Annotated in this window: 49 protein-coding genes and 3 pseudogenes (2 of these 52 only partly in view); 34 read left to right on the plus strand and 18 right to left on the minus strand. The window is 71.5% G+C overall.

Going from position 1 to position 57671, the window contains the following annotated elements; all coding sequences use genetic code 11:
* Nucleotides 1-2206 carry the 5' portion of a glycoside hydrolase family 32 protein gene (locus QOL88_RS34865; RefSeq protein WP_097222212.1) on the minus strand. The gene continues 353 nt to the left of window position 1, outside the view, so 2206 of the gene's 2559 nt are visible here — the first part of the coding sequence; the start codon lies at nt 2204-2206; the stop codon falls past the left edge of the window.
* 1198 nt (nt 2207-3404) lie between these two features.
* Between QOL88_RS34865 and QOL88_RS34870 the strand changes: the two are divergent.
* The 5 genes and pseudogenes from QOL88_RS34870 to QOL88_RS34890 all read left to right on the plus strand — a co-directional run.
* Nucleotides 3405-4640: pseudogene (locus QOL88_RS34870) on the plus strand (RHS repeat domain-containing protein); the annotation flags it as partial.
* The gene (locus tag QOL88_RS34875) at nt 4633-4935 is read left to right on the plus strand and encodes a hypothetical protein (RefSeq protein WP_097222214.1); all 303 of its coding nucleotides are present in this window, start codon (nt 4633-4635) and stop codon (nt 4933-4935) included. The pseudogene QOL88_RS34870 and the gene QOL88_RS34875, both read left to right, overlap by 8 nt.
* 298 nt (nt 4936-5233) lie before the next feature.
* Nucleotides 5234-5638 carry a hypothetical protein gene (locus QOL88_RS34880; protein ID WP_097222215.1) on the plus strand — a complete coding sequence of 135 codons (405 nt, stop codon included), beginning with the start codon at nt 5234-5236 and terminating at the stop codon, nt 5636-5638.
* Between the two features lie 768 nt (nt 5639-6406).
* On the plus strand, nt 6407-6826 hold the full coding sequence (panD, locus tag QOL88_RS34885) for an aspartate 1-decarboxylase (protein ID WP_097222217.1): 420 nt from the start codon (nt 6407-6409) through the stop codon (nt 6824-6826).
* Between the two features lie 51 nt (nt 6827-6877).
* Nucleotides 6878-7222 (plus strand): GNAT family N-acetyltransferase, encoded by a 345-nt coding sequence (locus tag QOL88_RS34890; RefSeq protein ID WP_097222218.1) that lies wholly within the window; start codon nt 6878-6880, stop codon nt 7220-7222.
* Nucleotides 7223-7760: 538 nt separating this feature from the next.
* Here QOL88_RS34890 and gnd read toward each other — a convergent pair.
* Nucleotides 7761-9200, minus strand: coding sequence for an NADP-dependent phosphogluconate dehydrogenase (gene gnd / locus QOL88_RS34895; protein ID WP_097222219.1), 1440 nt, complete (start codon nt 9198-9200; stop codon nt 7761-7763).
* A 350-nt stretch (nt 9201-9550) separates the two neighbouring features.
* Between gnd and QOL88_RS34900 the strand changes: the two genes are divergently transcribed.
* The gene (locus tag QOL88_RS34900; RefSeq protein WP_097222220.1) at nt 9551-10786 is read left to right on the plus strand and encodes a transglycosylase family protein; all 1236 of its coding nucleotides are present in this window, start codon (nt 9551-9553) and stop codon (nt 10784-10786) included.
* Nucleotides 10787-11560: 774 nt separating this feature from the next.
* Here the strand turns inward: QOL88_RS34900 and QOL88_RS39035 are convergent.
* Nucleotides 11561-12380 (minus strand): annotated as a pseudogene (locus tag QOL88_RS39035) (DMT family transporter); the annotation flags it as partial.
* A 228-nt stretch (nt 12381-12608) separates the two neighbouring features.
* On the opposite strand from QOL88_RS39035, the gene QOL88_RS34910 reads away from it, so the two are divergent.
* The 6 genes from QOL88_RS34910 to QOL88_RS34935 all read left to right on the plus strand — a co-directional run bounded on the left by QOL88_RS34910 (nt 12609) and on the right by QOL88_RS34935 (nt 21623).
* Entirely contained in the window at nt 12609-13346 is a 738-nt protein-coding gene (locus tag QOL88_RS34910) for a (2Fe-2S)-binding protein (RefSeq protein WP_097223321.1), read from the plus strand.
* Between the two features lie 39 nt (nt 13347-13385).
* Nucleotides 13386-14537 carry a glycogen synthase gene (gene glgA / locus QOL88_RS34915; RefSeq protein WP_097222222.1) on the plus strand — a complete coding sequence of 384 codons (1152 nt, stop codon included), beginning with the start codon at nt 13386-13388 and terminating at the stop codon, nt 14535-14537.
* A gap of 51 nt (nt 14538-14588) precedes the next feature.
* Nucleotides 14589-15809, plus strand: coding sequence for a glucose-1-phosphate adenylyltransferase (glgC, locus tag QOL88_RS34920; RefSeq protein WP_097222223.1), 1221 nt, complete (start codon nt 14589-14591; stop codon nt 15807-15809).
* A 100-nt stretch (nt 15810-15909) separates the two neighbouring features.
* Nucleotides 15910-18528 carry a PA14 domain-containing protein gene (locus QOL88_RS34925; RefSeq protein WP_097222224.1) on the plus strand — a complete coding sequence of 873 codons (2619 nt, stop codon included), beginning with the start codon at nt 15910-15912 and terminating at the stop codon, nt 18526-18528.
* Between the two features lie 144 nt (nt 18529-18672).
* Nucleotides 18673-20016, plus strand: a complete 1344-nt coding sequence (locus QOL88_RS34930; protein WP_097222225.1) for a wax ester/triacylglycerol synthase family O-acyltransferase — start codon at nt 18673-18675, stop codon at nt 20014-20016.
* 104 nt (nt 20017-20120) lie between these two features.
* A complete protein-coding gene (locus QOL88_RS34935; RefSeq protein WP_097222226.1) occupies nt 20121-21623 on the plus strand; it encodes an SDR family NAD(P)-dependent oxidoreductase in 1503 nt (500 codons plus the stop codon).
* Nucleotides 21624-21706: 83 nt separating this feature from the next.
* Here the strand turns inward: QOL88_RS34935 and QOL88_RS34940 are convergent, their stop codons facing one another.
* The gene (locus tag QOL88_RS34940) at nt 21707-22156 is read right to left on the minus strand and encodes a hypothetical protein (protein WP_097222227.1); all 450 of its coding nucleotides are present in this window, start codon (nt 22154-22156) and stop codon (nt 21707-21709) included.
* Between the two features lie 456 nt (nt 22157-22612).
* Between QOL88_RS34940 and QOL88_RS34945 the strand changes: the two genes are divergently transcribed.
* Together QOL88_RS34945 and QOL88_RS34950 are read left to right on the plus strand one after the other, a co-directional pair.
* Complete coding sequence (locus tag QOL88_RS34945) at nt 22613-22786, plus strand: hypothetical protein (protein WP_167526749.1); 174 nt, start codon at nt 22613-22615, stop codon at nt 22784-22786.
* A gap of 56 nt (nt 22787-22842) precedes the next feature.
* Complete coding sequence (locus QOL88_RS34950; protein ID WP_097222228.1) at nt 22843-23325, plus strand: GNAT family N-acetyltransferase; 483 nt, start codon at nt 22843-22845, stop codon at nt 23323-23325.
* A 15-nt stretch (nt 23326-23340) separates the two neighbouring features.
* Here QOL88_RS34950 and QOL88_RS34955 read toward each other — a convergent pair whose 3' ends face one another.
* Together QOL88_RS34955 and QOL88_RS34960 are read right to left on the minus strand one after the other, a co-directional pair.
* Nucleotides 23341-23760 carry a VOC family protein gene (locus tag QOL88_RS34955; protein ID WP_097222229.1) on the minus strand — a complete coding sequence of 140 codons (420 nt, stop codon included), beginning with the start codon at nt 23758-23760 and terminating at the stop codon, nt 23341-23343.
* 204 nt (nt 23761-23964) lie between these two features.
* Complete coding sequence (locus QOL88_RS34960; RefSeq protein ID WP_097222230.1) at nt 23965-25308, minus strand: amidase; 1344 nt, start codon at nt 25306-25308, stop codon at nt 23965-23967.
* A gap of 481 nt (nt 25309-25789) precedes the next feature.
* On the opposite strand from QOL88_RS34960, the gene QOL88_RS34965 reads away from it, so the two are divergent.
* A complete protein-coding gene (locus QOL88_RS34965; RefSeq protein WP_097222231.1) occupies nt 25790-26263 on the plus strand; it encodes a carboxymuconolactone decarboxylase family protein in 474 nt (157 codons plus the stop codon).
* A gap of 28 nt (nt 26264-26291) precedes the next feature.
* On the opposite strand, the gene QOL88_RS34970 is transcribed toward QOL88_RS34965, so the two are convergent.
* Nucleotides 26292-26996 (minus strand): FadR/GntR family transcriptional regulator, encoded by a 705-nt coding sequence (locus tag QOL88_RS34970; protein WP_031107763.1) that lies wholly within the window; start codon nt 26994-26996, stop codon nt 26292-26294.
* Between the two features lie 167 nt (nt 26997-27163).
* Here QOL88_RS34970 and QOL88_RS34975 point away from each other — a divergent pair, with 167 nt between their 5' ends.
* From QOL88_RS34975 to QOL88_RS35010, 8 genes are read left to right on the plus strand one after another with little or no spacing between them, the layout of a single operon-like run.
* Nucleotides 27164-28237, plus strand: a complete 1074-nt coding sequence (locus QOL88_RS34975; protein ID WP_097222232.1) for a sugar ABC transporter substrate-binding protein — start codon at nt 27164-27166, stop codon at nt 28235-28237.
* Nucleotides 28234-29724, plus strand: coding sequence for a sugar ABC transporter ATP-binding protein (locus tag QOL88_RS34980; protein ID WP_097222233.1), 1491 nt, complete (start codon nt 28234-28236; stop codon nt 29722-29724). Before QOL88_RS34975 ends, QOL88_RS34980 begins: the two co-directional genes overlap by 4 nt.
* Nucleotides 29717-30742 carry an ABC transporter permease gene (locus QOL88_RS34985; protein ID WP_097222234.1) on the plus strand — a complete coding sequence of 342 codons (1026 nt, stop codon included), beginning with the start codon at nt 29717-29719 and terminating at the stop codon, nt 30740-30742. The genes QOL88_RS34980 and QOL88_RS34985 overlap by 8 nt, the downstream gene beginning before the upstream one ends.
* Before the next feature lie 36 nt (nt 30743-30778).
* Nucleotides 30779-32113 carry an L-fuconate dehydratase gene (locus tag QOL88_RS34990; RefSeq protein WP_097222235.1) on the plus strand — a complete coding sequence of 445 codons (1335 nt, stop codon included), beginning with the start codon at nt 30779-30781 and terminating at the stop codon, nt 32111-32113.
* Nucleotides 32110-32865 (plus strand): SDR family NAD(P)-dependent oxidoreductase, encoded by a 756-nt coding sequence (locus QOL88_RS34995; RefSeq protein ID WP_097222236.1) that lies wholly within the window; start codon nt 32110-32112, stop codon nt 32863-32865. The genes QOL88_RS34990 and QOL88_RS34995 overlap by 4 nt, the downstream gene beginning before the upstream one ends.
* Nucleotides 32862-33860 carry an aldo/keto reductase gene (locus tag QOL88_RS35000; protein ID WP_097222237.1) on the plus strand — a complete coding sequence of 333 codons (999 nt, stop codon included), beginning with the start codon at nt 32862-32864 and terminating at the stop codon, nt 33858-33860. Before QOL88_RS34995 ends, QOL88_RS35000 begins: the two co-directional genes overlap by 4 nt.
* Nucleotides 33857-34174: an L-rhamnose mutarotase gene (locus tag QOL88_RS35005; protein WP_097222238.1), complete on the plus strand. Its 318-nt coding sequence runs from the start codon at nt 33857-33859 to the stop codon at nt 34172-34174. Before QOL88_RS35000 ends, QOL88_RS35005 begins: the two co-directional genes overlap by 4 nt.
* The gene (locus QOL88_RS35010; protein WP_097222239.1) at nt 34171-35004 is read left to right on the plus strand and encodes an amidohydrolase family protein; all 834 of its coding nucleotides are present in this window, start codon (nt 34171-34173) and stop codon (nt 35002-35004) included. The genes QOL88_RS35005 and QOL88_RS35010 overlap by 4 nt, the downstream gene beginning before the upstream one ends.
* A gap of 53 nt (nt 35005-35057) precedes the next feature.
* Here the strand turns inward: QOL88_RS35010 and QOL88_RS35015 are convergent, their stop codons facing one another.
* Nucleotides 35058-36479 (minus strand): lipase maturation factor family protein, encoded by a 1422-nt coding sequence (locus tag QOL88_RS35015; RefSeq protein WP_097222240.1) that lies wholly within the window; start codon nt 36477-36479, stop codon nt 35058-35060.
* 144 nt (nt 36480-36623) lie between these two features.
* Between QOL88_RS35015 and QOL88_RS35020 the strand changes: the two genes are divergently transcribed.
* The 3 genes from QOL88_RS35020 to QOL88_RS35030 are packed head-to-tail and all read left to right on the plus strand — an operon-like array spanning nt 36624 to nt 40811.
* Entirely contained in the window at nt 36624-37787 is a 1164-nt protein-coding gene (locus tag QOL88_RS35020; RefSeq protein WP_097222241.1) for a DUF6777 domain-containing protein, read from the plus strand.
* A gap of 50 nt (nt 37788-37837) precedes the next feature.
* Nucleotides 37838-39925, plus strand: a complete 2088-nt coding sequence (locus QOL88_RS35025; RefSeq protein ID WP_097222242.1) for a SpoIIE family protein phosphatase — start codon at nt 37838-37840, stop codon at nt 39923-39925.
* Between the two features lie 22 nt (nt 39926-39947).
* Entirely contained in the window at nt 39948-40811 is an 864-nt protein-coding gene (locus tag QOL88_RS35030; protein ID WP_097222243.1) for an Fpg/Nei family DNA glycosylase, read from the plus strand.
* 13 nt (nt 40812-40824) lie between these two features.
* Here the strand turns inward: QOL88_RS35030 and QOL88_RS35035 are convergent, their stop codons facing one another.
* The 4 genes from QOL88_RS35035 to QOL88_RS35050 all read right to left on the minus strand — a co-directional run bounded on the left by QOL88_RS35035 (nt 40825) and on the right by QOL88_RS35050 (nt 44132).
* Nucleotides 40825-42006: a PP2C family protein-serine/threonine phosphatase gene (locus tag QOL88_RS35035; RefSeq protein WP_097223322.1), complete on the minus strand. Its 1182-nt coding sequence runs from the start codon at nt 42004-42006 to the stop codon at nt 40825-40827.
* 110 nt (nt 42007-42116) lie between these two features.
* Nucleotides 42117-42770, minus strand: coding sequence for a zf-HC2 domain-containing protein (locus QOL88_RS35040; protein ID WP_097222244.1), 654 nt, complete (start codon nt 42768-42770; stop codon nt 42117-42119).
* A 151-nt stretch (nt 42771-42921) separates the two neighbouring features.
* Entirely contained in the window at nt 42922-43434 is a 513-nt protein-coding gene (locus QOL88_RS35045; RefSeq protein ID WP_097222245.1) for a hypothetical protein, read from the minus strand.
* Nucleotides 43435-43586: 152 nt separating this feature from the next.
* The gene (locus tag QOL88_RS35050) at nt 43587-44132 is read right to left on the minus strand and encodes a sigma-70 family RNA polymerase sigma factor (protein WP_097222246.1); all 546 of its coding nucleotides are present in this window, start codon (nt 44130-44132) and stop codon (nt 43587-43589) included.
* Between the two features lie 222 nt (nt 44133-44354).
* Between QOL88_RS35050 and QOL88_RS35055 the strand changes: the two genes are divergently transcribed.
* Nucleotides 44355-45506, plus strand: a complete 1152-nt coding sequence (locus QOL88_RS35055) for a CapA family protein (protein ID WP_097222247.1) — start codon at nt 44355-44357, stop codon at nt 45504-45506.
* Between the two features lie 65 nt (nt 45507-45571).
* Here QOL88_RS35055 and QOL88_RS35060 read toward each other — a convergent pair.
* A pseudogene (locus tag QOL88_RS35060) lies at nt 45572-45851 on the minus strand (amino acid permease); the annotation flags it as partial.
* 26 nt (nt 45852-45877) lie between these two features.
* The gene (locus QOL88_RS35065) at nt 45878-46339 is read right to left on the minus strand and encodes a universal stress protein (protein ID WP_097222248.1); all 462 of its coding nucleotides are present in this window, start codon (nt 46337-46339) and stop codon (nt 45878-45880) included.
* Nucleotides 46340-46493: 154 nt separating this feature from the next.
* Between QOL88_RS35065 and lysX the strand changes: the two genes are divergently transcribed.
* Together lysX and QOL88_RS35075 are read left to right on the plus strand one after the other, a co-directional pair.
* Nucleotides 46494-49784, plus strand: a complete 3291-nt coding sequence (gene lysX, locus QOL88_RS35070; RefSeq protein WP_097222249.1) for a bifunctional lysylphosphatidylglycerol synthetase/lysine--tRNA ligase LysX — start codon at nt 46494-46496, stop codon at nt 49782-49784.
* Between the two features lie 89 nt (nt 49785-49873).
* Complete coding sequence (locus QOL88_RS35075; protein ID WP_097222250.1) at nt 49874-50716, plus strand: polysaccharide deacetylase family protein; 843 nt, start codon at nt 49874-49876, stop codon at nt 50714-50716.
* A gap of 40 nt (nt 50717-50756) precedes the next feature.
* Here QOL88_RS35075 and QOL88_RS35080 read toward each other — a convergent pair whose 3' ends face one another.
* The gene (locus QOL88_RS35080; RefSeq protein ID WP_097222251.1) at nt 50757-51425 is read right to left on the minus strand and encodes a class F sortase; all 669 of its coding nucleotides are present in this window, start codon (nt 51423-51425) and stop codon (nt 50757-50759) included.
* Nucleotides 51426-51777: 352 nt separating this feature from the next.
* On the opposite strand from QOL88_RS35080, the gene QOL88_RS35085 reads away from it, so the two are divergent.
* Nucleotides 51778-52329, plus strand: coding sequence for a hypothetical protein (locus QOL88_RS35085; RefSeq protein WP_179879042.1), 552 nt, complete (start codon nt 51778-51780; stop codon nt 52327-52329).
* A 110-nt stretch (nt 52330-52439) separates the two neighbouring features.
* Here the strand turns inward: QOL88_RS35085 and QOL88_RS35090 are convergent, their stop codons facing one another.
* The 3 genes from QOL88_RS35090 to QOL88_RS35100 form a co-directional block, all read right to left on the minus strand.
* A complete protein-coding gene (locus QOL88_RS35090; RefSeq protein ID WP_097222253.1) occupies nt 52440-52967 on the minus strand; it encodes a hypothetical protein in 528 nt (175 codons plus the stop codon).
* Nucleotides 52968-53192: 225 nt separating this feature from the next.
* Nucleotides 53193-53957 (minus strand): bestrophin-like domain, encoded by a 765-nt coding sequence (locus tag QOL88_RS35095; RefSeq protein WP_097222254.1) that lies wholly within the window; start codon nt 53955-53957, stop codon nt 53193-53195.
* A gap of 24 nt (nt 53958-53981) precedes the next feature.
* Complete coding sequence (locus QOL88_RS35100; RefSeq protein WP_257027974.1) at nt 53982-54113, minus strand: hypothetical protein; 132 nt, start codon at nt 54111-54113, stop codon at nt 53982-53984.
* Between the two features lie 28 nt (nt 54114-54141).
* On the opposite strand from QOL88_RS35100, the gene QOL88_RS35105 reads away from it, so the two are divergent.
* The 4 genes from QOL88_RS35105 to QOL88_RS35120 form a co-directional block, all read left to right on the plus strand.
* On the plus strand, nt 54142-54594 hold the full coding sequence (locus tag QOL88_RS35105; RefSeq protein WP_097222255.1) for a hypothetical protein: 453 nt from the start codon (nt 54142-54144) through the stop codon (nt 54592-54594).
* 292 nt (nt 54595-54886) lie between these two features.
* Entirely contained in the window at nt 54887-55861 is a 975-nt protein-coding gene (locus tag QOL88_RS35110; protein ID WP_097222256.1) for an SCO0930 family lipoprotein, read from the plus strand.
* Nucleotides 55862-56193: 332 nt separating this feature from the next.
* Nucleotides 56194-57006 carry an SAM-dependent methyltransferase gene (locus QOL88_RS35115; protein WP_097222257.1) on the plus strand — a complete coding sequence of 271 codons (813 nt, stop codon included), beginning with the start codon at nt 56194-56196 and terminating at the stop codon, nt 57004-57006.
* Nucleotides 57003-57671, plus strand: the start of a protein-coding gene (locus QOL88_RS35120; protein WP_097222258.1) for a putative bifunctional diguanylate cyclase/phosphodiesterase. The gene runs 1470 nt beyond the window's last position; 669 of the gene's 2139 nt are visible here — the first part of the coding sequence; it begins with the start codon at nt 57003-57005; the stop codon falls past the right edge of the window. Before QOL88_RS35115 ends, QOL88_RS35120 begins: the two co-directional genes overlap by 4 nt.

A 57671-nucleotide genomic window follows, 5' to 3' on the forward strand; every position in this document is an offset into this window, starting at 1 on the left:
CGGCGTCCTTGAGCGAGAAGGTCGCCTCGATGTCGAGTGCCTTGCCCTTGGCCGTGGGGCCGATCAGGGGCTTGGAGGTGCTCTTGACGGTGACGCCTGACGCCGTCGCCGGGTGCTGCTGCCGGAGGGACTCCAGGCTGCCCACCGGCTTGCTCGTCAGCCGGGCCTGGCCGTTGATCGTGCGCAGTGACATTTTCCGGGGAACGCTCTGCGCGCCGCGCCAGGGGGAGGTGGGGACGGACTGGCCGTAGTCCCAGTTGTTCATCCAGCCGATCATGTAGCGCTTACCGCCCGGCGCGTTCTCCCAGGACACCGCCGCGTAGTAGTCCTTGCCGTAGTCGGCCCAGTCGGCGCGCTGTACGACGGACCTGGCGGGCTTGTCAGCGGCGGTGAACTGGTCGGCCATGACGTGGCCCCAGCCGGCGGCGTTCATGTCGACGACCTGGATCTGCGCCTTCTTGCCGGCGTACGGGCGCATGTCGAAGGAGGCCCAGTCCAGGATCTCGCTGTCGGCGCCGGTCGCGCTGCGGACGACCTTGCCGTCGACGATCAGGTTGACGGACGTCTCCTGGGAGACGCGCTGGGCCTGGCTGTCCGACAGCAGGATGTGGTCGACGTTGACGTGGCCCCAGCCGCCGGTGTTGTCGTCGACGATCCTGATCCGCGCTTGCTTGCCGGCGAGGTCCCTGACGTCCCAGGACGCCCAGTTGAGTGCCTCGGCGTCTTTTCCGGTGGCGCTGCGGACGACCCGGCCGCCCACGAGGAGTTCGACGGCGGTCGGGTTGCCGGAGCCGGCCGGGTGATTGCCGCCGCCGATGAGGAAGTTGATGTGCTTCTTGTCGATGGTGAACTCGGGTGACGTGAGGGTGCCGGTGGTGGAGTCGCCGTTCAGGTAGGTGTTGGCCAGCCCGTCTCCCCGGAAGCCGGATACCTGTCCCTGGTCGGGGAGGGTGCCGGTAGCCGGTGCGGTGCCGAAAGCGTCCCCGGTCGCCGTCCAGTCGCCGTACGTTCCGCCTTCGAAGTCGGCGAGGACCGTGCCCTCGGGCGGAGTGCTGTCCATGACGGTCCCGGCCTCGTGCGGATGCCGCCCGCCGCCGATCTTGAAGTTCAGGTAGGGGCTGTCGACGGTGAAGGAGGGGGAGCTGAGGATGCCGGTGGCGCCGTCACCGCCGTGGAAGCTGTTGGCGAGGCCCTTGCCGTCGAAGCCCTCGACGGCCCCCTGCCCGTCCACCGCCCCGGCCGCCGGTCCCTGGCCGAACGCGGTGCCCGTGCTCGTCCAGGTACCGAAGCCGGTGCCCTCAAAATCCTGCACGACATTCCCGGTGGGCGGGGTGTACGTGCCCTTGTCGTCCGCGGTGAACTTCTTGCCGTCGAAGTCGCCGATGAAGTACTGGGCGGCCGAACCGCCCGCGATACCACCGGGGTTGATGTTGACGACCAGGACCCACTTGATGTTCTTCTTGTCCCCGTCCACGGCGAGGGGGAACAGGTCGGGGCACTCCCACACGCCGCCCGTCGCACCGGCCGGTCCGAACTCGCTTTGCACCTCCCAGTCCTTGAGGTTCTTCGATGTGTAGAACCGCACCTTGTGCTCGGCGGACAGCGACACCGTCATCAGCCAGCTCTTGGTCGGCGCGTACCACTGGACCTTGGGATCGCGGAAGTTGTCGGAGCCGATGTCGATCACAGGATTGCCCTGGAACTTGGTCCAGGTGCGACCGCGGTCGGTGCTGTAGGCGAGCGACTGGGCCTGCTTGCCGCCGTTCTTGTAGGTGCTGGTGTAGATCGCCACCATGGGCGGGTTCTTCTTCGTGCCGAACCCGGTGGTGTTGTTCCAGTCGACGACCGCGCTGCCGGAGAACACCATCTCCTCGTCGTCGTGCGACAAGGCGAGCGGCAACTCCTCCCAGTGCACGAGGTCCTTACTCACCGCGTGCCCCCAGGACATGTCGCCCCAGGTGTTGCCGCCCGGGTTGTACTGGTAGAAGAGGTGGTACTCGCCCTTGTAGTAGACGAGGCCGTTGGGGTCGTTCATCCAGTTCTTCTGCGGGGTGAAGTGGAACTGGGGTCTGTAGGTCTCGGTGTAGGTCGGGGTGTCGGCGGCGACGGCCTGGGGGGCCGGCGGGGCTGCTGACAGGGCGCAGACGGTCGCGACCGCCGCCATCATCCGTATGCGGGCATGCCGGGATACGCGTACAGAGCTCATGGTGTCTCCTTGTCCCGCGGCCGTCCACGCAGCGGTGACTGCGGCTTCTGCGCGGCGGACCGAAAGTGCACCCCGGGCCGACCGACCATCCGTGTCGTCGGCTCGGGGTGTCATCGTTGACTTGTGTCATCGATGACAGCGAGTGCCCGATTATGAAGCCCAATCCGACCTCCGCGTCAACGGTCCGGGCGTGACTGCTTTGACATGACCGGCAGTTCACCGGCTGTCGTGGGTGGTCGCGAACCGCGCCGCCCCGGGCAGTGGCGGGCTCGGATTCGGTGACCGCCCAGGTCGGAGGGGTGGGTGGAGGTCGTCCGGCACGCTTCGGCCCCATCGTCGAAGCCGGGACGGGCCGGTGAACGAGTTGTTTCCGGCCTGTTTGCGCTCGACAATATGCGGATGTGATGATCCCGGGCATGGCTGTAGGAGGGGGCGACGGCCCGGCTGACAGCCGATGACGGCATCCACGGCCACTCGTTCTGGCCGGGCGCGTGCCCCGGCAACGATGCCCCCACCGAGATCGGCGCGGGCAAGGCCAAGGGGGGCCGTGATCTGAAGGGGGAGGCCGGCGCGGTCGGACACGATCGTGGTCGTGTGGCGGCCGCGGAGGTCCGACGCCAGCGAAGCCGATCTCAGCCCCCGCAAGCTGCGCTCGTGGTTCCTGCCCCCCTTCGAGCAGGCGGTCGCGTCCAGGTCGAAGCGGCGGGAGCCGGCGAGGTGGTCGTCGATGCCGATCAGGTTGCCGTCGGCGCGGTAGGTGTAGGAGCGGTGTTGCACGGCATGGTCGTCACCACCAGAGGGCGACGGCGGCCGATGTCCAGCAGGTGGCGCGCCGTCTGCTCACCGCCCTCCCGGTTGGTGGTGGCAGGGCGGTGACATCTACGACGCCAAGACCGGGAAGCTTGACAACTTCTTGGTGGTGAACATCGCCGAGGTGCCGCTTGGCAGCGTTGACGTCAAGATCACCGCAGTCCCGTGGGACGGCGCCCACGACAAGCCCTGGAACTGCGGCTGACGAAGGTCACCAACCCGCAAGGCCTGACGTGGCACCTCCCCTCCCTTCCTGCAGAGGCGGAAGACGTCCTCCCGCACCGAAGGGCCGATCGTACAGAGCCCCGTGGAACCGGTACCGGAATCGGTTCCGGAACCGATTCCGGTACCGGTTCCGGCAGTGAAGCACCGAAAGGCTCGACCGACGGGCCGCGTGACGGCGGTCCACGCAGCGAACTGGTCGGAGGCGTACGCCTACGACACAGCCGGCAACCAGACGACGGCACACTGGCCGACATCCCATCCCGGCGGTGAGGCGACCGGCACCCGCGAGTATGTGGGCACCCGCATCACCCGGGCCGGCAACGTCCGCTACGAACACGACGCCCTCGGCCGCATCATCCTGCGCCAGAAGACCCGCCTGTCCCGCAAGCCGGACACCTGGCGCTACGAATGGGACGCGGAGGACCGCCTCACCTCGGTGACGACTCCGGACGGCACGCGCTGGCGCTACACGTACGACCCCCTGGGCCGCCGCACGACGAAGCTCCGCCTGGCGGAAGACACCCAAACGGTCGTCGAGCGCGTGGACTTCACCTGGGACGGCACGACCCTGTGCGAACAGACCACCACGTCCATCGACCTACCCAACCCAGTCACCCTGACGTGGGACCACCGGGGCCTGCACCCCGTCGCCCAGACCGAGCGCATCACGGCCGCAGACGCACCACAGGAGGAGATCGACTCCCGCTCCTTCTCCATCGTCACCGACCTGATCGGCACGCCGACCGAGCTGGTTGACGAACACGGAGACTTGGCTTGGCGAACACGCAGCACCCTGTGGGGCACCACCTCATGGGCCGCGAACAGCACCACCTACACACCCCTCCGCTTCCCCGGCCAGTACTACGACCCGGAAACGGGCCTGCATTACAACTACTTCCGCCACTACGACCCGCAAACGGCGCGCTACCTTACTCCCGATCCTCTCGGTCTGGCGCCAGTCGGATGTCCCGAAGAGGACCACCTCTTCCGAGGAACCACAAAGGGATTTGAAGCCAGTGCGGGTACGCAAACGTCAGGCTTCACTCCCACATCAACGGACCCAGGGGTGGCAACCGCGTTTGCCAGACACTCAGAACAATTCGGGGAATCCGTAGTCCAGGTAATTCCCCGGAGTGCGCTCGAGGGGGTTGACACTGCGAGAGGTTACATCCGGGCAGAGGCAGAAGTCGGTGTGAACCTATCTGCTTCTGAGCTGACTCGCCGAGCTAGTGTGGAGCTTCCGGTTGGCACCGCTCATAGTATTCTTCAAGGTATGGGGATTCACGTTCCTCGAATCAATACCTACGAAGGAATCAGTGATGCCCTGGAATGGGACATACCAAAACTTGCACCTGAACAGATCAAACAATTCGTGGCGGAGGCCTACAGGCATGGCTGACAGTACTGCGGGGAAGTTGCAGATCTACGAGATTGAGGAGAGGACTGCCACCGCAGTGACTTGCATCGTTCGCTGCGTGGCGGGCGTGGTGCGCACTGGCCAGCATTTCAGCATCGACTCAGATACCGGCTCCAACGTGATTGCAGCACCCTTGATCCTGGACTGGATCAACCGCTATGAGCGGCTAGTGGATTTTATTGATCCGCCCCATAGTGCCAAGGTCCACATGTCGGGCGAGGTGGCGGGAACGCTAGAAAGAGGGGCGACCCTCACCGCCGTTACAGTCGGTGAGTAAAGGCAAAATTTTCGGACAAAGTCAGAGAGGCGCCCAACCCGACCACCTATCTTCGTAATCCACACGGACAATCTGATTCACTCGGAATTGCTCCCGAATGTCCTCGTGGCAAGAATGGGCGCGGCACTTACGACTTCAGGGAGCCGAACCCGAACAGTCCGGCCGACGAAGCAGCCGTCGCAGCCATGAGGTCTGCTCCGATTGGTGGGAATATCGACTGTTCGGAGATTGCAGAGTGCACCCTAAGAGAGGGGGAGGGCGAGGGGGCTCCGGCCCCCCTCTGGTGACGAATGAATGGATGATTGTGTCGAGTCGTGGCGAGCAGGCAGTGCAGGCGCTGAGCAGGTTCGGAGAACTCGCATGGTTCAAATTGCCCACGGAATTCAATGCTGCATATGGCTACCCTCAGGTACCCTACATGGGGTGGCGCTACGCGTCCCCGGAAGAAGGGGTGGCGCAGCTCATTGAAGCTTCCGTAAAGGCACTGCCGACGCAAGTCGACTGGGAAATCGACAGAACGCGCAGAAACTGGGTGCTGGTCCCGACGCGGGTCCTACGTGAGGCGCACGGGCTCGCGGACCCCAGCTTCAGAGACGTTGTTCACTCTATCAACGTTCAAGATCAAGATTTTTGCCTCAAAGCGCAGTCTGACTTCGAACTCATCATCCAGCATCTGCTGCAGGTGCACATCTCGAAAGGCTGAGGCAGTAAGCTTTCCCAGCCTCATTTTGGGCTGGTCAGTTGCAGGGACAGCACCGCTCGGGGTGAGGTCGTGTCTGTGCGGGAAGCCGCCACTACTTGCAGAGCCTTGCGCCCGAAGACGCGCTGTCCCCAAAACCGGACACCATGCGCTACGAGTGGGATGCGGAAGACCGCCTCATTGGGATGACGACACCGGACGGCACGCGCTGGCGCTATCAGGTACGGCCCTCTTGGTGCCGCACGGCGAGACTTCGCCTGGCGGAAGACGGCGAAACGGCTCACGGCGCTGTTGTCCCGCTCTGCGTCCACGGTCAGACGGACCCTGCCCTCGGCGAGTGACGGTGTCGGTGACGCACAGGCCTCCGGACGTCAAGAGGTCGTCCATGGTGAGCAGCCCATACAGGAAGGAAGCGAGAGGGTCGGCGGGCTTTCGCGGGGGCTGTCGGCCTCTGGCTCGACGTTGTTGAACTCGGCGATGTGCATGACCGCCATGCTGTGCCCAGCCCCTCGTGTGCCTGATATGGCGTCAGCTAGGTCAGCATCTGATCAGTATCAGTCCCTGCACATTCCGAGACGGTTGTCTGAGCAGGGGGCCTTGGCGACGGCGTCGCAGCAGCCCGGTTCGCGCGGAGACGCAGGCAGGAAGCCTCCACCCCGGAGTGAAGCGATGTTCCTCACAGTCATCGTCCCCGACGTATGCCGGTTGTAAAGTGAAGGCCGCCCTTGACCTGCACAAAGCAGGCAGGGAGCCGTCTTCCAGGAGTCCAAAGTGCTGCGTACTCTGTTCAAGTCCAAGATCCACCGAGCCACCGTCACCCAGGCCGACCTGCACTACGTGGGGTCCGTGACCATCGACGCCGACCTGCTCGACGCCGCCGATCTGCTGCCCGGTGAGCTCGTGCACATCGTCGACATCACCAACGGCGCCCGGCTGGAGACCTACGTCATCGAGGGCGAGCGCGGATCCGGCGTGATCGGGATCAACGGGGCCGCCGCCCATCTCGTCCACCCCGGCGATCTGGTGATCATCATCAGCTACGCCCAGGTGACGGACGCAGAGGCGCGGGCACTCACCCCCCGGGTCGTGCACGTGGACGGCGACAACCGGATCGTGGCCCTGGGCGCGGACCCGTCCGAGCCGGTGCCCGGTTCGGACCAGCAGCGCAGCCCGCAGGCCGTCGGGGCCTGACCGCGAACAGAGGGCGCGAACAGAGGGCGCGAACAGAGGAGGAGCGTGTCGATGAGCGACCCGGAGATCCGTGACGACCGGGCAGCGGGCCGGCTGGAGGCCGTGTCCGGCGGTGAAGTCGTCGGCCGCATCGAGTACTTCGTGCTCGAAAGCCCCGAGCGGGCGCTCGTGCCCGTCCACACGATCGTGGAGCCGGCCCACGAGGGCAAGGGCATCGCCGGTTCGCTCACGCGCGAGCTCTTCGCCCTCGCCGGCCGCGAGCACAGCGTGGTCGCCTCGCTCTGCCCCTACGTCACCCGGTGGATCGAACGTCACCCCGACGAGGCCTCGCCGGCCGACCAGGACCTGCTGGCGGCGGCGAAGGACTGGCTGAGGGCCCACCCCGGCCGCTTCTAACCGGCCTACCCCGGCCGCTTCTGAACCGGCCCGCGCCCCGAACCGGCCCACCCCCGCCACACGCCACCCCCGGCCCCCCTACCTCCACCTGGTCCCCTCCCGGTCCCGCCGGGGAGTGACTGCCGAGGCGGGGGCCGGGTAGGCGGGGGAAGTAGTCCAGAGCCGGAGTCGTCCCACTGGCTGGAGGACCTGATGACGAACCCGATTCCCGACCCCGTGCCGCCGGCGCCGACCCCTGGCCCGGATCCCCAGCGCCCGGAGCCGCACCCCGACCCGGTGCCGAACCCACAGCCCCCGCCGGGCCCGGAGCCGACCCCGCCCCCACCCGCGCCCACTCCACCGGCGCCCCCGGCCCCCGGCCCCGTGCCGGGCCCCGACCCGTCTCCGATCCCCCCGGGGCCGGATCCCGTCCCGAGCCCGGAGCCCGGACCACCCCTGTCCTGACCCCTGACGCCTGGTCCCGACCCGCACGCGAACGGGGCGGCGGATGGCATCCCGTGCCGTCCACCGCCCCGCTCACGTCCCTCGGCGGCAGTCCTTACGCGGAGGTCTCCGACCGGTCCCCGCCCCACAGCGTGTGGAACGACCCGTCACGGTCGACCCTGCGGTACGTGTGCGCACCGAAGTAGTCCCGCTGCCCCTGCGTCAGCGCCGCCGGCAGCCGCTCCGCGCGCAGGGCGTCGTAGTAGGCGAGAGCCGCGCCGAACCCGGGCGTCGGCACGCCCTGGCGGGTCGCGGCGACCAGCACCTCGCGCCAGTCGTCCTGGGCGTCCGCGATCTCCTGCGCGAACGTCGCGTCCGACAGCAGGCTCGGCAGGTCGGGCCGGGCGTCGTACGCGGCGCGGATCCGGTCCAGGAACGCCGCGCGGATGATGCAGCCGCCCCGCCACAGCGCGGACACCGCGCCGAGGTCGATGTCCCAGCCGTACTCACCACGGGCGGCGTCGATCTCGTGGAAGCCCTGCGTGTACGACACGATCTTCGACGCGTACAGCGCCTGCTCGACCCGGTCCGCGAACGCCCGGGCCTCCGCCTCGCTCAGCGGCTGCGCCTTCGGGCCGGCCAGCTCGCGCGAGGCGTCCCGCAGGGCCGCGTGGCCCGACAGGGAGCGCGCGAACACCGCCTCGGCGATGCCGGACACCGGCACGCCCAGGTCCAGCGCGATCTGCACGGTCCAGCGGCCGGTGCCCTTCTGCTCGGCCTGGTCGACCACCACGTCCACGAACGGCTTGCCCGTCTCCGCGTCCACGTGCGACAGCACCTCGGCCGTGATCTCGATCAGGTACGAGTCGAGACGGCCCCGGTTCCAGGTCCGGAAGATCTCGGCGATCTCGGCGGGGGAGTACCCGGCGACGTCCCGCAGCAGCTGGTACGCCTCACCGATCAGCTGCATGTCCGCGTACTCGATGCCGTTGTGCACCATCTTCACGAAGTGCCCGGCACCGTCCGGACCGACGTGGGACACGCACGGCGAGCCGTCGGCGGCCTTCGCCGAGATCTTCTCCAGCATCGGGCCGAGCGAGTCGTAGGACTCCTTCGGGCCGCCCGGCATGATGCTCGGGCCGTTCAGCGCGCCCTCCTCGCCGCCGGAGACGCCCATGCCGACGAAGTGGATGCCCTGCTCGCGCAGGTCGCGCTCCCGGCGCCGGGTGTCCGCGAAGTGCGCGTTGCCACCGTCGATGATCATGTCGCCGGGCTCCAGCAGCGGCGCGAACTCCTGGATCACCGCGTCCGTGGGCTCACCGGCCTTCACCATCACGATCAGGCGCCGCGGCCGCTCCAGCGCCGCCACGAAGTCCTTCGCGCTCTCGCACGCGACGAACTCCCCCTCGCCGCCGAACTCCTCCACCAAGGCGTGCATGCGCGCGGGCGTCCGGTTGTGCACCGCGACCGTGTAGCCGTTGCGGGCGAAGTTGCGGGCGAGGTTGCGGCCCATGACCGCGAGACCCGTGACGCCGATCTGCGCTGTACTGCTCATTCGGTTCGCTCCTAAAGACCTCGGTATCGGTGCTGCCGGTGGGGGTGCCCACGGGCGTCCCCCGTCGACCATCCTGACGTGCCGCTACCTCGTCCGCACGCGCGGGTCGCACGACGTGGCGCAGGCTGATACGGACGAGAGCCCCGTCGCACTCAGCCGACGTACGCGTCCCCGCGCACGGCGCACCCGCGCACCGTGTGCCGTCCACGGTGCGCCACCGTGGCGCACGTCGCGCAACAGGGGCCTCATACCGGCCATTTGGACTCCCGGGCGGCGAAAAGCCGTCTTGTTCTGGCCGGTTCGCTGCGCTTACTTTTGCCCCTCCAGACGCATGTCTAGGGGGGCTTTCGATGGCCGTACGCGGCCGGCACCGCCGGTATCAGCCGAACAGGATCAACCGCGCCTCACTCACCGTCACCGCGGGCGGCGCGGGCATGGCACTGCCGTTCATGGGCACCGGCGCCGCCCAGGCGGCGGACATGGACACCTGGAACAAGGTCGCCGCCTGCGAGTCCACCAGCAACTGGAGCATCAACTCCGGCAACGGCTTCTACGGCGGACTTCAGTTCACCCAGTCCACCTGGGAGGCCTACGGCGGCCGGGCCTACGCGGCCCGCGCGGACCTGGCGAGCAAGGACCAGCAGGTCGCCGTCGCGGAGAAGGTCCTCGACGGGCAGGGTCCGGGCGCCTGGCCGGTCTGCTCGGCACGGGCCGGACTGACCCGGGGCGGCGGCGAGCCCGACATCCGGCCGGCCGCCGAGCGCACGAAGCAGAAGGACACGAAGAAGAAGACCTCGATCGAGGACGTACGGCCGCAGTCCACGCCGCAGTCCCGGGCGGGCAAGGCCGAGGTGTACACCGTGGTCCACGGCGACACCCTCTCCGGCATCGCGGACGACCAGGATGTCCGGGGCGGCTGGCGGGGCCTGTACGCGGCCAACCGCTCGGCCATAGGGTCCGACCCCGACCTGATCGTGCCCGGCCAGCGTCTCGCGTTGCGCGGCGAGGGTGCCACGAAGACGCGGCCGGCGCACCGGCCGGCGCCGTCGGCGAAGCCCTCGACGAAGAAGCCGGTCCAGGACCGCGCCAAGGAGCGGCCGAAGGAGCGCTCCAAGGAGCGGCCGAAGGAGCGGTCCCACGACGAGGGCAAGGAGCGCGCCGGCCGGTCCACGGCCACCCGGCAGGGCCTCGTCGCCCCCGTCGGCGCCTCCCTCGGGACGCCCTACCGCAAGGCGGGCTCCTCCTGGTCGAAGGGCTACCACACCGGCATCGACTTCCCCGTGCCCACGGGCACGTCGGTCAAGTCGGTCGCGGCGGGCAGCGTCGTCAGCGCGGGATGGGGCGGCTCGTTCGGCTACCAGGTCGTGGTCCGGCACGCCGACGGGCGCTACAGCCAGTACGCCCACCTGTCGGCGATCTCCGTGCGGAACGGGCAGTCGGTGAGCGCCGGCCAGCGCATCGGCCGCTCGGGCTCCACCGGAAACAGCTCGGGCCCGCATCTGCACTTCGAGGTGCGGACGGGGCCCGGTTTCGGTTCGGACGTCGACCCGGTGGCGTACCTCCGGGCCGGCGGCGTCAGGATCTGACCCGCATGCGGTGCCGGTCGACCGTGGGCAGCGGGACGTACGGGATGCCGTAGAAGGGCACGTAGGAGAGCGGGCGTTCGTCGTCGGAGGCCGCCGCCACCGACGGCTCCCCGCTCTCGTACGAGGCATCCGCCACGGAAGCGACCACCGCTGCCGCCGCTGCAACGGCATCCGGCCCGGGCATGGGCGGCCCGGGCATGGGCACCGCGCCCGCCTTCTCGAGTTCGGGCGCGAGCACCGCGCCCGCTGCACCCGGCCCCGGCAGCACGCCCGTTGCGCCCGGCCCCGGCACCGCGGCCGAGGCGTCCGGAACCGGCACCCGTGCCGCGCCCGCTGAGTCCGACACCGGCACGAGCACCTCCGCCGCCGTCTCCTGCACGCCCCGGAGCACTGTCGCCTCCGACTCCGGTACCAGTACCGCAGGTGTCCCCGGCCCCGGCACGAGCACCGCCGCCGGCGTACCTGGCCCCGGCATGAGCACCGCTGCCGACGTACCCGGCCCCGGCATGAGCACCGCTGCCGACGTACCCGGCCCCGGCACGAGCACCGCCGACACCGCCCCCGCCCTCGGCCCCGCCGCGAGCACGTCCTCCACCATCAGGCGCCCACCGGCGGGCACGGCATCGGCTCCGCCGGCCACGGGCTCGGGGCGGCCGTCCACGCCCTCGGCGGTCCCGCCCACCCGTGCGGGCACCTCCGTGGAACCGGCGCCCACGGCCTCCGACACCTGCTCCGCCGCCGGCAGGCCCTCCGCGGCCGCGGGCTGCCCGTGCGTGAGCCGCTCGGTCGTCAGCAGGATCAGGCCGCCCGCGGCCACCACGCCGCAGCTCAGCGCGAGCGCCGTGCCCGTCGTGCCGTAGCGGAAGGTTTCTCCGAACATCGTGATGCCGACCGCGGCCGCCACCACCGGGTTCACGACCGTCAGTGTCGCCAGCGGGGCCGCGAGGCCGGCGCCCCGGTAGGAGGCCTGCGACAGCAGCATGCCGGCCGTGGCGAGGACGCCGATCACGGCGAGGGACGGCACGTCCGCCGCCGACACACCGCCGGTCCAGTCGACCGCGACGGTCTTGGTGAACACCGAGGACATGCCGAACGCGATACCGGAGGCGGTCGCCAGCAGCATGCTGCGGACCGCCGGGTGCCGGTGCGCGGCCCGGGCGGCGATCATCAACGCCACGACCACACCGGCCGTGACGACGGCGACGGCCACCCGCTCCACCGTGTCCAGGGACCGCGCGTCGGAGGCGGCGACCAGGGACAGCAGACCCGCGAGCCCGACCGTCGCCATGATCGCGCCCCGCCAGGCCGTGGCACCGGCCTTGCGCCCGACGAACAGCGCCGCCATGGGCAGGGCCACCACGATGGTCAGCGCGCCGAGCGGCTGCACCAGACTCAGCGGTCCGTAGGCCAGCGCCACCACGTGCAGCAGCCCACCGAGGCCGTTCAGCGCGACAGCCGCCCACCAGCCCGGCCGCCGCAGCGGCGCGTACTGCTCGCCGGAGGACTCCGCCACCCGCTCCTGCACGATCGCCCCGCCCGCGTAGGCGAACGCGGAGACGAGGGACAGCAGGACGGACAACGCGAGGGCGCTCATCGGCTGATCCTCTGCGTCAGGCGGGGGCGCTCGGCCCGGCACGGCGAAAGGTGGGCTTTCATGACCAACACCCTGCCGTGTCCAGGTCTTCCCGTCGTCGTCCCTGAGCACTCATTGGGTCCTACTGCCGATGGAGTACGAGGGGAGCCCCATCATCCCCAGGGTGGGCGAGTCCGGTCGGGGGCCACCGGGTCACATCCCTTAGGGGTCTTGGTACTACTGCTCTTCGTGGACCTCGACCCCGACCTTGCCGCGCTCCGCCCGCTCGCCGGCTTCTTCGTGCTGCGCACGGAAGGAGCATCGGCCGGGTCTCTTCCCACTCTCGCACAGGCCTACACCTCAGTGGCACCGGATGTATCGGTAAATCCGCTGATTTTTCGCGTGCGTAAGGTCGCGACCGCCCTGCGGGTCCCGGAATCGCGCGTCGCCGCGTCCGTCACCCACCAGGCACTCGCGGCCCGGCTCTGGTCGATCGCCCTCGGCTGTGCCGCGCTCTACGGCGGCGTCCCCGACCTCGACGCGCGGCTGCTGCGCTGGGACGCCGACGGCAGCGCCCCGGACGACCTGTGGCTCACGGACGTACGGCCCCTCCCGGGGGACGCCGCGGCCCTCGCGGACGTCGTCCTGCACGGCCACCTCGTCCCCCTGGCGGCGGCCCTGCGCGCCCACTACCGCCTCGCCCCGGGCCTGCTGCGGGGCAACGCCGCCTCCGCGCTGGCCGTCGCCGCCCGGGAACTGGACCGCTGGGCCCGGCGGCACGGCCGTACGGACGTCGCCGCCCGGGCCCGCACCCTGACCGCGGAACTCCTCGCCCACCCCCTGCTCACCGGCGCCGGGACCCTCGACGGCACCGCCTTGCGGCGTCGCAGCTGCTGCCTGTACTACCGGGTGCCCGGCGGGGGCGTCTGCGGCGACTGTTGCTTCACACGGCCGCCCCGCTCTTCCCCACGCGCCCCTTCTGGGTGACCATGAAAGGGAACGGCCGCTGAGAGCAGGGAGTTGCGGGTGCGAGTGGGACTGCTGACCCGGGAGTACCCGCCGGATGTCTACGGCGGTGCGGGCGTCCATGTGGAGTTCCTCGCCCGCGAGCTCAGACCGCTCGTCGACCTGGACGTGCACTGCTGGGGCGAGGGCCGCGCCGACGGCGTGCGGCGCCACCGCCCCTGGTCCGCGCTCGACGGCGCCAACGACGCGCTGCGCACCTTCTCCGTCGACCTCGCCATGGCCGCAGCCCTGGAGGGCCGCGAGCTGGTCCACTCCCACACCTGGTACGCCAACCTCGGCGGCCATCTCGCCAAGACGCTGTACGGCATCCCGCATGTGATGACCGCGCACTCCCTGGAGCCGCTGCGCCCCTGGAAGGCCGAGCAGCTCGGCGGTGGCTACGAACTGTCCAGCTGGGCCGAACGCAGCGCGATCGAGGCCGCCGACGCGGTGGTCGCCGTCTCCGGAGCCATGCGCGAGGACATCCTCGGCTGCTACCCGGCGCTGGACCCCGAGCGGGTCCACGTCGTGCACAACGGCATCGACACCACCCTCTACCGGCCCGACCGCGGCACGGACGCCCTGGAGCGGATCGGACTCGACCGCTCCCGCCCGTACGTGCTGTTCGTCGGGCGTATCACCCGGCAGAAGGGCGTGCCCCACCTGCTGCGCGCGGTACGGGACATCGACCCGGCCGCGCAGGTCGTGCTGTGTGCGGGGGCCCCGGACACGCCGGAGATCGACCAGGAGTTCCGCGAGCTGTTCGGGGAGCTGAGCGCGGTCCGCGACGGCGTGTTCTGGATCCCGAGGATGCTGCCGCGCCCGGAGGTGATCCAGCTCCTGACGCACGCCGCCCTGTTCGTCTGCCCCTCGGTGTACGAGCCGCTCGGCATCGTGAACCTGGAGGCGATGGCCTGCGGCACCCCCGTGGTGGCCTCGGCGGTCGGCGGCATCCCCGAGGTCGTGGACGACGGCACCACCGGGCTGCTGGTGCCGCCCGGTGACGATTTCGAGGCGGGTCTCGCCCGGGCCATGGACACGGTGCTGGATGATTCGGAGGCAGCCAGGCGGATGGGTGAGGCCGGGCGGGAGCGCGCGGTCGGCGAGTTCGGCTGGGACGCGGTGGCCCGGCGCACGGTCCGGCTCTACGAGGAGATCCTCAAACAGGCTTAACGCGTCCTGCCCGGGGGCAGGCATCGGGAAATCGGCGTGAGGGGAGCGGCCATGCGTGGTGGTGGTCCTTCGGTCCTGGGGATCGTGCTGGCGGGCGGCGAGGGCAAACGACTGATGCCCCTGACCGCCGACCGTGCCAAACCGGCGGTGACCTTCGGCGGCACGTACCGTCTGGTCGACTTCGTCCTGTCCAACCTCGTCAACGCGGGCGTCCTGCGCATCTGCGTCCTGACGCAGTACAAGTCGCACTCGCTGGACCGGCACATCACGACCACCTGGCGGATGTCCAACCTGCTGGGCAACTACGTGACGCCCGTGCCCGCCCAGCAGCGCCTCGGCCCGCGCTGGTACCTGGGCAGCGCCGACGCGATCCTGCAGTCGCTGAACCTGATCTACGACGAGCGCCCCGAGTACGTCGCCGTCTTCGGCGCCGACCACGTCTACCGCATGGACCCGCGCCAGATGCTCGACCAGCACATCGAGAGCGGCGCGGGCGTGACGGTCGCCGGGATCCGGGTGCCGCGCACCGAGTCCTCGTCCTTCGGGGTGATCACACCGGGCTCGGACGGCCAGACGGTGGAGCGTTTCCTGGAGAAGCCGTCGGCCCCGCCCGGGCTGACGGACGATCCCAACTCCATCTTCGCCTCGATGGGCAACTACATCTTCACCACCAAGGCCCTCATCGAGGCGCTGAAGCGGGACGCGGAGGACGAGTCCTCCGTGCACGACATGGGCGGCTCGATCCTGCCCCAGCTCACCGACCGGGGCGAGGCCGCGCTGTACGACTTCAGCGCCAACCACGTGCCCGGCGAGACCACCCGCGACCAGGGCTACTGGCGGGACGTCGGCACGCTGGACGCCTACTACGAGGCCCACATGGACCTGATCGCCGAGCGCCCCGCCTTCAACCTGTACAACCGCAGCTGGCCCATCTACACGCACTCGTACCAGCTCTCACCGGCCCGCTTCAACGCCGGCGGCATCGCCAGCGAGTCGATCATCAGCGCCGGCTGCCTGGTGCGCGGGCAGGTCACGCGGTCCGTGCTGTCGCCGGGTGTGCTCGTCGACCCGGGGGCCGTGGTGCAGGGCTCGGTCCTGCACGACAACGTGCACATCGGCCGGGGCGCGGTGGTGCGCGGCGCCGTTCTCGACAAGAACGTCGAGGTGCCGCCGGGCGCGACCATCGGCGTCAACCCGGAGCGGGACGCGGAGCTGTACACGATGTCCAAGGCCGGGGTCATCGCCCTCGGGAAGGGGCAGTTGGTCACCTGACGTAGGGCGGCCCCGGGACTTTGTCCTGCCTCTGGACGAAGAGCGGAATCCATGTTGTCATGCCACCTCCTGTACATGACAACGTTGGCATGGAGGTTCCGTGCGTCCCCGACGCCTCAGAAGCCGCCTCGCGTTACTGCTCTCCGCGCTCCTCGCCCTCACCGGCCTGGCCGCCGCACCCGCCCTGGCGGACGACCCGGCCGAGATCCACGGCCTCAAGGGCGAGTACTACACCCAGTCCGCACCCGGCGCGTTCGACTTCCACACCCTCAAGGCGACCACGTTCGACCAGGACCTCGACTTCGACAACCTGGAGCCGCGCCTGAACTTCACCACCGGACGCTCCGACGACGTCAGCGTCCGCTGGACCGGCAGGATCGTCCCGGAGACGACCGGCTCCCACACCTTCTCGATCACCGGCGACAACGGCTTCCGCCTCTGGATCGACGGACGGCTCGTCATCGACCACTGGGTCGACGACTGGGACCGCGAGCAGACGTCCCAGCCCGTCGACCTGACCGCCGGCCGCGCCCACGACATCAAGGTCGAGTACTTCGAGCACTACGGCGGCTCCAACCTGCACCTGCGCTGGACCCGGCCGGGCGCCGCCAAGGAACCCGTACCGCAGTCGGCGTTCCGCCTCCCGGACGGCTTCGACTACGACGGAGCCCTCGCGGCCACCGTCCAGGCCACCGGCCGCACCCTGAAGCTCGACTTCGCCCAGCCCCTCGCCGCACCCCCGGCGGGCCTCACCGACCACCTCGACGCCGTGATCGGCGGCGCGGCGTGGCCCCTGGGCGCGGCCCGGGTCGACCCGTCCGATCCCACCTCGCTCCTCGTCGCGCTCGACGAGCCGGTCGTCGGCAACAAGACCGGCACGGCCCGCGGCACGGCAGACCTCCGCTACGACGGCGAGGGCGGTCTCACCGACACCGAAGGCAACGTTGTCAAGGCCTTCTGGACCAGCGGCCCCAACCACTCGACGCACCAGCTGCGCACCCGCTGGGCCGACGAGGTGGGCCCGGGCAACGCCCACCCCGAGTACCCGCGTCCGCAGCTGACCCGGGGCGCCTGGCAGGGTCTCAACGGCCGGTGGCAGTTCGCCGCCGCCGAGCCGGGCGAGCAGCCGCCTGTCGGTAAGACGCTGAAGGAGCGCATCCTCGTCCCGTACCCGGTGGAGTCGCAGCTCTCCGGCATCGAACGGCACGAGGACCGCATGTGGTACCGCCGCACCTTCACGGTCCCGGCCGGCTGGCACATCGGCTCCGGCAAGCGGCTCAAGCTCAACTTCGGCGCCGTCGACTGGCGCTCCGAGGTCTACGTCAACGGCACGAAGGTCGCCGCGCACGAGGGCGGCTACGACAAGTTCGCCGCCGACATCACCGACGCGCTGAAGCCCGGCCGCACCCAGGAACTGATCGTCGGCGTGTACGACCCGACCGACGCGGCGTCCGGCGAGAACCCGCCGCTCGGCAAGCAGCGCCTGGACCCCAGCGGCATCTGGTACACCCCGTCCTCCGGCATCTGGCAGACGGTCTGGATGGAGCCGGTGGCCCGCGACCACGTGGACTCCCTCAAGCTCACTCCGGACGTGGCCCGCGAGAAGCTGACCGTGGAGGCCCGGGGCGTCCGGGACGGCGTACCGATCACGGCGACGGCGTACGACGGCCGGCGCAAGGTGGCCACGGCGAGCGGCCGCACCGGCCGGCCGCTGACCCTGACCGTCCACGACCCGCGCCTGTGGTCGCCTGACGATCCCTTCCTCTACCGCCTGGAGGTGAAGGCCGGCGCCGACCGGGTCGGCAGCTACTTCGGGATGCGCTCGATCGCCGTCGAGAAGATCGACGGCGTGCCGCGTACGGTCCTCAACGGCAAGCCGGTCTTCATGATGGCCACCCTCGACCAGGGTTTCTGGCCCGACGGCCTGCACACCGCGCCCACCGACGAGGCCCTCGCCTACGACCTGAAGGCGCACAAGCGGCTCGGCTTCAACTCCGTCCGCAAGCACATCAAGGTCGAGCCGGACCGCTGGTTCTACTGGGCCGACCGGCTCGGGCTGCTGGTGTGGCAGGACATGCCCGCGATGACGGCCGGGGTGAACCCGAGCGCCGCCTCCCGTGCCCGCTACGAGCGCGAGATGAAGGAGATGATCGACGAGCACGTCAGCAGCCCGTCGGTCGTCATGTGGGTGACCTTCAACGAGGGCTGGGGCCAGTACGACGTGGGCCGGGTCGCCGAACAGGCCAAGGCCTGGGACCCGACCCGGCTGGTCAACAACCAGTCCGGGCTGAACCTCGGTGCCGACGGCGGCACCGGCGACCTCATGGACGAGCACGGCTACCCCAGCCCCGCCCTGCCGCCCCGGCCGGACGGCGAGCGTGCCCTGGTCAGCGGCGAGTACGGCGGCCTGGGCCTCGCGGTGCCCGGCCACGCCTGGTCGGTGCAGCAGTCCTACGTCGACGTCGACCCCGCCACCTACACCGAGGACTATCTGACGAAGCTGGACGAGGTCCGGGCGCTGGTCTGCGAGGGGAGCAACGGGGCCGTGTACACCCAGATCACGGACGTCGAGGGTGAGCTCAACGGCTTCCTCACCTATGACCGCGCGGTGCTGAAACCCGACACGGTGAAGCTGAGGGCGGCGCACGAGGCGTTGATCCGTGACGCCTCCCGGGTGACTCCCACGGGGTGCCCGGCGGCGCAACCTGTGTTGAACTGACCGCAGATGCACCATAAGTCCCGCCCCTTTCGCCGGGGCGGGACTTAATCTGATGTTAACTGTACGTAGCGTGATCGTACTTGACCGTAATCGATTGGGAGCGGTTGACTGCTGACCCACCCGTCGTCGACGCGAGGCAAGGCCTTGACTGCTGATCTGCTCGCTCCTCTCGACCTGGCGTTCTGGAACATCGAGTCCGCCGAACACCCGATGCACCTCGGCGCGCTCGGGATCTTCTCGGCCCACTCGCCCGCCGCGGGCGCCCACGCGGCGGACCTGCTCGCGGCCCGGGCCGCCGGTGTCCCCGGACTGCGGATGCGCATCCGCGACGTGTGGCAGCCGCTGCCCTCGGCCCTGCGCCGCCCGCTCGCCTTCGGCGGTGCCGCCCGCGAGGCGGACGCGGACTTCGACCCCCTGAACCATGTGCGGCTGCACGCGCCGACCGCCGACTTCCACACGGTCGCGGGCCGTCTCATGGAGCGCCCCCTGGAGCGCGACCGGCCGCCCTGGGAGGCCCACGTCCTGCCCGGCGAGGACGGAGTCTGCTTCGCCGTCCTGTTCAAGTTCCACCACGCCCTCGCCGACGGGCTGCGGGCGCTGACCCTCGCCGCGGGCGTCATGGACCCGATGGACATGCCCGCCCCCCGGCCCCGCCCCGCCGAGGCCCCCCGCCCTCTGGTGCCGGACGTGCGGGACCTGCCCGGGATGGTGCGCGGCGCCCTGTCCGACATGAGCCGCGCCCTGGACATCGGCGCCTCCGTCGCCCGCTCCTCCCTCGACGTGCGCTCCACCCCCGCGCTCACCTGCGAGCCGAGCGGCACCCGCCGCACCGCCGGAGTGGTGCTCGACCTCGACGACGTGCACCGCGTCCGCAAGACCGTCGGCGGCACCGTCAACGACGTCCTCATCGCGGTCGTCGCGGGCGCCCTGCGCCGCTGGCTCGACGAGCGCGGCGACGGCAGCGAGGGCGTCGCGCCCCGCGCCCTGATCCCCGTCTCCAAGCGTCGCCCGCGCACCGCGTACCCGCAGGGCAACCGGCTCTCCGGGTACTTGATGCGGCTTCCGGTGGACGACCCGGACCCGCTGGCCCGACTGGCCTCGGTCCGGGACGCGATGGACCGCAACAAGGACGCCGGCCCCAACCGGGGCGCGGGCGCCGTCGCCCTGCTCGCCGACCACGTCCCCGCCTTCGCCCACCGGCTCGGCGGCCCTCTGGTCGGCCAGGCGGCCCGGCTCTGGTTCGACCTCCTGGTGACCAGCGTGCCCCTGCCCAGCCTGGGCCTGAAGCTCGGCGGACACCCGCTCACCGCCGTCTTCCCCTTCGCCCCGCTGGCCCCCGGCCACTCCCTGGCCGTCGCGGTCTCGACGTACCGGGGGAGCGTCCACTACGGCCTCGTCGCCGACGGCGAGGCGGTCCCCGACCTCGACCTGTTCGCCACGGCCGTCTCCCAGGAGGTGGCGACGCTGATCAAGGCCTGCCGGTCGTGATCAAGGCGACTTTGGCGGTGCGGCCCGACCCTCCGTAGAATTCGCCCTTCGAATGCGGGCGCGACCGGCGCGCCGCGACGGCAGAGCAGGGAACGACAGCGGCGATGACGGTGACAGAGGACGGCCCGCAGGCCATGGACGGGGCCGGCGGGCTCTCGTACGGACCCGGCATCGACCCGGAGCGCCTGGCCGTCTGCCTCGGCGTGCTCGAGGAACTCGACAAGCTGGACGTCGACCACCCGGACGCCATCGCCGTGCGCCGGGCCACCGCGGGCATCTACCGCACGGTCAAGCAGCGCCGCCGCCAGGAGCGCCGGGCCGCCAAGACCGCCCACGACAAGGCGGTCACGGAGGCCACGGCGACCGGCTCCGCCCAGCGCATCGACGACGAGACCGAGGGTCTGCTGCCGTCGTCGAACACCGACGAGGGCAGGATCGCGGGGATACTCCAGCGCCCGCGCTCCTGCTACACCTGCAAGGCCCGGTACGTGGAAGTCGACTACTTCTACCACCAGCTCTGTCCGGACTGTGCCCGCGTGAACCGCGAGAAGCGCGACGTCCGCGCCGACCTCACCGGCAAACGCGCCCTGCTCACCGGCGGCCGGGCCAAGATCGGCATGTACATCGCGCTCCGGCTGCTCCGCGACGGCGCGCACACCACGATCACCACCCGCTTCCCCAAGGACGCCATCCGCCGCTTCAAGGCCATGGACGACTCCGCGGACTGGATGCACCGCCTGGAGGTCGTCGGCATCGACCTGCGCGACCCCGCCCAGGCCGTGGCCCTCGCCGACCAGGTCGCCGACGCGGGACCGCTCGACATCCTCGTCAACAACGCGACCCAGACCGTGCGGCGCCTGCCCTCCGCCTACGCCGCGCTGGTCGAGGGCGAGAGCGCCCCGCTGCCCGCCGGCGAGCTGCCCGCACACCACGTCATCGGTGCCTTCAACTCCGGCGCGGTCGACGGCATCGCGGCGCTGCCCCTCGGCACCAGCGGCCTCGACGCCCAGAAGGTCGCCGACCTCGCCCTCGTCGCGGGCAACGCCAGCGTCGAACGGCACCTGGACGGCACGGCGATCGACGCGGGCGGCCTCGTGCCCGACGTGGTCGACTCCAACACCTGGGTGCAGACGATCGAGCAGATCTCGCCCGTGGAGCTGCTGGAGACGCAGCTGTGCAACTACACGGCGCCGTTCATCCTGATCAGCAAGCTGCGGCCGGCCATGGCCGAGGCCGCGAAGAAGGCGGAGAGCGGCCGCGCGTACGTCGTCAACGTCTCCGCGATGGAGGGCGTCTTCGGCCGCGGGTACAAGGGCGCGGGACACCCGAACACCAACGCCGCCAAGGCCGCGATGAACATGGTGACGCGGACCAGCGCGCAGGAGATGTTCCAGGCCGACGGCATCCTGATGACCTCGGTGGACACGGGCTGGATCACGGACGAGCGGCCGCACTACGACAAGCTGCGGCTCGCCGAGGCCGGGTTCCACGCCCCGCTCGACCTGGTCGACGGTGCGGCCCGGGTCTACGACCCGATCGTACGGGGCGAGGCGGGCGAGGACCTGTACGGCGTCTTCATGAAGGACTACGCGCCGGGCAAGTGGTAGGCGGGGCCGGCTCCCCGCGCCCCTGAGTCGGTCATGCCCCCCGGGGTGACCGGAGCGGGGCGCATCAGTCCGGTGACGGCTCGTCAGTCCACCGCTCCGAGGCGGGAGTTGCGTGCCGCCAGCAGTTCCAGGACGGTGCGCCAGTCCTCCAGGGCCCCGGCGTCGAAACCGGCTGTGCGGCCCTCCTCGGTCGCCTGGCGGAGGGTGAGGAGATCGTCGTCGGCCGGGGCGTCCCGGCGGGGACAGCGGCGTACCAGGCGGGAGACCCGCTCACCGAGCAGGGCGCGCACCGCGTCGGCCGCCTGGTCCGCGCGCCCGGCGGGATCGCCGGGCCACAGCAGCCCGCCGACGGGCTGCACCAGGCCCGCGACTTGGAGCTCCTTGTCCGCCGGACGGCCGCGGCGCAGCAGCGCCGCGGTCCGCAGCGCATGGTCGTGCGGGTCGACCGGCGGGCGGGCGCGGACCGGGACGTCCCGGGTGCCCCGGCAGGCGTACAGCAGATCCATCAGCTCCTCGACGCTGCGCAGCTCCATGCGTCAGTCCTCCCGCGAGACAGCCGTTGCGTACGGCAGCAGAGCATGGCGAGCTTGCTACTCGGCCAACGCCGCTTGAACTGCGCAACCGTCTGGAAAGCGCTGCCGCCGACGTACGCCGTTCGAGTGATTTGCAAAAAGGTCCCTATGCGTACAAATCCGTACGTAAACACGAGTGAAACGGCAGATGACGCGTGATTGTTACCGGCTGTTTTCAGCCCCATCGAGCGGGGCTCCGCTCATCTGGTTAGTCTGATCCGGACGGACAGCAGCACGGGTCCTACCCACACCCACGGTCCGTCATGGGACCAGCCGGTTCACCACGGCCTGCTCTCCCGTGAGTCGACCGGCGCCACCGCGTCCGAACTGCTTTTGACATAGAGGCCCGAGCGGGCGTCAGGCGCAGCAGGACCGGCGCGTACGTCCCGAGGGTGACCGACACATAAGGAGTGCGCGGTGACACCGGAGAAGACGAATCGCGATCAACGCCCCAAGGAACGCGGCGAGCGCGCCGGCCGACGGGCCGACGAGCTCGGCAGCCTCGACGTGTGGGCCCGTTCGGCCCCGATCCGCCTCGCGGGCTACGAGGACGACCTCGCAGAGCCCCACATCCTGCCCAGCGTCGACTGACCCGGGGCGGACCCCTCCGCGACCTCCGAGCGCATGGCCGTGCCAGACTCACGGCCATGCTGATCAGGGAAGCAACGGCTGACGACTGGCCTCGCATCTGGCCGTTCTGGCATCGCATCGTCGCCGCGGGCGAGACCTACGCATGGGACCCGGGCACCTCCGAGGAGGAGGCCCGGGTCCTGTGGATGAACCCGGCGAAACGCGTCTACGTCGTCGAGGACGACAGTGGAGCCGTCGTCGCCTCCGCCTACCTCACCCCCAACTACGGTGGCCCCGCCGCCCGCATCGCCAACGCCGGTTTCATGGTCGGCCCCGGCCAGGGCGGCCGCGGCTACGGCCGTGCCCTCGCCGAGCACCTCCTGACCGAAGCCAGGTCCGCCGGCTACCGGGGCATGGTGTTCAACGCCGTCGTCGAGACCAACCCGGCTGTGAAGCTGTGGACCTCCCTCGGCTTCACGATCCTCGGCACGGTGCCCGACGCGTTCGAGCATCCCCGGGACGGACTGGTGGGGCTGCACATCATGTACCGGGCGCTCTGAAGGCCCGGGCTGCCGTCAGGGACGGACGTACGGCCGGGTCATGATCTCCATGTTGTGACCGTCCGGATCGTCGAAGTAGGCGCCCCGCCCGCCGAAGAGGTCGTTGACGCGGCCGGGTTCGGTGTGGCGGGGGTCGGCGTAGTAGGTGACGCCGAGTGCCTCCAGGCGGCCGATCATGCCGTCGAACCGCTCGTCGGGCACGAGGAACGCGTAGTGCTGCGACTGGATCGGCTCGTCGGTCATCTCGTAGTAGTCGAGGGTCACGCCGTTGCCCAGGTCGACGGGCAGGAACGGGCCGAAGGGGGCGCCGACCCTCAGACCCAGGACGGCCGCCAGGAACTCCGCCGACAGTCGGCGGTCGGAGGCGTAGACGGCGGTGTGGTCGAGGTGGGCGACGGTGGCCGGGAGTTCAGGCGTGTGCGTTGCGTGGGACATGAGTGAGTTCGTCTCCGGGTCTCGGATCCATGGTGATGCGCCGCAGCGGCGCGGAGTGGGGGATACGGAGACGAGAGGCGGGGCTCGTGCCCTCTCCGGCTCTCGGACGGGCTGTGGCGGGGTGCCCCCCGCCGCGCTCACGCCGAGGCCGGGCGCCTCACTCGTGCATGGCCTACGGCCGACCCGGCAGTCACCCGGCCGACCCTAGTTCATCGGTGCCGTACGCCGCCACGGGATTCGTTCCTCCAACTGCTCGGCCAGGGCCAGGAGTCGGGACTCCGTGCCGGGGCGTCCCACCAGCTGCACGGCACAGGGGGCGCCGGAGGGCAGGGTGCCGCAGGGGACCGACAGGGCGGGCCAGCCGGTCAGGTTCCACGGGGGCGTCAGGGGCGAGTAGTTCGTGTTGGCCAGGACGTTGCTCAGCCAGCCCCGCTCGTGCCAGGGCCCGGCCTTGGGGGAGCGGCGGGCGAGCGCGGGCGTCAGCAGCACGTCGTACTCGGCGAAGAACGGCTCCAGCCGCCGGCGCAGCCGCTCCCGGCCGGCCCCGGAGCGTGCCGTGCCCAGGAAGGGCCGGCCGAGTGCGGCATGGACCCGGGTGCGGCGCGTCAGCAGGCGCCGGTCGAGGCGCTGGGCGTCCGCGGCCGTGCCCGCCGTCCAGTGGGCCAGCGAGGTCGTGGCGAGCGACATCGGATAGGGCGGGTCGGCACGCCGGACCTGATGGCCCGCCTTCATCAGCGCCCCGGCCGCCTCCCGGGTGGCCGCCGCGTACGGCCGGCTGATGGTGACCCCGGCCAGCGGGCTGCGCAGCGACACCGCTACCCGCAGGGCGCCGGGCTCGGACCTGACTTCGGGTCCGGTGCCGGCGAGGACCGAGAGCATCATGCGGGCGTCCTCGACGGTCGTGGCGAGCGGCCCGTTCTCCGACATGCCGAACCAGTCGCTGTCCCCGACGCCGGCCGGGACCACCCCGTGCCCCGGCTTGATGGTGACGAGGCCGCAGTTGGCGGCCGGTATGCGCAGCGAGCCCATGCCGTCGTTGCCGAGGGCGATCGGCACCATCCCGGCGGCGACCGCGGCGGCACTGCCGCCCGACGAACCGCCCGCCGAGCGCGTCGGGTCCCAGGGGTTGCGGGCGGTGCCCAGCACGCCGTCCGTCGTGCCGAAGACGCACAGTTCGGGCACGCTCGTCAGCCCCACGACCACCGCGCCCGCCGCCCGCAGCCGGGCCACCGTCACATGGTCCTCCGTGGCCGGTGTGTCCGGCGTCGCGGCCGAGCCGACCCGGGTGGACTCGCCGCGCACCGCGAGGTTGTCCTTGACGGCCACGGGCACCCCCGCGAGGGGCAGCTCGGCGAACTCGCCGCGCTCGGCCACCTCCTCGGCCTCGGTGAGCGCCGCCTCGGCGCGCACCGTGCGGAAGGCCCCCACACGGCCGTCGAGGCGCTCGATCCGGTCGAGGTGCTCGGCGACCACCTCGCGAGGAGTGACCCGCTTCTCGCGGACGGCGGCGGATATCTCGGCGGCGGTGCGGCCGGCCCAACTGGTCACAGAGACTCCTCGGCGGGAAGAGGGACGGGCTTGACGGTCATCTCATCTGGTGCGTCTGCGGTAGCGGATGAGGGTGCGGGCGATGCCGGCGCGTTCGATGGCCCGATGGTGGCAGCCGCGTTGGAACAGTTCCCGCAACTCGTCCGGCACCAGTCTCTCTCAGTCGACCTGGTCGTGGTGCAGGTACCGGTCCAGCACCTCGGCAGGCCCTGAAGAACGTCGAGGACCTGGTAGAGGGTCAGGCCGGTGCGCGGACTTTTGTGCAGCCTGAAGTCCCGGCCTGCCGAGGACGACCTGGACCTCGCCTGCGACGCCGGAGGCGCGCGGCGGGCGGAACGCGGTGCGGCTGCGCCCGTTCGAGCCGGCGTCGCTGCGGCTGCGCGGGGGCGATAGTGACGCGGGTCACATCTGTCGATGTCACATCGTGGTGAGCCGCTGGCTCATAGGGGTGTACGCACCGACAACGGCAGAGGAGCTCACCATGAGCGCACGACTGGACATCTTCGGCAGCCCGAGCGGGAGCAAGCTCGTCAAGCAGTTCACCTCCGTGGGGCGGCTGGTGGTGGAGTCACCGCTGCCGGCCGCCACCCGGGAACTGGTCTCGCTGCGGGTGAGCCAGATCAACGGATGCGCGGTCTGCATCGACATGCACACCAAGGAGGCCACCGCCGCGGGCGAGAGCGCCGTGCGGCTCCATCTGGTCGCGGCGTGGCGGGAGGCGACAGTCTTCACCGACGCCGAGCGCGCAGCGCTGGAGCTGGCCGAGCAGGGGACCCGGATCGCGGACGGCGCCGGCGGGGTGCCGGACGAGGTGTGGGAGCGGGCCGCCAAGCACTACGACGAGGAAGAGCTCATGGCGCTGGTGACCCTGATCGCCTTCATGAACACCGCGAACCGGCTGAACGTCCTGCTGGAGCAGCCGGCGGGCGACTACCAGGCCGGTCAGTTCAAGTAGCCGCGAAGCACCGGGCCCTGGGACCGTCCTAGGGCCCGAGCTGCGCCCGCAGCCACTGCTCCACCTCGCCCACGTGCGCGGCCGCCGCCGCGCGGGCCGCCTCCGGGTCACGGGCCGCCAGGGCGCGGTGGATCGCCGCGTGCTCGCGGCGGGTGCGGGCGAAGGCGCCCTCCTCCTGGTAGCCGCGCCAGACGCGGGCGCGGAAGGTCCGTGACGACAGGCCCTCCAGGATCGCGGCCATCGTCTCGTTGCCCGCGGCCGCCGCGATCTCCCGGTGGAAGGCCAGGTCGTGGGCGAGGATCTCCTCCGGATCGTCCGTGGCGTTCATCGCCGCCAGGTGCTTCTCCACCTCGGCCAGCTGGTCCGGGGTGATCCGGGCGGCGGCCAGCGCCGTCGCCGTCGACTCCAGGATCCGCCGGATCTCCAGCAGTTCCACCAGTTGCGGGCCGCGCGACAGGTCCGCGACGACACCGAAGGTCTCCAGCAGGTCGCCGGCCTCCAGCTGCGTGACGTAGATGCCCGAGCCGTGCCGGGCCTCCAGCACGCCCAGCACCGTGAGCGCGCGGATCGCCTCCCGCATCGAGCTGCGGGAGATGCCGAGCTGGACGGCCAGATCGCGTTCGGTGGGCAAGCGCTGACCCGGCTCCAGCCGGCCCTCGCCGATCATCGCCTTGATCCGCTCGATGGCGCGCTGCGTCACGGTGCCCTTCTGCGGGGCTGTCTCGTCGTCCACGCCACTCCTCCGATCACAGCGCTCCGGCGCAGTCTAACCAGCCAGGTGGTCGGACCACTACGAGGTGAAAGCGGGGAAATCCGCCGCCGAAGGGTGTTCCGGCGGGGGAGTGGTCTGATAAGTATGCGGGCATCTGCTGGAACACCGGTCGATGGGAGCCCCCTGAGATGCCCGGAAGCACAGTGCGGAAGCGGAACACGTCCCGGATGCTCGGCGCGGTGGCCCTGGCCGCCGGAGCGTCCCTGGTGCTCGCCGCGTGCGGCAGCACCAAGGACACCGGAGCCTCCGGGGCCGAAGGCGGTGACGGCACCGGCAAGGTCGGGGTGGTGCTGCCCCTGCTGACCTCGCCGTTCTGGCAGTCGTACAACGACTACGTGCCCAAGATGGCGAAGTCCGAGGGCGTGGACGCGATGAAGACCGTCAACTCCAACAGCGACCCCTCGCAGCAGATCACCGACATCAACAACCAGCTCAACCAGGGCGTCAAGGGCCTCGTCGTCGCCCCGCTGGACAGCGCCGCCATCGAGGCCGGCCTCGACCAGGCCGAACGCAAGGGCGTGCCGGTCGTCGCGGTGGACGTGGCACCCGACAAGGGCAAGGTCGCCATGGTGGTCCGGGCGAACAACGTCGCGTACGGCGAGAAGGCGTGCCAGTACCTCGGCGAGCACATCACCTCCGGCAAGGTCGTGCAGATCATGGGCGACCTCGCCTCGGTCAACGGCCGCGACCGCTCCGAGGCGTTCCGCGCCTGCGCGAAGAAGAACTTCCCGAAGCTGAAGGTCCTGGAGATCCCCGCCAAGTGGGAGTCCGACACGGCGGCCTCCAAGCTCGACACCCTCCTCAACGCCAACCCCGACATCAAGGGCATCTACCTGCAGGCGGGCGGCGTGTACCTCGCGCCCACTCTCCAGACCCTCAAGTCCAAGGGGATGCTGAAAAAGGCCGGGCAGTCGGGCCACATCGCCATCGTCTCCAACGACGGCATCCCGCAGGAGTTCGACGCGATCCGCAAGGGCGAGATCGACGCCACCGTCTCCCAGCCCGCCGACGCCTACGCCAAGTACGGCATGTACTACATCAAGGCGGCGATGCGGGGGAAGCAGTTCAAGCCGGGCCCGACGGACCACGACTCGACCATCGTCAAGCTGCCCAGCGGCATCCTGGAGGACCAGCTGCCCGCCCCGCTGGTCACCAAGGACAACGTCGACGACCCCGAGCTGTGGGGCAACACGGTCGAATGAGCAGCCCACTTGTCGAGGCACGGGGCGTCGTCAAGCGCTACGGCCCCACCACCGCCCTCGCCGACGGCCGGCTCACCGTCCTGCCCGGCGAGTCCCACGCCCTGGTCGGCCGCAACGGCGCGGGCAAGTCGACCCTCGTCCGCATCCTCACCGGGCTCCAGGCCCCCGACGAGGGCACCGTCCACTTCGACGGGGAGCCCGCGCCCCCGCTCTCCGACCGGGACGCCTGGCGCCGCAAGGTCGCCTGCGTCTACCAGCATCCGACGGTCGTCCCCGAACTGACCGTCGCCGAGAACCTGTTCATCAACCGGCAGCCCCTGAGGAAGGGCTTCATCAGCTGGCGCCGCCTCACCTCCGAAGCGGCCGCGCTCCTCGACACCTGGGACGTGCGCGTCGACCCCGAGGCCCGCACCGCCGACCTCAAGGTCGAGGACCGGCAGATGGTGGAGATCGCCCGGGCGCTGTCCTTCGGCGCCCGCTTCATCGTCCTCGACGAACCCACCGCCCAGCTCGACAACCGGGAGATCGAGCGCCTCTTCACCCGCATGCGGGCCCTCCAGGAGTCGGGCGTCACCTTCCTGTTCATCTCGCACCATCTCCAGGAGGTGTACGAGGTCTGCCAGACCGTCACGGTCCTGCGCGACGCCCGCTGGATCACCACCGCGCCGGTCGCCGACCTCCCGCGCCGGGCGCTGGTGGAGGCCATGGCGGGGGAGACGATCGCCGAGGCGGCCGAGCGGCAGCGGGCCGTCGAGGCCGCGGGCCCCGTCCTCCTCGACGTCCGCGGCCTGCGCTCGACGGCGTACGAGAACGTCGACCTCACCGTCCGACGCGGGGAGGTCGTCGGACTCGCCGGGTCCAGCGCCAGCGGCAAGATCGAGCTGGCCGAGACCTTCACGGGACTGCACACGCCCACCGGTGGGACGGCCCGGCTGGACGGCGCGCCGCTGCCCTTCGGCGATGTCCGCAAAGCCCTCGAAGCCGGAGTCGGCTTCGTGCCCCGCGACCGGCACGACCAAGGTCTCGTCTTCGGCATGTCCATCGGCGACAACGCCACCCTCAGCGTCCTGGACCGGCTCGGCCGCTTCGGCTTCGTCGGCACCGACCGCAGGCGCGGCGTCGCCACCGCGTTGATCGAACGGCTCGACATCCACGCCGAGGGCCCCGAGCAGCCCGTCTCGGACCTGTCGGGCGGCAACGCGCAGAAGGTCGTCATGGCCCGGGCCCTCGCCTCCGACCCGCGGCTCCTGGTCCTCGTCAACCCGACCGCGGGCGTCGACGTGAAGTCCAAGGAGTCCCTGCTCGCCCGCGTCGACAGTGCCCGCGAGGACGGCACCGCCGTGCTCGTCGTCTCCGACGAACTCGACGACCTCAGGCGCTGTGACCGGGTCCTCGTCCTCTTCCACGGCCGTGTCGTCGCCGAACACCGGGCGGGCTGGCGCGACCACGAGCTCATCGCCTCCATCGAAGGAGTGGACCATGGCTGACACCAAGGCCCCGCCGGTGAAGCCGGTGCTCGTGACCGGCACCGGGTCGGCGAGGACCGTGCTGCTGCGCCGTGCCCGCGAACTGGCCCTTGTACCGGCCCTGTTGCTGCTCATGGTGCTCGGAACGATCGTCAACGACTCGTTCCTCACCGAACGGAACCTGATCTCGATCCTCGGCGCCTCCGCCGCCCTCGCGATGGTCGTGCTCGCCGAGTCGCTCGTCCTCATCACCGGCAAGTTCGACCTGTCCCTGGAGTCGGTGGTCGGCATCGCGCCCGCCGTCGGAGCACTGCTCGTGCTGCCCGCCGCCCAGTCCGGCTGGGGCACCGAATTCCCCGCCGCCCTGGCCCTGCTCGCGGTCCTGGTCGCGGGCGCGGCCGTCGGCGCCTTCAACGGCGTCCTGGTCGTGAAGTTCAAGCTCAACGCGTTCATCGTGACGCTGGCGATGCTGATCGTGCTGCGCGGCCTGCTGGTCGGCGCGACCAAGGGCAAGACGCTGTTCGGCATGCCCGACAGCTTCTACTCGCTGGCCACCACCACCTTCCTCACCGTCCCGCTGTCGGTGTGGCTCGCCGCGATCGCCTTCGCCGTCGCCGGGCTCGTCCTGAAGTACCACCGGGTCGGACGCGCCCTGTACGCCATCGGCGGCAACGCGGACGCGGCACGGGCGGCGGGCATCCGCGTGGAGCGCGTCATGCTCGGCGTGTTCGTCGTCGCGGGCGTCCTCGCCGCGGTCGGCGGCATCATGCAGACCGGCTACGTCGGCGCGATCAGCGCCAACCAGGGCCAGAACATGATCTTCACGGTGTTCGCAGCCGCGGTGATCGGCGGCATCGCCCTCGACGGCGGCAAGGGCACCATGTTCGGCGCCCTGACCGGCGTACTCCTTCTGGGTGTCGTGCAGAACCTGCTCACCCTCGCGCAAGTTCCGTCGTTCTGGATCCAGGCCATCTACGGCGGGATCATCCTGGTCGCCCTCATGATCGCCCGGGTCACCACCGGCCGCGCCCAGGACTGACCCCCGCCCTTGTGCACCCGACCCGAAAGGCACTCCGTGTCCCCGACGCCCGCCCGCATCACCGCGGTCGACACCCACGACATCCGCTTCCCCACCTCGCGCGAGCTCGACGGCTCCGACGCGATGAACCCGGACCCCGACTACTCGGCGGCCTACGTCGTCCTGCGCACGGACGCGGCCGACGGGCACGAGGGGCACGGATTCGCCTTCACCATCGGGCGGGGCAACGAGGTGCAGGTCGCCGCGATCGAGGCACTGCGCGGGCACCTGGTCGGCCGGGACCTGGACGAGCTGTGCGCCGACCCCTCCACCCTGAACCGCGACCTGATCGGCGACAGCCAGCTGCGCTGGCTCGGACCCGAGAAGGGCGTGATGCACATGGCCATCGGCGCCGTCGTCAACGCCGTGTGGGACCTGGCCGCCAAGCGTGCCGGACTGCCGCTGTGGCGGCTGCTGGCCGAGGCCGAACCCGAATGGATCGTGCGCCAGGTCGACTTCCGCTATCTCACCGACGCCCTCACCCCGGAGGAGGCCCTGACCCTCCTGCGCCGGGGCCGGCCGGGCGCCGGGGAACGCACGGCCCGCCTGCTGGAGTCCGGCTACCCCGCCTACACCACCTCGCCCGGCTGGCTCGGCTACGACGACGAGAAGCTCACCCGGCTCGCGGCCGAGGCGGTCGCCGACGGGTTCCGGCAGATCAAGCTCAAGGTCGGCGCCGACCTCGACGACGACATCCGCCGCTGCCGCGTGGCCCGTTCGGTCATCGGCCCCGACGTGCGCATGGCCGTCGACGCCAACCAGCGCTGGGACGTCGACGAGGCGATCCGCTGGACCAAGGCGCTCGCCGAGTTCGACCCGTACTGGATCGAGGAACCCACCAGCCCCGACGACATCCTCGGTCATGCGGCGATCCGCCGGGCCGTGGCCCCCGTGAAGGTCGCCACCGGCGAACACGTGCAGAACCGGATCGTCTTCAAGCAGCTCCTCCAGGCCGGAGCGCTCGACGTCGTCCAGATCGACGCGGCCCGCGTCGGCGGCGTCCCCGAGAACCTCGCGGTCCTGTTGCTCGCGGCCAAGTTCGGCGTGCCGGTCTGCCCGCACGCGGGCGGCGTCGGCCTGTGCGAACTCGTCCAGCACCTGTCGATGTTCGACTACGTGGCCCTCACCGGCACCACCGAGGACCGCGTCATCGAGTACGTCGACCATCTGCACGACCACTTCCTCGACCCGGTGGTGATCCGCGAAGGTCGGTACACGGCACCCACCGCGCCGGGCTTCTCGGCGGCCATGCGGCCCGAGTCCCTGGCGCGGTACACCTACCCGGGCGGCGCGTTCTGGGCCGCCGACCTCCAAAAGGAGCAGGCTGAATGAGCGACTTCGAGGGCTTGAGGGCCCTGGTGACGGGCGGCGCCTCCGGCATCGGCCGGGCCACCGCCGAGCTCCTCGCCGAGCGCGGCGCCCAGGTCGCCGTCCTCGACCTGGATCCGTCGCCCGTCGACAAGCCGCTGCTCGCCCACCGCGCGGACGTCACCGACGACGCGTCCGTGCGCGAGGCCGTCGCCGCCGCCGTCGCCGGCCTCGGCGGGCTCGACGCGCTGGTCAACAACGCGGGCATCGGCGCACAGGGCACCGTCGAGGACAACCCGGACGACGAGTGGCACCGCGTCTACGACGTCAACGTGCTCGGCATGGTCCGCACCACCCGCGCCTGCCTGCCCCACCTGAGGGCCTCCGCGCACGCCGCGATCGTCAACACCTGCTCCATCGCCGCCACCGCCGGCCTGCCGCAACGTGCCCTGTACAGCGCCACCAAGGGCGCGGTGTACTCCCTCACCCTCGCCATGGCCGCCGACCACGTCCGCGAGGGCATCCGCGTCAACTGCGTCAATCCGGGCACGGTCGACACCCCGTGGGTCGGCCGCCTCCTCGACGCGGCACCCGACCCGGCCGCCGAACGGGCCGCTTTGGAGACCCGCCAGCCCACCGGCCGCCTCGTCTCGCCGGCCGAGGTCGCGGGCGCCATCGCCTACCTGGCGAGCCCCCTGTCCGGCGCCACCACCGGCACCGCGCTCGCCGTCGACGGCGGCATGCAGGGCCTGCGGCTGCGACCGGCGGCCCGGTGAACCGGCTCGGCCGCAGCCGCGTCGAGGTCAGCGCCCTGTCCTTCGGCGCCGCCGCCATCGGCAACCTGTACACCGAGGTCGGCGAGGCGCAGGCGCACGACGCCGTGGAGGCCGCCTGGCAGCGGGGCATCCGCTACTTCGACACCGCCCCCCACTACGGCCTCGGCCTCTCCGAACGCCGCCTCGGCGCCGCCCTGCGCGACCACCCCCGCGACCGGTACACCATCTCCACCAAGGTCGGTCGCCGCCTGGAACCCTCGGACGGCGGCGGCGACGACCTGGCGGGCGGCTTCGCCGTGCCCGCGAGCCACCGCCGCGTGTGGGACTTCAGTGCCGACGGCATCCGCCGCACCCTGGACTCCAGTCTGGAACGCCTCGGCCTCGACCGGGTCGACGTCGTCTACCTCCACGACCCCGACGAGCACGCCGAACAGGCCTTCCGCGAGGGCTATCCGGCGCTGGACAAGCTCCGCTCCGAGGGGGTGGTCGGCGCGATCGGCGCCGGCATGAACCAGGCAGAGATGCTCACCCGCTTCGTCCGCGACACCGACGTCGACGTGGTCCTGTGCGCCGGCCGCTACACCCTGCTCGACCAGAGCGCCCTCTCCGGCCTGCTGCCCGCGGCCCAGGAGCGCGGCACGTCCGTCGTCATCGGCGGCGCCTTCAACTCCGGCCTGCTGGCCAACCCCGAGCCCGGGGCGAGGTACAACTACACCGTCGCGCCCTCGGCACTGGTCGAGCGCGCCCTGCGCCTGAAGTCCGTCGCCGACCGGCACGGCACCACGCTGCGCGCCGCCGCCCTGGCCTTCTGCGCCGCCCACCCGGCCGTTGCCAGCGTCCTCGTCGGCGCCCGCTCGGCCCACGAAGTGCGCGACTGCGCCCACCAGTTCGCCGCCCGGGTGCCCGCCGGGTTCTGGCAGGACCTGCGCGCCGAGGGCCTGCTGCCCGCCGACGCGCCCGTTCCCGCCGAGGCGTCGTCCGAGGAGCCGTCATGAGAGTCGCCCTGCACACCAAGGTCCGCGCCGACCGCGTCGCCGCGTACGAGGCCGCCCACCGCGAGGTCCCGGAAGAACTCACCGATGCCATCCGCGCCGCGGGTGCCACCTCCTGGACCATCTGGCGCAGCGGCACCGACCTGTTCCACGTCCTGGAGTGCGAGGACTACGCCCGGCTCCTCGCCGAGTTGGAGAAGCTGCCGGTCAACGTCGCCTGGCAGGCCCGCATGGCCGAACTGCTGGACGTCGTGCACGACTACTCCGGCGAGGGCGCCGACGCCGGCCTGCCCGTCGTCTGGGAGCTGCCGGCATGACCGTGGTCGACGCCCACCACCACGTGTGGGACCTGTCCGTACGGGACCAGGACTGGATCACCGGCCCCGAACTCGCCCCGCTCCGGCGCGACTTCACCATCGAGGACCTCGCATCCGAGGCGAGAGCGGCCAAAGTGGCCCGCACGGTGCTCGTCCAGACGGTCACCGTGCCCGAGGAGACCCCGGAGTTCCTGGCCCTGGCCGCCGAGCACGACCTGATCGCGGGCGTCGTCGGCTGGACCGACCTCACCCGCCCCGACGTCACCGACGAACTCGCCCGCCTGCGCGCGCTCCCCGGCGGCCCGTACCTCAAGGGCATCCGCCACCAGGTCCAGGGCGAACCCGACCCCGGGTGGCTGCTGCGCCCGGACGTGCAGCGCGGCCTGGCCGCCGTCGCCGACGCCGGGCTGGTCTACGACCTGGTGGTGCTCCCGCACCAACTGCCCGCCTGCGTCCGGGCCGCCGCCGCCCTGCCCGGACTCACCTTCGTCCTCGACCACCTGGGCAAACCGCCCATCGCCTCCGGCGCCCTCGAACCCTGGGCGGCCGGCCTGCGCGCCCTGGCCGCCCTGCCCAACACGGTCGCCAAACTGTCCGGCCTGGTCACCGAGGCCGACCCGGCCTCCTGGACCGTCGAGGACCTGCGCCCCTACGCCGACATGGCCCTGGAGGTCTTCGGGCCCGGCCGGCTGATGTACGGCTCTGACTGGCCGGTGTGCACCCTGGGCGCGGCGTACGGCGACACCCTGGACCTCACCCGCCGGCTGACCGACCCGCACGACCACCCGCAGATCCTCGAGACCACCGCCACCCGCGTCTACGGCCTCTGAACCGGCCCTGCCACCCGCGTCTACGGCCTCTGAACCGGCCCCGCACGCCGCGCCTACGGCCTCTGAACCGGCCCCGCCAGCCGCGTCGGCGGCAGGAAGTCCCTCACGTACGTACGCTCCCAGCACGCGCCCGTCTCCCGCAGCTCGCGCCACGTCGTGTAGCGGTACCGGAACAGGCGGGCGCGCACGAACCGAGGGGGCGCGTCCGGCGGGAACGGGGAACGGCGCAGCAGCTTCAGGGTGGCCCGGTCGTTCTCCAGCAGCCGCTCCACCAGCGTCCCGAACCAGGGGTCGGCATAGGCGGGGGAGAGGGCCGCGAACCACATCAGCCAGTCCAGCCGCAGATGGTAGGGCGCGAACTGGCGCGGCCAGCGCCGCGGATCGCCCGGCTTGCCCCTGAACTCGTACTCCAGCCAGCCCGAGTCCTCGCGCGGCACGTCGTCCGCGGTGCCCTCCACCACCACCTCGTACCGCACCCGGCTCACGCTGCCGAACGCCCCGTAGGTGTTGACGAGGTGGAGCGGGTCGAAGGAGCGGTTCATGACCTGGCGGCGGGAGAGCATGTTGCGGACCGGCCGGTAGCTGAGGCCCAGGAGCGCAACGGCCACCGTGAGCACCACCACGACGTACCACAGCGGGGCGCCGGGCACGTCGGGCGGATCGGCCGGGAACCGCACGGCTGACAGCGCCAGCACGATCGTGATCCAGTTCAGCCAGGAGAAGTTGCCCGACAGCACCAGCCACACCTGGGTGAGAACCATCAGCGACGCGGCGGCCGTCGCGGCGGGCTGCGGGGTGAACAGCAGGAACGGCACCACGAGCTGGGTGACGTGGTTCGCGGCCACTTCGACGCGGTGCAGGGGCCCCGGCAGATGGTGGAAGAACCAGCTCAGCGGGCCCGGCATCGGCTGGGTCTCGTGGTGGTGGTCCAGGCAGGTGAGGTCGCGCCAGCAGGCGTCCCCGCGCATCTTGATCAGGCCCGCGCCGAACTCCACGCGGAACAGGATCCACCGCAGCAGGAACAGCACGACGACCGGTGGCGCCACCTCGTCGTTGCCGAGGAACACGGCGAGGAACCCGACCTCCAGCAGCAGCGACTCCCAGCCGAACGAGTACCAGGTCTGCCCGACGTTGACGATCGACAGGTACAGCACCCACGGCACCAGCCACAGCAGCATGCCGCCCCACAACGGCAGCAGCGAGTCGAGCCCCGCCAGCAACGCCGCCGACACCGCGCAGCCCGCCCAGGCGCAGAGCGCGAAGAAGCGGTCCGTGTAGTGCCACTGGAACAGGCTCGGCGCCCGCTTGAACGGCACCCGCTCCACGAACCGCGGCACCGGCAGCATGCCGCGCCGCCCGATCAGCGGGCGGAACTGGAGCACCGCCGTCAGGAACGCCACCAGGTAGACGGCGGCCAGCGCCCGCTGGAAGACCAGCCGGGTCAGCCAGTAGTCGGACGCGCCGAACCAGTCCACAACCGTGCGGTCCTCCTCCTCGTGCGGCGCCCTGCCCGGACGTCACGCTCCGTGTGCCGCCGCTCCGGTTGCGTGACACAAGTGACCGAAGCAAACAATAGTGACGAACGGCCCCGAACGGGCCGAGGTGAGCGGGAGGACGAGGTGCGGACACCCACCGGGACCGTCGTCCTGGCCTGTGTGCTCTCGGCGGCGCTCCTCCTCTCGGGCTGCGGCGGCCACACCACCCGGCACCCCGACACCGCCCGCCTCGACGGCGACGCGGGCACCGCTGGAGAACTGATCCTCCTGCCCGCCGCGGCTCCGGGGCCCGACCCCTTCACGGACTCCACGGCCCTCACGGCGGATACCCCGCCTCCCGCCCCGCGAACGCCACGTCGCACCGACCGGTCCGCCGCAGCCGGCGGACCACGCTCCCTCCCCGGCGGAACGCCCGGCCTGTACGGCGGCACCGAGCGGACCGGCAGCTGTGACATCGGCCGGCAGGTCGGCCACCTCGTCCGCGACCCCGCCAGGGGCCGCGCCTTCGCCGAGGTCGTGGGCATCTCCCCGGCGGCGCTCCCCGACCACGTGCGCACGCTGACCCCGGTCGTGCTGCGCGCCGACACCCGCGTCACAAGCCACGGCTTCCGGGCCGGGCGGATCACCCGCTACCAGTCCGTCCTCCAGGCCGGCACCGCCGTCCTCGTCGACGACCGGGGCCTGCCGCGCGTCCGGTGCGCCTGCGGCAACCCGCTCGGGCCGCCGGCCGAGGCGCACGGCGCCCCGGTCACCAGAGGCACTCCCTGGCCCGGCTACCGGCCCGGCCGGGTGATCGCCGTGACCCCCGCCCCGCGGGCCGTCGCCGGCTTCACGATCATCGACGTCACCGCCCGGACCTGGATCGAACGCCGCACCGGCCACGACGTACGCCACGACCGGACCCTGCCGCCCCCCGCCCGGGTGACGGACCCCCCGGACCCGTCCCGGCCGGCACCGTCGCCGCCGCAGATCCGCGTCCCGCCGGAAACGGACCCGTCCCCGCAACCGGATCCCGACCCGGGCGGCGCATCCCCCGGGGACACCCCGGCCGAGGCGAGTCTCCCGGACGCGCAAACGCCCCCTCCGGCGTCCGGCGAGACCGTCCCGCCGACCGAGCCGGAGGACCCCGCAGGACCCGACGAGGTCGGCCCCGACGCGGTCCCGGACCACCCCGATCCGCCCGACGGAGCCGGGCTCATCCCCGAAGCCCAGGCCGCCGAACGCATCCCCGGCAGCCCCACAGGCGTCTTCAGCAACGGAGGGCCGATCCGGCGTCGCGGCTCGTAAACTCAGCACATCCAGTCGAAGAATCGGACGAATCCTGGCAAGGTGGGCCCATGGCTGATCGGGGAGCGAGCGCCCTGTCCCTTCCGGACGACTGGCCCGCCCACCCGGACCCGATCCTCGTACTCAACCGGATGGGCAGCTTCGACTGGGATCTGGACACCGGCCTGATGCAGATGGACGCCCAGGCCCACGAAGTCTTCGACATGCGCCCCGACGAGTACGACGACCACCCCGAGACCCTCGCCAAGCGCGTTCCGCCCGACGAGTCACGGCGCCTGGACACCGCTGTCTCCCAGGCCCTGAAGGACGGCAGCGAGAACTACGGCACCTACTTCCGCGTCCGCCGCCGCGACGGTTCTCTGCGCTGGACCCACACCCAGGGCTACATCAGGCGGGACGACACCGGACGGCCCCGCCGCATCATCGGCATCATCCGGGACGCCACCCGGGAACTCGGCGAGAGCGACGCCCGCCTCGACCAGGCCGCCCGCGACGAGGCCCGCCGCGAGCAGACCAGCGTCGTCGAACTGACCACGGCCGCCCTCGCCCACGCCCGCACCGTCCAGGACGTCATCGACGTCCTCAAGGACACCCACGGCCTCGTCCACCTGGGCGCCACCAGCCTCGTCATGGGCCTGGTCGAGGCCGGCCGCATCCGCCTGGTCGCCGAGGGGCCCGTGGACAGCTCCGTGCCCGGCACCCGCGTCACCCGGATCGACGAGCCCTACCCGATGAGCGAGGCCGTACGGACCCTCGCCCCGTGCTTCATCGAGTCACCACAGGAGTTCGCCGAGCGGTACCCGGTCCTGTGGCCGCACCTCACCGACCTCGACATCACCTCGGCCGCCTACCTGCCGCTCATCGTCCAGGCCCGGCCGATCGGCGCGATGGGCCTGCTCTACAGCGACCGGTACGGCTTCACGCCCGAGGAGCGCAACATCCTCGTCGCCCTCGGCAGCAGCATCGCGCAGAGCTTGCAGCGGGCCATGTTCTACGAGCAGGAGATGGACCTGGCGCAGGGCCTCCAGCAGGCCATGCTGCCCCGGACCATCCCGAGCGTGCCCGGCGCCGACGTCGCCGTCCGCTACCGCGCCGCCACCATCGGCGGCTCCGTCGGCCGGGACATCGGCGGCGACTGGTACGACCTGATCCCGCTGCCCGGCGGCCGGGTCGGCGCCGTCATCGGCGACGTCCAGGGCCACGACACCCACGCGGCCGCCGTCATGGGCCAGTTGCGCATCGTGCTGCGCGCCTACGCCGCCGAGGGGCACCCGCCGGCCACCGTCATGGCCCGCGCCTCCGTCTTCCTGCACGAACTCGACACCGACCGCTCCGCGACCTGCCTCTACGCGGAGGCCGACCTGTCCACGGGCGTGCTCCAGATGGTCCGGGCCGGCCACATCGATCCGCTGGTGCGCCACACCGACGGCTCCTGCCGCCGTGTCACCGTCCCCGGCGGGCTGCCGCTCGGCCTGTCCGCCGAGTTCGGCCGCCTCGAATACCCCGTGGGCACCCTGGAGCTCGACCCCGGCGACACCCTGCTGCTGTGCACCGACGGTCTGGTGGAGCAGCCCGGCGCCGACCTCGACGACGGCATGCGCACCCTGGGCGCGCTCGTCGCCACCGGCCCCGACGACGTACGGGACCTCGCCGACCGGCTGATCGACGTGGCCGCCGAACGCGGCGGGGACGACGACGTAGCGCTGCTCCTGCTGCGCCGACGCGGCCCCGAGCATCCGCAGTCCGGCCGCCGGCTCCAGCGGCACGTGGCCCCCGGCGACCCCGGGGCCCTCGCCGACGCCCGGCACATGATCCGCACCGCGGTCGCCGGCTGGGGGGCGGGCGAGCGCGCCGACGAGATCGAACTGGTCGCCGACGAGCTGATCACCAACGCCCTGATGCACACCGAGGGCGCCGCCGTCGTCACCCTGCGGGCCTTCACCGGCTCCGAGCGCCGGCTGCGCGTCGAGGTGGAGGACTCCTCCAGCGCGCTGCCGCGCCGCCGCGAGGCGGGCGAGTCGGGCGTCTCCGGGCGAGGCCTGCTCCTGGTCGAGCTGCTCACCGACGTCTGGGGCGTGGAGGCCCGGGGCGGCGGCAAGGCCGTGTGGTGCGAGTTCGTGGTGCCCGACTCCGGCTGACCCGGCGTGGCACTCTGGACTCATGCCGGAACTCCCCGAGGTCGAGGCGCTCAAGGACTTCCTGACCGAGCACCTCGTCGGCCACGAGATCGTACGGGTGCTGCCCGTCGCGATCAGCGTCCTGAAGACGTACGAACCGCCCCTGTCCGCGCTGGAGGGCCGGGAGGTCACCGCCGTACGCCGGTACGGCAAGTTCCTGGACCTGCGGACCGCGGACGGACCGCACCTCGTGACGCACCTGGCGCGGGCCGGCTGGCTGCACTGGAAGGACCGCCTGCCCGACGGGCCGCCCCGCCCCGGCAAGGGCCCCCTCGCGCTGCGCGTGGCCCTTCAGACCGGTGCCGGGTTCGACCTCACCGAGGCCGGCACCCAAAAGCGCCTCGCGGTGTACGTCGTGGCCGCCCCGCAGGAGGTCCCGGGTGTGGCCCGGCTCGGTCCGGACCCGCTCGCCGATGACTTCGACGAGCGGCGCCTGGCGGAGCTCCTGGCCGGCGAACGGCGGCAGCTCAAGGGCGCGTTGCGGGACCAGAGCCTCATCGCGGGTGTGGGCAACGCCTACAGCGACGAGATCCTGCACGCGGCGAAGATGTCGCCCTTCAAACTGGCCGCGTCCCTGAGCGAGGAGGAGACCGGGCGGCTGTACGCGGCCCTGCGCGACACGCTCACCGAAGCGGTCGAACGCTCCCGGGGCGTGGCGGCCGGGCGGCTGAAGGCCGAGAAGAAGAGCGGATTGCGCGTCCACGGCCGCACCGGCGAGCCCTGCCCGGTGTGCGGCGACACCATCCGCGAGGTGTCCTTCGCCGACTCCTCGCTCCAGTACTGCCCGACCTGCCAGACGGGCGGCAAGCCGCTCGCGGACCGCAGGTTGTCCCGCCTGCTGAAGTGACCCGGGCCCCAGGTCATGGGGCCGGCGGTGTCCACTCGAACATCAGGATGGTCGCGTCGTCCCGCAGCCGGCTGGTGGGCGAGTCGAGGATGGCGTGGATGAGCCGCCGCAGCGTCTCGGGTGCCAGCTCGCCCGCGGCCGTCGCCCCGATGATGTAGTCGGCGAACTGTTCGAGCCCGAACTCCGCGCCGTCGACGGCCCTGGCCTCGGTGACCCCGTCGGTGTACATCAGTACCCGGTCGCCGGGCTTCAGCGCGATCTCGTGCGTCTCCCGTCTCCCCTCGGTCAGCAGGGACGGCATCCCCATCGGCGGGTCCGCCTCGCGCCGCATGGCGTCGACGAGCAGCCGCCGGTCACGGATCAGCAGCGGGGTGGGGTGCCCGCAGTTGACCCACCGCAGCATCCCCGACGCCAGGTCCAGCTGGGCCAGGACACCCGTGCAGAACTGGTCCGGGAGCCACTGCGACAACGCGTCGTCGACGCTCTCCACCAGCTCGGGCAGGTCCGCCCCGGTCCGCCGGGCGTTGCGGCACGCGGCCAGCGACACCGCCGTGGTCAGCCCGGACGCCAGGTTGTGCCCCATGGCGTCGAGCACCGCGACGTGCAACGTCGTCTCCGTCAGGGAGTGGTCGAAGGCGTCGCCGCCGAGCTCGTAGGCGGGCTCCAGTACGGCCGTCGACACGACGTGCGAGGTGCCGATGGTGCGGGGCGGCAGGAAGGCCCGGAGCATCTCGGCGGGCAGCCGCATCGGCCGGGCGCGCAGGCGCCGTACGAAGGAGTCCTGGTACGCCCGCGCGGACGTGATCATCATGCCGAGGAGTTTGGCCAGAGCCCTGCCGCGCAGCAGCACGGCCGGGGTCAGCGAGGGGCAGTTCACCGCGATGACGCCGAGGCGTTCGGCGCCGTCCATGAGCGGGATCCAGGCCGTCATACCGCCGGTCTCGGACTCCTCCACGCGCAGCGACTGGGTGCGGTAGGTCCAGCCCGCCAGCGAGCCGTCGACGAGCAGGGAGGAGGTCACGTCGGTGAGCGGTACCAGCCGGCGCTGCTGGATGTCGGCGAGGTACACCACGGAGTGCTGGATTCCGAGGGCCTTGGTGCAGCGGGCCGCCGCCGTGGGCAGGTCCAGTGCGGCGTTCTCCGGATCGGCGAGGAACTCCTCCAGGTGACCGTCCCCGGTCTCTGCCGTCGTCACCTCGTCTCCCCTCAGCGGGACCGCGGGCACCCGGCGATCTCCCGGGTGCGTCGTCCAGCAGTCTCACACCGGGGCGCGGGCGGCGCCCGGTGACAGGGGCGGACGGATGGTCAGCTCGGCTGGAGTCTCCACAGGACATCGCCGGCCGCCGAGCGGATCTCGTAGCGGGCGATGTCCTCCGGATGCATGGAGGAGCTGGCCATCATCGTGTGGGGCTGGTCGTCGTGGCCGGGCCCGTGCCAGCTGGTCGCGGTCTCCTCGGTGCCGTCGTGTCCGACGATCACCAGGTGGCAGGGGCGCGGACCCGAGGCGTCCTTCACCTTCAGCTCGACCTGGCTGCCCGAGGCCTCGTCCTCGGTGGTGACCTGTGCCCACACGCCCGTGCGCGCGTCGGTCGCCGCCACCGTCCGGGGCTCCTCGGCGCTGCCCTCGGCCATCATCGCGATGCCGGGGACCGACGCCGCGAAAACCACCGAGGCGGCCAGGGCGAACAGCAGACGCCTGCGTCCGGTCCGGCGCCGGGTCGCCACCTCGGCCAGCAGCCCGTCCAGCATGCGCGGGCCGGGCTGCGCCATCGGGTGCACGTACCGTGGCGTCGACCGCCGGTACAGCATCAACTGCCGTGTGGTCGCGCCGAATTCCGTCACCTCTGCAGCGCACCGAGGGCACTCCATGAGGTGGTCCTCGAAGCGGAATGCCTCCGCCTCGTCCAGCACGCCGAGCGCGTAGGCCGCGACGTCGTGATGCCTTTCCAGGGACCTCATGCCGAATCCTCGTGCCGTTGGGTGCGGGTGGGGTTACTCCTTGCTCCCACCGGTACGGACCAGGCAGCGGAATCACTCAAGCCGGTGACACAATCGCAACCAAAGGATTCGGAGCCCTCCGGCCCCCGGATTGGTCCGGGGTCGCGGGAATCTAAAAAAGATGGATAGCGAGGTGTCCCAGCGGCAGTCCGAGCTGCCAGGCGGGCGTCCAGACCTTCGGCCCGTCGTCCTCCCCGACCACCGGAGCGCCCCCCGGCACCGCGTTCAGATCGGGCGCGAGCAGCTCCGTCTCCTGCAGCCAGCGCCAGGCCTCCTCGGCGAGACCCAGATCCGGCGCGGGCCGCCCCGACCGCGCGGCGCCCACGGCGAGCTCGGCCAGCCGCTCACGCACCCACTCCTGCCACGGCTGGTCGTACGCGGTCAGTGACAGCCACGTCTCCAGCTGGGTGACGACCCGGATGCCGGACAGCTCCCCGTCGGTGTCGGACAGGAAGATGGTCAGCGCCAGGGCATCGCGCCCGGCGCGGAACTCGAAGGACGTCGGCGGCATCAGGTCGCCGGTCCGCAGCAGCTCGTCGGCGATGTACTCGGCGTACAACCACGCCATGGGAACGGTCAGTTCGCCGTCGGCGCCCTCCGTGCTCCCCTGCTCTCTGTCCAGCATCCCTTCCTGCCTTCCTCCGGTACGTGCGCGTCGCCCGACACCGGGCCCCGGGGGACGCTGACGGCCCCCTCCGGAACACGGATGAGAACAGCCGATTACTCAACCGGGGTCATCGCAAGGCGCTTTACGGAGGCTTGACCCACCCGTTGGTTTCATCGCAGGTCGGCGGCGTATCCCGGTAGCACCCTGCGCAGGGCGCGCAGCGCGTAGTACGCGCGGGACTTCACGGTACCGGGCGGGATGCCGAGGGTCGCCGCGGCTTCCGCCACACTCGCCCCCTGGAAGTACACGAGCACCAGGACTTCACGGTGCTGCGGAGTGAGTGTCTTCACAGCCTCGCGGACGTCGAGCGTCGCCGCGGCCCGCTCGGCATGGTCGGAGACGACCCGCGCGTTCTCCAGCACCGCGTCGCCGACCTCGGGCGGACGGGCCTGACGCGCCCGCCGGGCGTCGATCGCGAGGCGCCGCGCGACGGTCATCAGCCAGGGCCGCACGGAGTCGAAGTCGTCGGCGCGCAGGGCCTCGGGATGCTGCCAGGCGCGCACCAGCGTCTCCTGGGCCAGGTCCTCCGCGCGCTGCCGGTCACCGTCGCAGAGCCGCAGCAGCAGCGCGAAGAGGGGCCGGCCGTGCTCCCGCTGCAGTGCGGCGAGCTCGTGCTCGGCGGTCGTTCCGTGCGTGAGAGTGGATCCGGCCGTCATGGCCGTATGCCACCGCAGGGCGCGGCCCGGGCACAGGGCACGTACCCGGCTGTGCGGCGGACGGTCGATCGCGTCGACGAACGGTTCGACGAACGGTCAGGGCGCCCGGCCATGTGGGTGCCGGAGGGGCTGATGAGCGTGTCGAAGCCGCGTGGGGCGCCGCGTGCCTTCTTTCCTGATTGTGCGTAAATACGACCACAACGCCCACAGTGGGGTGAATGCATGCTCGCACGCAGTCGACAGATCGCCCTAGCCCTGACCGTCGTCCTCGCCGCAGGCGCCGCCTGCCAGGCCCGCGAACACGACAAGCCCGGCTCCGGGCGTCCGGCACCCGCCGCCGGGCCCCGCGGCTTCACACTGGTCGCCTCCGGTGACGTCCTCCCGCACAGCACGATCATCGACCGGGCCCGCTTCGACGCCGGCGGCACCGGCTACGACTTCCGGCCGATGCTCGCCGGGATCCGCTCCGTCGTCTCCCGCGCCGACATCGCCCTGTGCCACATGGAGACCGTCTACGGCGCGGACGGCGCCTACACCGGCTACCCCACCTTCAAATCCCCGCCCGAGGTGGCCGGGGCCCTCACCGCCACCGGCTACGACGGCTGCTCCACCGCCTCCAACCACGCCCTGGACGACGGCGCCGACGGCATCCGCCGCACCCTCGACGCCCTCGACCGCGTGGGCGTGCGGCACGCCGGCTCGGCACGCACCGAGGAGGAGTCCCGGACGGCGACCGTCCTCGAGTCGGGACCGGCCGAGGTCGCCCACCTCGCCTACACCTACGACACCAACGGCCTCCCCTTCCCCGAGGGGCAGCCCTGGGCCGTCAACCTCATCGACGAGGCCAGGATCGTCGAGGACGCCCGGGCCGCGCGCCGGGCGGGCGCCGACGTGGTCGTGGTCTCCCTGCACTGGGGCACCGAGTGGCAGGACGCCCCAGACGACCGGCAGCTGACCCTGGCCCGGAACCTCACCGCCGCGCGCACCGGGAACCGCCCCGACATCGACCTGATCCTCGGCACCCACGCGCACGTCCCACAGGCCTACGAGAAGGTCAACGGCACCTGGGTCGTCTACGGCATGGGCGACCAGATCGCCGGGGAGATGACCAACCACGAGGGCGCAAAGGACCCACGCGGCAACCAGTCCACCCTCGGCCGCTTCACCTTCGCCCCGCCCGCACGGCCAGGCGAGCGCTGGAAGGTGACCAAGGCGGAGTTCGTCCCGCAGCTGTTCGACGTCGACGCCGGCCGGGTCGTGAACCTCAACCGGGCGCTCGCCCAGGGCGCCGACGTCCGGGCCGTCCGCGACCGCATCCGCGACATCGTGCTCAGCCGCGGCGCGGCCGGGGACGGACTGGCCATGGGGGAGTAGCCGCCCCGTCCGCGACGCCTACGGCTGCCGCTCAGGCCCCGCTTCGCCGGCTCGGAGCGGCGGTAGGAGCAGGAGAAGCAGAACGCCGGCAGGATGCCGATGCCGGTCAGCTCGGCCGCCTCGCCGATCGGCAGGAACCCGGCGATGGCGGCCGACGCCACCCCGACGATCCAGGTGACCCGCGTCGGCGCATGCCGTGTCGGGCGGGTCTTCGCGAACCACTTGGGCAGCAGCGCGTCCCGGGACGTCGGCGAGGCCGCCCAGCCCCACCGACGTGAACGCCGTCGAGAAGCCGCTCTCCGGGTCGATGTCCTTGTAGTCCTGCATGCCCGTCAGCACCGCGCAACGATCGGGCGGGATCCCGCGGCGCCCTACGGCACCACCGTCACCGGCCAGCGCCCCGCCTTCACCAGACGGACCGCCACCGAGCCGACTATGCGGTGGCCCGCCTGCTCCGAGGCGCCCACGACGACCGCGTCGGCCTTCAGTTCGTCGGCCGCCGTCACCAGGCCGTTGTACGGGTCACCCCGGAACGTGTGGAACTCCCAGCGGACCTCGAATATCCCCTTGAGCCGCTCGGCCGACTCCCGGATCTGCGCCACCAGGTCCTCGGCGATCTCGTCCGTGGTCTCGGCCACCGGCACCCCCAGCGCGGCGCCCGCCGCCAGCACCGGCTGCACGTACACCACGGCGAGCAGCGCGTGCTGCCGCCGGGCCAGGCCGGCGGCGTAGGCCGCGGCGCGCAGGGAGGAATCGGAGCCGTCCAACCCGACCACGATCACCTTCGGACCGTCCGTGCCCCGCTCGAACCGATGGGAGTGCTGTTCCGTCACGCCGCGAGGCTATCGGAACCCCCCGGTCCGCCCGCCGGGCGGGAGGCCCGAGTCCGGGCACCCGGTTGCGGACGGGATCCCGGGGCCTCCTGGGCCCCGCGGGACCGGAGCGCTCGACGGGCGAGGAGGCGCGGGTGTTCCTAGAGTCGAAAGCATGAGCGTCATCGCGGACACCGGGGCGGCCGAGGACACCTCAGGCCCGATACGGCCGCCCCACCGGGCGCACGGCTTCCTGAGCCGGGTACCGCAGGGCTTCGCCGTCTTCTTCGGGGCCCTCGGACTGCTCTGCGCCCTGCTGGCGCTGATCCCCCCGCTGCGCACCGGGCTGCGCCCCCTCGTCCGCTTCCTGGACCTGCTGCTCGTCCCGGTCAGCGCCAACCTCGCCTACGCGGTCTTCCTGTTCCTGCTCGCCGCCGCGACCGGTGCCCGCAAGAAGGTCGCCTGGTGGCTCGTCGTCGTCTACCTGGGGCTGCTGGTCCTCACCGACATCCTCGGCATGGCCGTCGGTGAGTTCGCCGAGTCCGTCCCCTCCCTCGTGGTGTGCGGCCTCGCCCTGATCCTGCTGATCTACGCCCGCAGGGAGTTCTACGCCGCCTCCCGCCGCGCCGCCGTACGCCGGGCTCTGGGCGTCCTGGTGGCGGGCCTGGTCGTGGCGATCCTGGTCGGCTGGGCCCTGGTCGAGGCGTTCCCGGGCAGTCTGCCGAGCGGCGAGCGCCTGGCCTGGGCCGCGAACCGGGTCTGCGGCGGCCTGGTGTCCGCGGGCTCCTTCGACGGCCGCCCGCCGCACGCCCTGTACTTCCTGCTCGGCCTGTTCGGCGCGCTCGCCCTGCTGAACGCCGCCACCACCCTGTTCCGCTCCCAGCGCCTGGAAGCCGCCCTGCACGACGACGAGGAGGCCCGCATCCGGGCCCTCCTCGGCCGCTACGGCGACCAGGACTCCCTCGGCTACTTCGCCACCCGCCGCGACAAGGCCGCCGTCTTCTCGCCCAGCGGCAAGGCCGCCGTCACCTACCGCGTCGAGGCCGGGGTGTGCCTGGCCAGCGGCGACCCGGTCGGCGACCGGGAGGCATGGCCGCACGCGATCGCCGCCTGGCAGGACGTGGCCCGCCGCTACGCCTGGGTCCCGGCCGTGATGGGCGCCTCCGAGGAGGGGGCCCGGGCCTTCGTCCGCGCCGGGCTCGGCGCGCTCCAGCTCGGCGACGAGGCGATCCTTCACGTCCTCGACTTCGACCTCGACGGCCGCGACATGCGCGTCACCCGCCAGGCCGTCAACCGGGTCCGCCGCACCGGCGTCACCTGCCGCGTCCGCCGCCACTCCACCCTCGGCGAGGACGAGATGCGCCGGCTCGTCGAACGCGCCGACGCCTGGCGCGACACCGAGACCGAACGCGGCTTCTCCATGGCCCTGGACCGCCTCGGCGACCCGGCCGACGGCGACTGCCTCCTCGCCGAGGCCCTCGACCAGGACGGCCGGCTCCTCGCCATCCAGTCCTTCGTGCCCTGGGGCAAGGACGGCGTCTCCCTGGACCTGATGCGCCGTGACCGCACCGCCCCCAACGGCGTCATGGAGTTCATGGTCGCCGAACTGTGCGCCGTGGCCCCGAAGCTGGGCGTGCGCAAGGTCTCGCTGAACTTCGCCGTGTTCCGCTCCGTGTTCGAGGAAGGGGCGCGCATCGGCGCGGGACCGGTGATCCGCCTCTGGCGCCGCCTGCTGCTGTTCTTCTCCAAGTGGTGGCAACTGGAGGCCCTGTACCGCTCCAACGCCAAGTACCACCCCGAGTGGTACCCGCGCTTCCTCTGCTACGCGGAGGCCGCCTCCCTCGCCCGGGTCGGTCTCGCCTCCGGCATCGCCGAGGGCTTCGTCTCCGTACCGTCGATGCGCAAGTTGTGGGGAAAGGGAAAGGGGCACCCGAAGGGCGGACAGCGGCCCGCCACCACGGAGGGGCTGCCGTCGTTGGCGGCGCTCGGCCTCGCCGGAGGGGACGGGACCGAGCCCGCCGACCCCCTCTCCCGCCTGTCCGACCAGGTCCGCGTCCGGCATCACAAGCTCGACCGGCTGCGCGCCGACGGCATCGACCCCTACCCGGTGGGCATCCCGGCCCGCACCCACACCCTCGCCGAGGTCCGGCCGGGCGAGCAGGTCACCGTCGCCGGCCGGATCATGCTGGTCCGCGACTTCGGCGGCATCGTCTTCACCGTCCTGCGCGACTGGTCCGGCGACCACCAACTCGCCCTCACCCGCGACCGCTCCGGCCCCGCCCTGGACCGCTTCACCGCCGACACCGACATCGGCGACCACATCACCGCCACCGGCGAGGCGGGCGTCAGCGACAAGGGCGAGCCGACCGTGTTCGTCACCTCCTGGCAGCTCACCGGCAAGTGCCTGCGCCCGCTGCCGGACAAGCGCCGGGGCCTGGCCGATCCGGAGGCCAAGGTCCGCATGCGCTACCTCGACCTGGCCGCCAGCCCCGCCGCCCGCGACGTGGTCCGCGCCCGCTCCACCGCCGTCCAGGCCGTGCGTCAGGGCCTGCTGGCCCGCGGCTACCTGGAGGTCGAGACGCCGGTGCTCCAGCAGATCCACGGCGGCGCCAACGCCCGGCCCTTCACCACCCACATCAACGCCTACGACCTCGACCTCTACCTGCGCATCGCCCCCGAGCTGTACCTCAAGCGGTTGTGCGTGGGCGGAATGGAGAAGGTCTTCGAGATGGGCCGCACCTTCCGCAACGAGGGCACGGACTACAAGCACAACCCCGAGTTCACCATCCTGGAGGCCTACCAGGCGTACGCCGACTACGACGTGATGCTCGACCTCGTCCGCGAGCTGATCCAAGAGGCCGCCACCGCCGCGTTCGGCAAGCCCGTCGCCCACAAGGACGGCGAGGTGTACGACATCTCGGGGCAGTGGCCCGTCAAGACCGTCTACGGCGCCGTCAGCGAGGCCGTCGGGGAGGAGATCCACCCCGGCACCGGACTGCCCGAGCTGCTGCGGCTCTGCGATCGCGTCGGCGTGCCGTACACCGCCGACGACGGCCACGGCGACGTCGTCCTGGAGATGTACGAGCGACTCGTCGAGGAGAAGACCCAGCTGCCCACCTTCTACAAGGACTTCCCGACCGACGTCTCCCCGCTCACCCGGCAGCACCGCACCGACCCGCGCCTCGCCGAACGCTGGGACCTCGTCGCGTTCGGCACCGAACTCGGCACCGCCTACTCGGAGCTCACCGACCCCGTCGAGCAGCGCCGCCGCCTCACCGCCCAGTCCCTGCTGGCCGCCGGGGGCGATCCCGAGGCGATGGAACTCGACGAGGACTTCCTCGACGCCCTCGAATACGCCATGCCGCCCACCGGCGGCCTCGGCATCGGCGTCGACCGACTGGTCATGTTCCTCACCGGACTGACCATCCGGGAGACCCTGCCCTTCCCCCTGGTGCGCCGCCGCTGACCCGTCTGCGTGGGCCGAACGGGTGAATGTGTGCCGCCACACCGGTGTTGCTCGCGAGCGTCGGCCTTCGGCCGGGCGACTGATGAGTCATGAAGAAGGATCAGTTGCTCACCCGGCTGCTCACCCGGCGCCGGGCGTTGATCGCTGCCACCGGCGCCGTGGGAGCGGCCGCGACGGCCGGAGTGATCACGACTGTCACCGGGGACGGACCGGTCACCTCCGCCCCGGCCGCGGGACCCCAGGCCCGGCCCGTCAAGTCCTCCGCGTACCGGCTGCAGCCGGTGACCGGCTACGGCCCGCCGCGCGCCGCGCCCCGGCGGACCCTGGTACCCCGAGAAGCGCCGCTGAAGGTGTCCGGCCGTGGCCGCACCCTGGTGCTGACCTTCGACGACGGCCCCGATCCCCGCTTCACCCCGGACATCCTCGACACCCTGGCCGAGTACGACGTGCGCGCGATGTTCTTCGTGTGCGGCGAGATGGTCGCCGGCGGCAGGAAGCTGCTGGCCCGGATGGCCGACGAGGGGCACGTCGTCGGAAACCACACCTGGTCCCACCCGTTGCTGACCCGCCTCACCCGTCGCCAGATCCGCTCCCAGATGGAACGCACCAGCGACGTCATCGAGGACGCCTACGGGGAGCGCCCCGAGTGGTTCCGCGCACCCTACGGCGAGTGGAACCGCGCCGCCTTGCAGCTCGGTGCCGAACTCGGCATGGAACCGCTCGGCTGGACGGTCGACACCCTCGACTGGACCACCCCGGGAGTCCGGTCCATCGCGAACCGGGTCGAACGCGGCGCCGCCCCCGGCGTCGTGGTGCTCTCGCACGACGCCGGGGGCGACCGCTCGCAGAGCGTGCGGGCCCTGCGGCGCTACCTGCCCGAACTGCTGGACTCCGGCTACCACGTCACCGTGCCCCGGCGGCACTACGCGTGACGGACGCCCTCGGGCCTTTCGCCCGCCCGGCCGGGAACGCTCAGCGCACCTCGACCAGGCGGGCGAAGGCGACGACGTTACCCGCATAGCCTTCCTGCTTGGAGAAACCCCCGCCGCAGGTGATGACCCGCAGTTCCGGCGCGCCCTTGGACGCGTAGACACGGTCACCGGGGAAGTTGTTCTTCTCGAACACCTCGACGCCGTAGATCTCGAACGTCGCGGTCTTACCGTCCTGCCGGGCGACGTCGATGCGGTTGCCCTGCTTCAGGGCCCCGAGTCCGTAGAACACGGCGGGTCCCTGCTGGTTGTCGACATGGCCGACCACGACCGCGGTGCCCTTCTCGCCGGGGGTGACGGCTCCGGTGAACCAGCCGGCCAGGTTGGGGTCCTCCGGCGGCGGTGCGCCGACCCAGCCGTCCGCGTCCAGGCCCACGGGAATGATCGGCGCGTCGACCTGGATCGCCGGGATCCTGACCCGGTCCGGGAGGGAGTAGGGCAGGGGCCGTACGGTCCCGGCGAACGTGGCCCCGGGTACCCGGTTGTCCGCGGCGGCCGCCGTCGCCGGCTGCGGCGGGCCCTCGTCGAACTCCCCCGAACCGTTCCGGATGAGGGCGAGGCCGGTCAGCAGAACCAGCGCTATCACGCCCCACGGGGCGCGCTTCCTCGGCCGCGCCTCCTCTTCCGCCTGGGCCAGTTCGGACGCAGACATTCGCCATCCCCTCTCGACATGGCCGTCGCCGTGTCAGTCGCGCATATCCGAACGCTAAGTGGCACGCGCGAAACCGGCGACGGGGGCGGGGGCGAACGGGTGGCCCCGGCACAGAAGGGGTGCGGCGGGGACAGGAGGTGCGCCATCCGAGTTGCCGCCGCGAGGAAATTTCTGACGGTCCGTGACCTGCGGCGATGTCCGATTGTGCGGTTCTCCGGCACCACCTTGTCTCACCAGGACGGACCATCCCCGAAATGCGGCTCGCGGCACGGCAACTGACTGTCTCTCTGGGAGGCGCTTTCTCGCCGATCGACCGGGGACGGGTCCCGGGGCGTCTTCCGCGGAGGTTCACATGCGTAACACTCGTGCCCTGGCGGTCGCCGGCGCCGCGGTCGCCGCCCTCGGCCTCTCGGCCCCCGCGGCCGTCGCGTGGGAGACGCCCAGCAACATCACCGCCCTGCCCAGCGTGATCGCTGCCGGCGGCCAGCTGACCATCTCGGTCGACGGCTGCCGGGGCGGCGGCACGGCGACGTCCAACGCGTTCGCGCCGACGCGGCTGTCGCCCGTCCACCACGCCGGCAAGGGCAATGAGGGCGACAGGGGCGGCGCCGGCAACAACGAGGCCGGCGGGGGCAGCGCCGGCAACGGGGCCGCGCGGGGCACCGCCACCATCAACAGCAACGCTCGTCCTGGCTCGTACGACATCACGGTCACCTGCGACGGCAGGACCCTGACCAAGCCGCAGGCCTTCACCGTGCTCGGCGGTGTCCGCGGCGGTATCGGCGGCAGCACCACCACGGGTGCGACCCCGACCGACGTGGCCATCGGCGGTGGTCTCGTGGCCGCGGCCGTCGTCGGAGGCGGCGTGTTCTGGATGCGACGCCGGGCCGAGCGGCGCATCTGACGCCTCGCCAGGCGTTCCTTCGACGAGTCATCGCCTCGCACGTGAACGGAATCGCCCCGGCTCCCCTTGTTCAGGGGAGCCGGGGCGAAGCCCTGCCCTGCGGCGGGTTGTCAGCCGGCGTCCTCGTCGGTGCGGCGGCGCGAGAAGTGGTAGGCGACGCCGAGGGATCCGGCGATCAGTGCGGCGCCGAGGCCGATCTCCTTGAGGTCGAACCCGGCGAGGGTGCCGCCCTCACCGGCGTGCACACCCTTGTGGGGGTGGCGCGTCGGGTGGTGCGTGGGGTGGTGTGTCGGACGGCCGCCCGCGATCGTCAGGCGCGCGGTGCCGCTCGACTCGTCGCACTCGAACTCCACGTCGTACACGGCGCCGGGCTTGGCGTCCCAGTCGACTACGGCCGTCGCCCAGGACTCCTCCGGCGGGATGGTGACCATGTCGAAGACCTCCGAGTCGACCGCCGCCTCCCCCTGGCACGCCTCGTTGCGGTCCACCCGCACCGTGACCTCACCGCCCGCCGCCACGGTGGAGGGCATGACGCTGAAGCCGAAGTCGGTCCGGATCGCCGCGTCGGCGGCGGGCACGCAGGAGGTGAGGGCGCCGGCGCCCAGCAGTACGGCCGAAGCGAGGCCTATCGCGCGCATGGTGAATCCTCCGGGTCCCCGAGGAGCAATCGCGGACCTGTTCCGCTCTCGTCACAAATGCACCTCGATGCCCGAAACGCTAAGAAGGCGAGCGGGGTGGCGCGATCGCAGTAGCGCGAATGGGGCACCGGTGTGGGCCGCCCGGGGGAACGCCGCCCACGCGACCGGGGGACGGCGACGGTGTGTCGCGCGCCCCCCGGCCGGGATCCGTGCTGTACGGCGCCGTCAGTCCCCGACGCCCGGGAAGAGATTCAGGAACGGGTCCGCCGAGGCGGTCACGCCCCTGCTGTAGGGCGAGTCGAAGTCCCAGATCAGGAACAGCAGGAAGGCGATCAGCGCCGAGAACAGCCCGGCGAGGACCAGTTCGCGGGTCGTTCTGCGGATCTGCAGGGCGAAGATCATCCCGATGGTGATGACGGCCCCGGCGATCAGCCCGAACCACACCACCCCCGGCATGGTCTCCCCGGTCGACTCCGCGCGGGCGATCCGGGCCTGGTTCGCCGCGGTCACCTGGTCCAGCAGCGGCTGGTAGGCCTGGGCCTCGAAGTCCGTCGCCGGCTCGTAGTCGGTGACGTCCTGGCGGATCCGCTCGAAGAGCTCGGCGCCGCGCGGCGTGACCTCGCCCTTGTCGGCCATCGTGTCCCACTCGGTGGTCACGACATGGCTGACATACGTCCGGATGTCGTCCCGGATACGGTCGCGTTCCTCGGTCGGATACACCCGTACCCGTTCCGAGATCTCGTGCAGCGCGGTCGCCTCGGCCTGGACGTGGTCCTGTGCGGCGCTGCGCCCCTCCCAGACCCCGGCGATCGCCAGGCCCAGGACGATGGCGTAGACCACGCCGATCCACATCGTCATGTACTCGATGACGTCCGGGGTCTCACTGGGATCCTCGTCCTCGGGCGCCGCGCGGTGGCGTACGAAGGTGATGATGACCACCACGGCACAGGCGGCCAGCATCGCGAGGGTGAGAACAAGCCATTCCGGCAAGAGGTACCTCCAGGGCTTCAGGGATCAGCGCGCGCGCAGCGCGGCGACGGCCACCAGCGCGGGCACCGTGACGAGCAGGACGAAGGTGAGCGGCGACAGCGCGCCGTCCGCCCTCCGTGGCCGCAGGGACGCGACGCGGTAGCGCGGGTAGTGCACGGGCGTCGCGGACGGACGCGGTGCGGGGGTGGCCGGCGGGGCCGGTGCCGGCGCCGGGGGAGCGGGTGCCGGCGGCACGGGCTTCGGGACCGGCCGGGGCGTGGGCGGAACGGGGCGTGGCGCGGGCGACGGTGGGGGCGGCGGCTCGGGCCTGGCCGTGGGGGGCGGCTCGGGGGGCGGGGGCTTCGGTGGGGGCGGCGGGTCCGGCGTCGGCTTCGGCGGGGGCGTCGGCTTCGGTGGTGGCTTCGGTGGCGGGGTGGGTGGCGGGGTCGGGGTCGGGGTCGGCGTGGGGGAGGGGCTTGGCGTGGGTGTGGGGCACGGCCAGGTCTTCTTGCTTCCGGCGTACGCCACCGCCTCGGTGCCGTCCGGCCCCGTGGAGGCGTACGCGCAGGCGTCGGCCACCGCGACCCCGGCCGGTGCGCCGACGAGCGCCCAGGTCAGCGTCGCCGCCGCCAAGGCCCGTGCCGCAAGGGCGGGTTGAGTCGAGAGAGGTCCATGCACGACGAAGATCATGAGCCCTGTGCCGCCTGCATGGGCCGGGGCGCAAGGGGATTGCCCCGAAAGGGGGATCTTCGGGGGGTGCCGGTTTGATCGGCGGTCACCCGCAGGGTGTGTCCTGCGTACGTGTGTACGACGGTACGAGGGGCTCATCGCGGGTTCCGGAAAGAAATTTGGCCGACCGTTGAACACGAGCGCCGCTCCCGTGCGTATTCATGGCCGTGCGGCGGCGCAGCAGGGCGCTGCAACACCCTTGCGATTATGGGGAGTTGACGATGAAGACCTCCTGGCGGAGCGCCTCACTCGTGGCGAGCGCCGCGGCGGTCCTGGCGCTGACGACGGCGTGCGGTCAGGACAGCCCACCGGCGGCCAGCCAGAACGTGGGCGCCACGGCCGCGCCCGGGGACTACGGAAGCATCGGCTCGGGCACCGCGGGCGCGGCGGGCGGCGCCGCGAACGCTCAGCCGTCCGCGCCGAGCGCCTCCAGCCCGTCCAACCCCGCCGGCAAGCTGTCCGTCTCCACCGCCGAGAAGGTCGGCAAGGTGGTCACCGACAGTCTCGGCCTCACCCTGTACCGGTTCGACCAGGACACGGAGGAGCCGCCCAAGTCGAACTGCGAGGGCGACTGCGCCAAGACCTGGCCGCCGGTTCCGGCCGACGACGCCGAGGCGGGCGAGGGCATCGACAAGGCACTGCTCGGCTCGGTCGCCCGGGCCGACGGCACCAAGCAGCTCACGGTCGGCGGCTGGCCCGCCTACCGCTACGCCAAGGACGTCAACGCCGGTGACGTCAAGGGTCAGGGCGTGGGCGGCAAGTGGTACGCGCTCGCCCCCGACGGCAAGAAGGCGCAAGGGGGTGCGGGTGGCGGCGAGGCGGTCGAGGCCGGGCTGTCCACGCGCAACGACGCCAAGCTCGGCGAGATCGTCGTCGACAAGAACGGCATGACCGTCTACCGGTTCAAGAAGGACGAGGCCTGGCCCGAGCCGGTCTCCAACTGCACCGGTGCGTGCCTGGAGAAGTGGCCGCTCGTGGAGCCCGTCGACTTCGCCGACACCAAGGGCATCCAGAAGAAGGGCTACATGAACTTCGACCGGACCGACGGCAAGGGCAAGCAGCAGACGATCAACTGCTCGCCCATCTACACCTTCGCCGGCGACAAGGCTCCGGGCGACACCAACGGCCAGGGCGTCGGCGGCACCTGGTACGCCGTGCGGCCCGACGGAAAGCTGGTCGGCGCGTCGGAGAAGTAGAGAAACCTCCCCGAGGTAGATCGTTTCGTCCACCCGAAGCGCAGGCCGCGGCCCACCCCTCCGTGCTCCACGGAGGGGTGGGCCGTTTTGCCGTGCTTCATCTGAACTCATCGAATTCCACCCACTCTTCCCCTTCCGGACCGGAACTCTCCGGAGTGCCTCGAGTGCTGTTCGTCATATGTTCGAAGGGCATGCGCAGGGGTATCAATTCGGCACGTGCCGCAGGCAGTGACCGGGAACGGATGGTCAATTTCCGTTTCGGGTCGCTCCATTGGCGGGCGATCAGTAGCCTCTGCTCGAACACCGGATCGCCTAACGCCTTGGAGAGATAGATGGAGCGTCCCGCCTGGGCCCCACGGAGCATCGACATCTCGGTGCCCAGCGTCTCCCGGATGTACGACTACTACCTGGGCGGATCGCACAACTTCGAGGTCGACCGGGAAGCGGCCCGCAGGGCCATGGAGTTCATGCCGGGACTCCCCAAGGTCATGCAGGCGAACCGCGCGTTCATGCGCCGCGCCGTGCGCTACGCGGCAGACCAGGGCATCTCCCAGTTCCTGGACGTCGGCTCCGGCATCCCCACCTTCGGCAATGTGCACGAGGTCGCGCAGGCCGCCCGCCCCGGTGCGCGCGTGGTGTACGTCGACCACGACCCGGTGGCCGTGGCGCACAGCCAGGCGGTGCTGGAGGGCAACGACCACGCGGGCGTCGTCGCCGCGGACCTGCGCAAGCCCCAGGAGATCCTGCGCAGCCCCGAGGTGGAGCGGCTGATCGACCTGAATCAGCCAGTGGCGCTGCTCCTCGTTGCCATACTGCACTTCGTGGAAGACGAGGACGATCCGTACGCGGCCGTGGCCGAACTGGGCCAGGCGCTCGCGCCCGGCAGCCTGCTCGTGCTCACCCACGCCTCCTACGAGGGGATCCCGCTGCCGCCGGAGAGGGCCGGGGGTGCGGTGGACGTGTACGAGGGCATCCGCAACCCGCTGATCATGCGCTCGCGCGACGAGATCGCGCGGTTCTTCGAGGGGTACGACATGGTGGAACCCGGACTGGTGGCGATGCCGCACTGGCGCCCCGACACCGCACCGGAGGACGAGGATCCGTACGCGTTCTCCGGGTTCGCGGGCGTGGGGCGTACGGCGTGACCGCCGAACCGGACGGGCCGGAGGACAGACTGCGCCGGTTCGCGACGATCTGGAGCCGGGCCGTCTTCCCGGTGACCTCGACGTCGTCGACCCGCCCCGAGTTCGAGGCGCACCTGCTGCCCTTGGCCCGGCGGCTGAGCGAGGCCCTGCTGGCCCGGACCTTCGACTCCGACGCGGGCCGGGCGGTCGGCGCCGCCCTCGTGGACGCGCACTGCACCGACCCGGAGGCGCTCAGCCGCACCCTGGACTGCGTCGACGCCTACCTGGTCCTGTACTGCGGCGGCGACGGCGACCAGGAGGACCTGCGGGCCCGGTGCGCGCGGTTGCAGCACGCGATGGCCGCCGGCTTCGCCCGGACGCTGCGCGAGCGGACCCTGGCCGAGCAGGAGGCCATCGCCCAGGCCGCCCTGCAGGCGCAGGGCGTGGTGGCGCAGGCCCTGCACGCGAGCGAGGCGCGGTTCCGCGCCGTCTTCGAGGGCGCGGCCATAGGCATCGGCATGGCCGACCTCGAGGGCAACATGCTGCAGGTCAACGGCGCGCTGCTGCGCATGTTCGGCGTCTCCGAGCCGACGTTGCGCAGCCGCAACGTCCGGGATTGGACCCACCCCGACGACGCCCCGCAGACCTGGCGGCTCTACGACGAACTCGTACGGGGCGAGCGGGAG

This window comes from Streptomyces sp. Ag82_O1-12 (assembly GCF_900182715.1).
Taxonomy (GTDB): Bacteria; Actinomycetota; Actinomycetes; order Streptomycetales; family Streptomycetaceae; genus Streptomyces; species Streptomyces massasporeus.

What these genes read in the sequence shown, in the direction of transcription:
- QOL88_RS34875 (WP_097222214.1), top strand. Translation starts at nt 4,633, where the DNA reads ATGGCTGACAGTACTGCGGGGAAGTTGCAGATCTACGAGATTGAGGAG.
- QOL88_RS34880 (WP_097222215.1), top strand. Translation starts at nt 5,234, where the DNA reads ATGATTGTGTCGAGTCGTGGCGAGCAGGCAGTGCAGGCGCTGAGCAGG.
- QOL88_RS34890 (WP_097222218.1), top strand. Translation starts at nt 6,878, where the DNA reads ATGAGCGACCCGGAGATCCGTGACGACCGGGCAGCGGGCCGGCTGGAG.
- gnd (WP_097222219.1), bottom strand. Translation starts at nt 9,200, where the DNA reads ATGAGCAGTACAGCGCAGATCGGCGTCACGGGTCTCGCGGTCATGGGC.
- QOL88_RS34900 (WP_097222220.1), top strand. Translation starts at nt 9,551, where the DNA reads ATGGCCGTACGCGGCCGGCACCGCCGGTATCAGCCGAACAGGATCAAC.
- glgC (WP_097222223.1), top strand. Translation starts at nt 14,589, where the DNA reads ATGCGTGGTGGTGGTCCTTCGGTCCTGGGGATCGTGCTGGCGGGCGGC.
- QOL88_RS34935 (WP_097222226.1), top strand. Translation starts at nt 20,121, where the DNA reads ATGACGGTGACAGAGGACGGCCCGCAGGCCATGGACGGGGCCGGCGGG.
- QOL88_RS34940 (WP_097222227.1), bottom strand. Translation starts at nt 22,156, where the DNA reads ATGGAGCTGCGCAGCGTCGAGGAGCTGATGGATCTGCTGTACGCCTGC.
- QOL88_RS34950 (WP_097222228.1), top strand. Translation starts at nt 22,843, where the DNA reads ATGCTGATCAGGGAAGCAACGGCTGACGACTGGCCTCGCATCTGGCCG.
- QOL88_RS34955 (WP_097222229.1), bottom strand. Translation starts at nt 23,760, where the DNA reads ATGTCCCACGCAACGCACACGCCTGAACTCCCGGCCACCGTCGCCCAC.
- QOL88_RS34965 (WP_097222231.1), top strand. Translation starts at nt 25,790, where the DNA reads ATGAGCGCACGACTGGACATCTTCGGCAGCCCGAGCGGGAGCAAGCTC.
- QOL88_RS34975 (WP_097222232.1), top strand. Translation starts at nt 27,164, where the DNA reads ATGCCCGGAAGCACAGTGCGGAAGCGGAACACGTCCCGGATGCTCGGC.
- QOL88_RS34980 (WP_097222233.1), top strand. Translation starts at nt 28,234, where the DNA reads ATGAGCAGCCCACTTGTCGAGGCACGGGGCGTCGTCAAGCGCTACGGC.
- QOL88_RS34985 (WP_097222234.1), top strand. Translation starts at nt 29,717, where the DNA reads ATGGCTGACACCAAGGCCCCGCCGGTGAAGCCGGTGCTCGTGACCGGC.
- QOL88_RS34995 (WP_097222236.1), top strand. Translation starts at nt 32,110, where the DNA reads ATGAGCGACTTCGAGGGCTTGAGGGCCCTGGTGACGGGCGGCGCCTCC.
- QOL88_RS35005 (WP_097222238.1), top strand. Translation starts at nt 33,857, where the DNA reads ATGAGAGTCGCCCTGCACACCAAGGTCCGCGCCGACCGCGTCGCCGCG.
- QOL88_RS35010 (WP_097222239.1), top strand. Translation starts at nt 34,171, where the DNA reads ATGACCGTGGTCGACGCCCACCACCACGTGTGGGACCTGTCCGTACGG.
- QOL88_RS35025 (WP_097222242.1), top strand. Translation starts at nt 37,838, where the DNA reads ATGGCTGATCGGGGAGCGAGCGCCCTGTCCCTTCCGGACGACTGGCCC.
- QOL88_RS35030 (WP_097222243.1), top strand. Translation starts at nt 39,948, where the DNA reads ATGCCGGAACTCCCCGAGGTCGAGGCGCTCAAGGACTTCCTGACCGAG.
- QOL88_RS35040 (WP_097222244.1), bottom strand. Translation starts at nt 42,770, where the DNA reads ATGAGGTCCCTGGAAAGGCATCACGACGTCGCGGCCTACGCGCTCGGC.
- QOL88_RS35045 (WP_097222245.1), bottom strand. Translation starts at nt 43,434, where the DNA reads ATGCTGGACAGAGAGCAGGGGAGCACGGAGGGCGCCGACGGCGAACTG.
- QOL88_RS35050 (WP_097222246.1), bottom strand. Translation starts at nt 44,132, where the DNA reads ATGACGGCCGGATCCACTCTCACGCACGGAACGACCGCCGAGCACGAG.
- QOL88_RS35055 (WP_097222247.1), top strand. Translation starts at nt 44,355, where the DNA reads ATGCTCGCACGCAGTCGACAGATCGCCCTAGCCCTGACCGTCGTCCTC.
- lysX (WP_097222249.1), top strand. Translation starts at nt 46,494, where the DNA reads ATGAGCGTCATCGCGGACACCGGGGCGGCCGAGGACACCTCAGGCCCG.
- QOL88_RS35075 (WP_097222250.1), top strand. Translation starts at nt 49,874, where the DNA reads ATGAAGAAGGATCAGTTGCTCACCCGGCTGCTCACCCGGCGCCGGGCG.
- QOL88_RS35080 (WP_097222251.1), bottom strand. Translation starts at nt 51,425, where the DNA reads ATGTCTGCGTCCGAACTGGCCCAGGCGGAAGAGGAGGCGCGGCCGAGG.
- QOL88_RS35085 (WP_179879042.1), top strand. Translation starts at nt 51,778, where the DNA reads ATGCGTAACACTCGTGCCCTGGCGGTCGCCGGCGCCGCGGTCGCCGCC.
- QOL88_RS35090 (WP_097222253.1), bottom strand. Translation starts at nt 52,967, where the DNA reads ATGCGCGCGATAGGCCTCGCTTCGGCCGTACTGCTGGGCGCCGGCGCC.
- QOL88_RS35110 (WP_097222256.1), top strand. Translation starts at nt 54,887, where the DNA reads ATGAAGACCTCCTGGCGGAGCGCCTCACTCGTGGCGAGCGCCGCGGCG.
- QOL88_RS35115 (WP_097222257.1), top strand. Translation starts at nt 56,194, where the DNA reads ATGGAGCGTCCCGCCTGGGCCCCACGGAGCATCGACATCTCGGTGCCC.